This is a genomic window from Gordonia sp. CNJ-863 (assembly GCF_001942325.1).
GTDB lineage: Bacteria > Actinomycetota > Actinomycetes > Mycobacteriales > Mycobacteriaceae > Gordonia > Gordonia alkanivorans.
Window position 1 is genome coordinate 171,780 of the sequence record NZ_MKKG01000033.1, and the last position, 56,769, is coordinate 228,548.

Below are 56,769 nucleotides of genomic sequence, written 5' to 3' on the forward strand. Positions count from 1 at the left end.
AAGGCACCGGCCGCTGCCGACCCAGTCACCTGACTCAACTTACTGTGGGGTAGGTTACTCGCCCATGAAGCTGAAGTCGGGAATGAGCGTGGGGTGGCGCCGCAGGTCACGCCTGCGAAAGACCACGATTGCGGGTGCGGTGGCAGCTGCTTGTGCGGCTGCCGTGATGAGTCCGGCGCCGGACGCGACTGCGGCCGATTTCTACACACCGCCGGCATCCTTCGCCACCGAGCCCGGCTCGGTGATCCGGAGTCAGCAGATCCCGCTGCTCCTGCAGATCCCGGGTGCTCCCGGACAGTGGCCGGGTACGGCCCGCAAGGTCATGTACACCTCGACCTACCAGGACGGAAAGCCCGCGGCGGTCACCGGCACCGTCGTCGAGCCGACCGCGCCGTGGGCCGGGAAGGGTCCGCGCCCGACCGTCGTCGTCGGCCCGGGCACCATCGGTCAGGGTGACCAGTGCGCGGCGTCGAAGCTGATGAGCCTGCCGATGTCGATCGACATCACCAAGCCCAGCATCGGCGTCAACTACACCGCGCCGGAGATGTTCTACATGCTGCTCAACGGTGTTCGGGTGTTCGTCACCGACTACATCGGCATGGGCACCCCGGGAATCCACACCTACGTCAACCGCTGGGAGACCGGCCACGCCATGCTCGACGGCGCCCGGGCGGCGTTGCGCGCGTCGGGAGCCCCGGCCGACGCGCCGGTGGGATTCGCCGGCTACTCGCAGGGCGGTGGCGCGGCCGCTTCGGCGGCCGAACTCGCCGCGACCTACGCACCGGAACTGAACGTCCGTGCCAGTTACGCCGGTGCGCCGCCAGCCGACCTGGCGAAGGTCATCCCGGCCATCGACGGGAGCACCATTGCCGGGGCCATCGGCTTCGCCATCAACGGCCTCACCCAGCGGTACCCGCTGGTCGCCGACGTCGTGCAGCGGGAGACCAACTCCTCCGGAAAGGCTGCGCTGAAGCACATCTCGACCAGCTGCATCGGCGACATCATCCCCGCCTTCGGTTTCCAGCAGACGAAGAACTGGACCCGCACCGGCGAGACGCTCTCCTCGGTGATCGCACGGTCGCCGGTGGTGCAGAAGGTCGTCGGCGAACAGCGCATCGGTCGGCTGAAGCCGAACGCTCCCGTCTTCCTCGAAGGTGGCCTCCACGACGACGTGATCCCGTATGGCCAGGTTGCGCAGCTCGCCGCGGACTGGCGGGCCCAGGGCGCCGACGTCCGGTTCGTCACGAACCCGACGCCGCCGATCCTGACCAAGTCGATCGTCAACCACGTGGTCCCGATGCTCGGCACCTTCCTGCCCGGCATGGAGTTCGTCCTCGGCGAGTTCCGGAAGTAGTCGAAGCGCAGAACCACTCGACGCGGATCCACTCGACGCAGGACCACCCGAACCGCAGACAGGGTCCGCCGGCATCGCTCCGGCGGGCCCTGTTCGTACCGGTGGCCCGGATGGCAGGATCGAAGGATGACCGATCCGCACGGGCCGGGGGACCCCCACGATCGGGACCCCGAACGCATCCCGACTCAGGCCGAACTCGACGCCGAAGATCTCGCCGAGTTGGAACGATCGTCGCGCGACCGCGACCAGGCGGCGCTCTACCCGCCGCGGCCGGCCGACCCGGGCAGCCCGCCCGCGGCCCTGGCACTCCACGCCCGCGTCGTCTGGTGGGGTGCGGCGGTCATCGGACTGGTCCTGGCGGTATACGGCTTCTTCAACTTGAGCACCATCACCGACGACCTGCGGCAGCGCCTCCTCGAGGGGGTCGTGACCGACCCGGCCAACTCCGCACCGGAGGACCAGGTCGAGACGCTCGCCGGATTCTTCCCGCCGTTCATGCTGGTCATGATCGTTGTGGTGCTGGTGATCGAGTACCTACTCCTCGTGGCCGCGGTGACCCACCACAGCCGCCACTGCCGCAACTTCTTCCTCGCTGCCGTGGTGGTCCACCTCCTCTGCATCCCGGTGGGCGTCGACCTCCTCTTCCGCTATCCCGACATCTCGTCGACGATGGTCGTCATCAGCTGGGTGCAGTTCGTACTGCTGGTGATCGCCGCCCTGCTCACCGCGCGCCGGTCGGTCAACATCTGGCTGCCGGAGTCGACCCGGATGAAGCCGACCCGCATGCTGCGCGGTCGCTGACAGGAGTGTCGTATCGCTGCCGACACTCCACGGCCGGTTTGTAACGCCCGCCACCAGGCGGTTTGGTCGGAATGAATACGGGTACAGGCCGGTTGGAAAGAACGTTGGTTCTACGCAGCTGAACATCCACCCACCTGAACCCAGGAGGATCTCCGATGGCAATCGAACCCGTGTACACCATTTCGTCCAAGGCATCCGGCGGAGGACGCGACGGTGAGGTGGTCTCGGCCTCGGGCCAGATCGACCTCGACCTCCAACCGCCGAAGGAGATGGGTGGCAGCGGCGACGGTTCCAACCCGGAGGAGCTCTTCTCGGCCGGCTACGCGGCGTGCTTCCTCGGAGCACTCCGAGCGACGTCTAAGGCGGCAGGAAGCCCGGTGCCCGACGACTCCACCGTCAACGTGACTGTCGGCATCGGCAAAGACCCCGCCGACGGTGGCTTCGGACTGACCGTGGCGATCGATGTCTCGATCCCCGGCGTCGACGAGGCGAAGGCACAGGAGCTGGCGAACAAGGCGCATGAGTTCTGCCCGTACTCCAAGGCCACCCGCGGCAACATCGAGCAGAAGGTCACCGTCACCGTCTGACGCGTCGCCCGCCACCAGAACCAGTCGTTTCTTCCATCCGACGGGGCGTAGAACTCAGTCCGACACAGCCCTGCGGTAGCACCCCAGATATGACAAGAAAGGACGCTCTTGATCATGACCACCCCCATCACCAGCACCCTCACCGACGAGCAGCAGTCCGTGGCCGGTAAGGCCCTGCAGGACACCCTGGTCGACCTCATCGACCTCACCCTGATCGCCAAGCAGGCCCACTGGAACGTCGTCGGCAAGCAGTTCCGGTCGGTGCATCTCGACCTCGACGAACTCGTCACCGTGGCCCGTGAGTTCACCGACGCCGCCGCCGAGCGCGCGACCGCCATCGGCGTCAGTCCGGACGGCCGTGCCGAGACCGTGGCCAAGACCGCCAACACCAAGGGCTTCGGCGAAGGCTGGACCAAGGACACCGAGGTCGTCGACGCCGTCGTGGCGAACCTGAAGGCGGTCATCGCCGGTCTCCGCGAGCGCATCGAGGTGACCGAGGAAGCCGACCCGGTGACGCAGGATCTGCTCATCTCGTTCGCGTCGAAACTCGAACAGCTGCACTGGATGTGGCAGGCGCAGTCCGCCTGACCAACCGGATGAGCCCTCAATCGGGGCCTCTCACAGCAACGGACCCCGCCACCGGCGGGGTCCATTGTATTCGACTGTCTCGGTGGCTCTTCGACGAAGGCGTCAGTCGCCCGCCGGCTCGCCGGTCTTCTTGTCGGCCACCTCGGCAGCGGGCGTGGACACGCCCGCGTCGTCGTCGGCGTAGGAATCGCGGAAGGAGACACGCGGGGTCGACGCCGAGTGGTACAGCGCGATGCCGGTGAAGACGAGTGCGGCCAGGATGAAGATCGCCGAGGCCGCGATCGTGACGATGTGGACCACGGTGGCGTACACGCCGTCCAGCGGCCCGACCGCGACTGCTCCCGCGGCGGCGAGGACTGCACCCAGCAGGGCCCAGGCCGCCGAGCGAATCCACGGCGCCACCACCGATGCGTAGAAGAGACGCTGATAGATGGTGAGCGAGAACTCGTCCACCGCTGCCAGTCGGACCTCGTCATCGCCTGCGAGCTCGCGCAGCTCGCGCGCCAGTGCTGTTTGTCGTTGCAGGGTTGTGGACTCCCGTTCGCGGTAGCGCACGAATGCAGCCGCACCGAACGCCGACGCGAGAAGACCCAACCCGACCATCACACCCCAATAGTCCACGGCACACACGCTACAACGCGGTCCGACACCGCTCGTGAACCAGGTCACATGCCCGCCGGTCGGTGCCGGTCACGACGGTGTGGGCCGAGGACGGGTGCTTGCCGGAGGTCGTAGGGACGTGCTGCCGCTGATACGTTGGGCGACCGTCTGCGCCAACGCTGGTCGAGACCCATCCGACCCCTGGTCGAGCGGAGCCGAGGACGGGAGGAATGCACTGGTGACGATTCGGATGATCGGGGCGTCGATCGTCTGCGTGATGGTTGGGCTCTTCATCAGCGCATCGGCGGGGCAGGCCGAAACCGACCGGGTCCTGGCGTTCGCCGACCCACGGCCGGGTGCCGCCGTTCTGACCGGCGCGGAACCGGATTCGGTCCTCGTCAGCCGCGAGTTCTACTCCCGATCCGACGAGGCGATCCTCCTCGGGCCGGGTGCCCTCGACGATCCCGAAACCCGGCAGCGCGTCGCAACGGCCGCCGGTGAAAAGCACGTCCCGGTGCTCACCGTGCGCCCGGAGACCGCGCACAGCGTCGATGAGGAGTTGCGGCGGCTCGGTGTCCAGCGGGCGGTCCGCGTCGGCGAGATCGACGGGCTCGACAACCGCAGGTCCATCGACCTCGAGGACCTGCGCGGCAACCTGCGCCCGAGCGCGGACGAGCCGATCGTGATGGTCGCCCGCGGTATCCCGATGGACGCGATGCTGACCGCCCGTTCTGCGGGGCGCGTCGTCGAGGTGCCCGTCCCCGACCCCAGGGCAGGTGCCGACGCCGTCGCTGCGGTGAGCGGCGCGTCGTCGGCGACCCCGATCCGCGCGGTCGGTCCCGGCTTCGGCGACGACGAGACGTTCGCGGCCCGTGTCGATCAGGCGCGTCGGACGCCGGAGCTCCCCGGCGGTGGGCAGATCGTGTTCCCGGGCCGTCGAATGGTCGCGCTGTACGGTTCGCCCGATGCGCCGGCGTTGGGTCCGCTCGGCCGGCAGGGCATCGAGGCGTCGATCGACCGCGTCCGGCGACTGGCCGCCGACTATCAGCAGGTCAGCGCCGAACCGGTGGTCCCGGCGTTCGAGATCATCGCGACCGTCGCGTCGTCGGAGCCGGGCGAGGGGTCCCGGTATACGAACATGATCGACCCGGAAGTGCTGCGGCCCTGGGTCGAGGCCGCCGGCCGCGCCGGGGTCTATGTGACCCTCGACCTCCAGCCCGGACGCATGGACTTCCTGGCGCAAGCCCAGCGGTATGCGGACCTCCTGGCGCTGCCGCACGTCGGGTTGGCGCTCGACCCGGAGTGGCGTCTCAAGCCGGATCAGGTGCACCTCACGCAGATCGGGTCCGTCGAGGCCGACGAGGTCAACCGCACGTCGGATTGGCTCGCGGGGCTGGTACGCGATCGGGGACTGCCGCAGAAGCTGTTCGTGCTCCACCAGTTCGACGCCGGCATGCTCGCCCAGCGGAAGAACATCGTCACCGATCGACCCGAACTGCAGGTGGTCCTGCACGCCGACGGGCACGGGACGCCGCCGGTGAAGATGGAGACCTGGCGCAGATTGCTACACGATCTCCCCGCGGGAGTGTGGATGGGCTGGAAGAATTTCTACACGGAGGACAAGCCGACGTTCTCGCCGGCGACGACCATGGCGGTCGCGCCGACACCCTGGTTCGTCTCGTACCAGTAGCGCCGGGAGGCCCACCTCCGGGCTCCGACCGGTGCCCGGGACACGCTCCACAGGGAGGAGCCCCGGTGACCACCACCCCCGCCGACCTGGCCGCCTGTCCGACGCGCGGCGAACGTGCCGACCCGCTGACGATCCTCGCCGCACAGGCGCGCAACCGCGTGCCCGAACTCATCCCCGTCCGGCACGCGCGGATGGCGGCGACACCGTTCACCTTCTATCGCGGCGCCGCCGCGGTCATGGCCGACGACCTGTCCCGGACCCCCGACACCGGCATCATCACCCAGCTGTGCGGGGATGCCCACCTCAGCAACCTCGGCCTGTTCTTCAGTCCGGAGCGTCGAATGGTGTTCGACCTCAACGACTTCGACGAGACCCACATCGGTCCCTTCGAATGGGACGTGAAACGACTGGCCGCGAGTTTCGCGATCGCGGGACGTGACAACGGGTTCGACGACACGACCAACCGCAAGATCGCCAAGACGGTGGCGAAGGCGTACCGCCGGACCATCAGACGGAGCGTCTCGATGACGACCCTCGAGTGCTGGTACGCCGGAATCGATGTCGAGTCCATGTTCGCGGATCTGGGCGATCGCCTGGACACCTCGATGACCGAGCGGACGCAGAAGGCATTACGCAAGGCCCGGCACCGCAACAGCGCGCAGGCCCTGGCCAAACTCTGCGAGATCGACCCGGATGGCAACGCGCACATCCGCAGTGAACCGCCCTTGTTGGTCCCCCTGACGGAACGCTTCACCGACGAGGACGCCGCCGTGGTCGAGGAACGGGTCCGTGAGCGCGTCGACAGTTACCGGGCGACACTGCCGTTGCATGTGCAGACCCTGCTTGCCCAGTTCTCGCTCGTCGACATTGCGTTCAAGGTCGTCGGTGTGGGCAGTGTCGGAACCCGCGCGTGGATCGTGCTGATGATGGGCAGAAATTTGGAGGACCCGCTCTTCCTGCAGGTCAAGGAGGCACAGCGGTCGGTCCTTGCCGATCATGTGCCGTCATCGGGTTTCGACAACCAGGGACAGCGCGTCGTCGAGGGCCAGCGGCTCCTGCAGGCAGCCAGCGATCTCTTCCTCGGCTGGTCGACGGGACTCGACGAGAACGGCGATCGCCGTGACTTCTACGTGCGCCAGCTCCGCGACGGCAAGGGGTCGGTCGTCGTCGAAGCGCTCGGACCCGATGCGATGAAACTCTATGCGCGCCTGTGCGGGATGGCACTCGGTCAGGCGCACGCCCGCACGTCGACGCGGTTCGACATCGCGCGGTATCTGTCCGAGACAGCGGGTTTCGCCGACGCGATGGCGGAGTTCTCGATCTCCTACGCTGATCTCAACGACGCCGACCACGTCCAGATGACGGCGGCGATCAACCGTGGCGAGCTGAGTGTGCACGACCTCGCCGCGGAGGGAAAGAGCTGACGCGTGCCCGGCTGTGGTACACAGACCGCAGGGCGAACCGACAGTGAGAGCCGACAGGGAGACGTGTGCATGGACGACGCGACATTGCGGGATCGGGTGCGGGAGTTGATGGCTCGCGCGAAGTCGGATCTGGCGGAGATGGTGCGGTTCCGGTCGGTCCACGACCCGCAGCAGTTCCCGCCGGAGGAATGCGACGGGATGGTCGACTGGCTGCTGACGGCCTTCCGTGAGCTGGGCGTCGACGATGTCGCCGCGCATGTGACCAGTGATGGTTCCAAGGCGGTCACCGGACAGATCCCGGGCCCCGAAGGCGCGCCGACGGTCCTGCTGTACTTCCACCACGACGTGCAACCTCCGCTGGGTGACGACGAATGGGATTCCCCGGTTTGGGAGCTGACCGAGCGCGACGGTCGCTGGTTCGGACGCGGAGCCGCCGACTGCAAGGGCAACATCGCCGTACACCTCACCGCGTTGCGTGCGCTCGCCGGCGACCTCGGCGTCACCGTGAAGATCATCGGCGAGGGGTCCGAGGAACAGGGGACCGGCGGACTCGAGCACTTCGCGGTCGAGAACCCCGACCTGTTGCGCGCCGACGCCATCCTGATCGCCGACTCCGGCAACTTCGCCGTCGGCAGACCGAGCCTCACCACGACGCTGCGCGGCATCGCCAACATCGACGTGTCGGTCGAAACCCTGGAATCGGCAATGCATTCCGGGATGTTCGGCGGAGCCGCACCCGATGCGCTCGCCGCCCTCATCTCGATGCTCGCCACCCTGCGCGACGAGCACGGCAACACCACGATCACCGGCCTCGAAGCCGACGCCGAGTGGCCCGGCGTGTCCTATCCACCCGAGCAGTTCCGTTCGGATGCAACGGTTCTCGACGGCGTCGAACTCGTGGGGTCCGGGTCGGTGTCGGACATGGTGTGGGCGCGGCCGGCGGCGACGGTGCTCGGTATCGACTGCCCACCGGTGGTCGGGTCCTCCGCGGCCGTCCAGCCGCGGGCACGGGCGCGCATCAACCTCCGCGTGCCCCCGGGAATGGACCCGACCTACGCCCAGGACGCGCTCATCGAACACCTCAAGGCGGTCACCCCGTGGAATGCGCGGGTGTCCTTCGAACGCGAGGCGGTGGGTTCGCCGTTCGTCGGCTCGACCTCCGGCCCGGCCTACGAGGCGCTCACCGACGCGCTGGCGACCGCCTACGGCAGCGAGGTGCTGATCCAGGGGCAGGGCGGGTCGATCCCCCTGTGCAACGTCCTGCAGAGCACCTTCCCGGACGCCGAGATCATGCTGTTCGGCGTCGAGGAGCCGCAGTGCCTCATCCACGCGCCGAACGAGAGCGTCGACCCGACCGAGATCGAGCGGATCGCGCTCGCCGAGGCTCTCTTCCTGCGTGATTACGCGACGCGCACGGCGCAGGCGCAGAAGTCGGACGCCACTACCGGCGAGGTCTAGCGGGGGTCGGGTGCGTCGGCGAACCGTCGGACGAGGAGGTCCTTCAGCTCGGGCCGGCTCGCCGCGACGAGGATGAACGAGGCCTCACGGAACAGGCGCTCCGCGTCGTTGCTGCGGCGCAGTGCCTCGCCGCCGCGCGCCGCGACCAGGGCGGCGACCGCGTCCAGGGCGAGTCGGGCGGCGTCGGCGCGGGCCGCCAGCAACGCCGCGGCGTCGTTCATCGCCGAGTCGAGGGTCACCCGTGCCTCGTCAGCGCGCTCGCGGAGTCGTCGTGCGGCCGGCGCCTGTCCCGCGACGTCGAGGAGTGCCGTGCAGCGTCGGACGAGTCCGAACGGCAGCGTGCCGTTGAGGCGTACGCCGACGTTCTGATTGGCGAAGAACTCGTCGAGCGTGACCCGGCTGACTACCCGGGCGTCGGGAACCGCGAGGCCGCCGACCTGCAGTGACACAGTCGCCGTCGCCGCCGCGGCCGTCAGCTCGACCGGGGATGCCCGGACGTCGGTCGAAAGGTCTGCGGTGGGCAGGATCGCGGCGATGACGTCGTCGGTCGCCGTGTCGCGGGCGGAGATCTGCAGGAGGTCGACGACACCCCAGCCGCTGACGAACGGGGCATGCCCGCTGAAGATCCAGCCGTCGTCGGTGCGGGTGGCGGTCATCCGGGGCGGAGTCGGCACGACGCCGGCGTAGGCGACCCCCGCCCGCAGTCGGCCGGAGACGGTCGGCTCGAGCAGTTCGTCACGTAGCGACGGGTTCGCGGTTCGCGACAGCGAGATGACGACACCGTGGTGCTGGAGCCAGGTGAACGCGGTTGACAGGCAACCGCTGACCAGTACCTCCAGGATCTCCGTGACCTCACCGAACTCGAGCCCGGGTCCGCCGGCCTCGACCGGGGCGGCGATTCCGTAGAGGCCGGCGTCGGCGAGCGCCCGCCAATGGGATGGGGGTACGACGCCGGTCCGGTCGACCTCGGCGGCGGCCGGGAACAGGACGTCGTCGGCGACGCGAAGCGCCGCTGCTCGCAGGGTGCTCCGGCGCATAACCGGGTCCTGGTTGCTCACGGCGTCCACATTACGTCGCAGGAGAAGTGGACGTCTGACCCACTCCCTGAGCGAAGTGGATAGGGAAAGTCCGCGTCCCGCAGCACAATCCCGTGACAAGGACCTGTCGATTTGGGACCAAAGGCCCAAGACCGGGGATCGGCCCGTCGGTAACCTCTGATGTGGGTTGGAGGAGACTTTCGTGAAAGGAATCAGGTGGGCCCAGGTCCCAATGGTGGTGACGGGCAAGTGATGGACATTGCGCCGGAACGTGTTTCGCCTAGCGAGCAGGTTTCTCGTGTCGGAGTGTCTGACTTGCGTACCAGTGAGCGGTATCTACGCGCCGCAGTCACCGACCTCATCGAGCGTAATTTCCGCGACCCCGATTTCAGTGTCGAGGTGGTCGCACGGCACCTTCACGTGAGTCGACGGCACCTCTACCGGGTCCTCGCCGGCAGCCCGACGTCGCTGGCCGAGATGATCGCCGACCGTCGTCTGGAGTGGGCGCGTCGCCTGCTGACGGGTCCGGGGAACCTGAAACTCGAAGCGGTGGCGCATGCTTCGGGCTTCGCCTCGACGGCGACGATGCGCAACCGCTTCCGCGCCAAGTTCGGTCTCACGCCCGACGAATTCCGGCGCACCGCACTGGCAGCCGACGCAGAAGCCAGTTAATTGATTTCGGCGCAAGCACTTTGGTGCTTGCGCCGAAATTGCGTAGCGGCATTCGGGGCCCATCGTGAGTCAATGCATCCCGGCTACCTGGTGCCGGAATTGTCGGGATTGGGCACGGTGACGTCTCTCGCGTGATACGACTACATCGCACGTCCGTCATGGAACGGGCCGATGGAAGGCGTACAGCGTGAAGAGCTTCCGATGTCGGCCGCCGGGACGGACGCGCGGCCGTGCACCGCTCGTCTCCATCGTCACGTGTGGCCTGGTCCTGTCCGGGTGCTCCTTCGATGGCTCGGCAACGGAATCGAATCCCGAACTCAAACAGGTCGATGTCGCAGCGATGAGCGCAACCCTCGACGACACGATCGAGGAACTCCTGGTACCCGGTGCCCTCGCGCTGATCCAGACCCCGGCAGGCACCTACACCGTCTCGGCCGGCACCACGACAATGGGCGATGACATCGCGCCCGCGGCCGCCGACCAGTTCCGGATCGGATCGGTCACCAAGACGATGACCGTCGCCGCAGTTCTACAGCTGATCCAGGAAGAGAAGATCGGCGTCAACGACCCGATCGACAAATCCGTCCTCGGCGTTCCCGAGGGTTCCGAGATCACCATCGCGCAGTTGATGAGCATGCGCAGTGGATTGCACAACTACCTCGACACAGACGGATTCCGTGCTGCCTTCGGATCGGATCCGACGAAGGTGTGGGCCCCGTCCGAGCTCCTGGCCCTCGGCTTTTCCCAGCCCTCGGGCTTCGCGCCGGGCACGCAGTTCGACTACTCCAACACCAACACCGTCCTGCTGGGCCTGGTCGTGGAGAAGGCGGAGGACAAGTCCCTCGCGCAGGTGTTCGCCGACCGGTTCTTCGGGCCTCTCGGCCTGACCCGTACCTCGCTTCCCGCCGCGACCGACACGACCCTCTCGGCGCCGTTCTCGCACGGATATCAGTATGGCCCGCTGCAGGTCTCGGACAAGCCGATGACGCCCGAGGAGACCGCGGCGGCGAGAGCCGGGTCCCTGCTACCCAACGATGTGACGGTGATGAGCCCCTCGTGGGCCTGGGCGGCCGGTGGCGTCGTCTCGACCGCCGACGACCTGATGACCTGGATCAAGGCGTTCGTCGGCGGAGATCTTCTCGACGACGCCAACCAGCAGCTGTGGTGGGACAGCATTCGGATCCAGCACGACGAGGATCCCCGGGTGTTCTACGGCTACGGGATCACCGAGGTCCGGTTCGGGGAGAACCGCCTCACCTATCACGAGGGCCAGCTCCCCGGTTTCAACACGATGGCGGTCCATGACGAGGCGAACGACGTCAGCATGGTCGTCTGGACCAATCTCTCAGTCACACAGGACGTCGACAATGCGTTCACCGTGATGGCGAGACTGCTACAGCACATCTACAACACCCCGGCGGACACACCACCAGCACGGTGAGGGGCCCGCCGACGGCCTATGGGACAGATCCTCAGATCGTGCAGAGCGGGGAGTAGTCGCTGCGGCCGCCGGTGGTCGGTGAGACGAGGAACGTGCACGGGTTGAATCCGACCTTCTCGATCTCCTTCGTCAGGCGACGCAGTTCGGCGTCGGTGACGACCTTGTCGCGGGAGAGCAGGAATCCCGAGGCGCGACTGGGATCGCCGACGATCGAGTACTTGTAGGGGCCGTTCGGGTTCTCGCCGTCCTCGATGTGGGCGATGATGTAGTTCGGCGCCCCGTTGGGGTTGATGCTCGCCGGCGTCTGCGGGAACCGAACACTCAGCTGGGCGTTCGACTTCGTGTCGACGACGGTGGCGCGGCCGAGCACTCCGCCCTTCATGCCCGTCGGTCCGGTGCACTGGTTGTCGACGCCGATGGTCTTCTCGTCGATCCGGGTGTAGAAGGCGTTGGTGTCCTTGGCGCAGGTGACTCCCCAGAACGAGGGAACTGTGGCGAGCTGCCACCACTTGCCGAGGTAGCGGTCGATGTCGACCTTCTCCACCGGGGCGAGGGGTGCGGCCTGTGCCGAACCGGTTCCGATGACGAACCCGAGACCGACGACGATGCCGGCCACGAGGGCTGCGAGGGTGCGTGTGACGCGCATGCTGTTTCCTTTCGTGGCCCGATCATCTCCGTCGAGCCCCAACGGGCTGTTGACCAGGGGTTCGGACCACAGCGGGTCACGGATGGGTCGTGGGCATCCTGCAGGCCTCGTCGGCCGGCGTCGTCGCTGGTTGAGCGGGAGATTACAGGTTGTAGGCGTTGTTCGGGTTCCAGGTGGAGACCGCCCAGATGACGATGAGGTCGAGGACGATGATCAGGATCGCCCACGCCGGGTAGTAGGGCAGCCACAGGAACTGGGCGATGATCGACAGCGAGGCGATCACGATGGCCGCGATGCGCGCCCAGTCAGCGCCGACCGCGAGACCACCGGCGATGAGGATGCCGATTATGCCGAGGATCAGGTGGATCCAGCCCCACGCGGTGAGGTCGAACTCGAAGACGTAGTTGCGGCCGACGACGAAGAGCTCGTCGTTGGCGATCGCCGAGATGCCCTGGAAGACCGAGACCAGGCCGGCGACGAACAGCAGGGCCGCGGCGACGATCGAGATCCCGAGGGCGAAGCCCTGCTTGGCGGACGAGTTCGCCTGCTGATCGGGGGAGGCGCTCATGATGGCGTCCTTTCGTGTGGGGTGAACGCCGGCGCCCAGTGATCCTGAGCGACGGCGCGGGGGGTTGTTGCGGGTGGACCTTAACCAAGAATGGGACGTCCGACCCGGATACCACAGCGTTTTGCTCACTTCGGGCACATCTTTGACCAGGCGATTTAGTACTCGGCGGGGGGCCGGTATAAGCTATCGCAGGCTACACACGGGGTGTGGCGCAGCTTGGTAGCGCGCTTCGTTCGGGACGAAGAGGTCGTGGGTTCGAATCCCGCCACCCCGACAGAGATCGACCACGGTCGGTCACCAAGATGTGTTGGTTGAGACACAAGCAGTGAGACCCCGGTCCGCAGAGATGCGGCCGGGGTTTCCTCGTTTTCCGGGTCCTCAGGCGTCCTGCTCGGAGGAGGTGCGACCGCCGACGTGCGCGACGATCGTCGGGTCGTCGCTGACGAACCGGTCGACCTCTTCACCGCCGTCGCAGCGCAGCAGACTCACCGTGATGCCCTCCGGGCCGCGGTGGACGACCCGCCAGCCGGCCCCGGAGTCCTCCCAGCGCCGCAGATCGTCGAGGGTCATGTCGGTGCCGCTCAGCAACCCAGCTGTCGGGCGAGGTCCAGCAGATCCGACGCGTGGAAATCGTTGTCGGGTGACCCGGAATCGTCCTTGGGTTCGCCGCCCCACTCGTCCGGACGCTCGATGAACGCGGTGCGCAGGCCGAAGGATCGTGCGGCGTCGAGGTCGGCTTGGTGCGTCGCGACCATCATCACCTCGTTCGGTTCGACCTCGAGGAGTTCGGCCAGGCCGCAGTAGGTCTCGCGCGCGGGTTTGTAATGCCGCCAGAGGTCGGAACCGCCGATGACGTCCCACGCGAAGTCGTCGTGCCGGGCCATGTCGGTCAGCAACGCCACGGTGCCGTTGCTCAGCGCGCACACGATGAAGTCCCGCTTGAGTCGACGAATCCCCTCGGCGGCGTCGGGCCAACCCGGGATGACCCGCCACGCACGTACGAGCGCGCGGCTCTGATCGGCGTCCAGCGTCACGTCGAAGGCCGCCGCGACCTCGTGGAGGGTGTCGGTCTGTAGATCGTCCAGACGGCGCCAGGGGAGCTCTCCGGCCTCGACGCGCGCGAGGATAGGTGAGTAGCGACGACGCCACTCGCGGGCGAAGTCGGCGGCGGCGACGTCAGGCACGGTGTGTGCGACGGCACCGGAGATCCCGGTGAACCAGTCGGTGACCGTCCCGAAGGTGTCGAACGCAAGGACCTTCACCCCGAGGGAGTTCACGAGTCGGCGCGCTCCCGGCGTGTTCGCTTGCCCGTCACAGGGTTTCGCGGGCCAGCTGCGGCAGCGACTGGTCGGCGTCGTAGTCGGCGTCGCCGTGCGAGACCGGGGTGAGGGTCAGCAGGCTGGCCTCCGGACGGCAGCAGAAACGTGCGGGCGCATACGGGGAGGTACCCAGACCGGCACTGACGTGCAGCTTCATCGACGACCCCCAGTTCGACGGCCCCTTCACCCGGGAACGGTCGATGTGGCAATTCGTGACGAGCGCGCCGAAGAACGGTAGGCACAGCTGCCCGCCGTGGGTGTGGCCGGCCATCACGAGGTCGTAGCCGTCGGCGGCGAAGCGGTCGAGAACCCGGGGCTCGGGTGAATGCGTGAGGCCCAGGCGCAGGTGTGCGAGCGGGTTGGGGCGTCCGGCGACGGTCTCGTAGCGATCCCGTTCGATGTGCGGATCGTCGACACCGGCCGCGACCACGCGCACGCCGCTGACCTCGAGCTCCCGCACGGTGTGCGTGGCATCGAGCCAGCCGCGCTCGGTGAACGCCGCCCGCAGGTCCTGCCAGGGGAGGGGTTCGCCGTGCGTGCGCTGGTGGTCTTTCCGGAAGTACTTGAACGGGTTCTTCGGCTTGGGGCCGAAGTAGTCGTTGGAGCCGAAGACGAACAGACCCGGCCGTGACAGGAGACCGCCGAGCGACTGGATCACCGCGGGCACCGCCTGCGGGTGCGCGAGGTTGTCCCCGGTGTTGACCACCAGGTCGGGTTCCAGCGCCTCGAGCTCGGAGATCCACGCCTGCTTGAGTCTCTGGCCCGGCATCATGTGCAGGTCGCTGATGTGCAGGACCCGCAGGGGAGAGGCGCCGGGCTCGAGGACCGACAGCGTCGTGTGCCGCAGGGCGAAGGCGTTGCGCTCGATGACGGTCGAGTAGACGAGGCCGGCGGCGGCCAGCCCCGCGGCGCCGACGAGTGCGCGCGAACCGACCCCGGAACCGGCCGAACCGAGGCGTGAGCGGAAGTCGAGTTCGGAGTGCTGCATCTGTTCAGAATACGCACCTCCGAGCGCATGCCCACCCCCTTCGGTGGGCCGCACGGGCGACCCACCTCAGAGATGGAGGCGCTCAGCCGGGCAGCTGGATGACGACAGGCCCGACGCCCGGAACCACCACGGTGGTCTCGGTGGGACCGTTGCCGCTGTCGCCGCCTGCCCGTCGACCGTTGCTCACGTAGATCGTCACGGTGCTGCCGGGCATCGCGGAATCCGACGGCGCGGTGAAGACGACCGTGCCCTTCGGGCGGCCGCTGTCGACCTCGAGCTCGTTGACCTTGAAACCGTCTCGCTGGAGCCGCGAGGTGGCCTCACTGGCGGTCAGGCCGCTGACCTGCGGAATTCGGCCGCGATCGCTGCCGCGCCAGTATTCGCGGTCGACCGGGGGCAGCCGGACCGGACCGAACTTCGTGGCCACCGGCTTGACCGCCTGGAACCACGTGCGTGCGGGTTCCATACCGCCGAACACGTTGCCGTCGTAACAGGACCGCAGCGGGCTGGTGCACACACCCTGCGGGTTGGGGCCGTCGCTGTAGACGTAGGCGGCACCCGCGATCTGGTTGGTGAACCCGACGAACGCCGACGACCGGTAGGCCTCGGTGGTGCCGGTCTTGCCCGACATCGGCAGCGTCCAGCCGGCCGAACCCGCAGCACCCGCAGCGGTACCCGCGCCCACGTCGTCCTTGCTCATGGTGATTGCGAGGGTGTCGGCGAGTCCCTTGTCGACGACCTGTTCACAGCCCGGCGAGTTGAAGGGGACCGAGGTGAGGGCACGCCGCCCGTCGGGTCCGATCACCGGGTTGCCGTACTGATCGCGCTTCACCCGGCTGATCGACTTGATCGGGTTGGGCGGGCACCAGACACCGCCGGAGGCGATCGTCGCGGCCACGTTGGCGAGCTCGAGCGCGTTGATGGGCAGCGGCCCCAGGGTGAACGAGCCGAAGTTCCCGTCCTTGACGTACTGGGCCATGCTCTTGTCGCCGTAACCCGACGAGCCGGGCACGGTGTAGGAACGCAGGCCGAGGCGGACGGCCATGTCGACGGCCGGCTTCACGCCTACCTGCTGCAGCAGCTTGACGAAGGCGGTGTTCGGCGACTGCGCGAGCGCATCGGTCACCGACATCGCCGCCGGGTAGCGCCCGGCGTTCTTGACGCAGTAGGAGTTCTCCGGACACCCGTTGGCGCCCGCGCTGTTTCCCATGCCCTCCACTGCGACGAACCCGGGCACCGGGATCGTCGACCCGGCGCCGAGGCCCTTCTCCAGCGCTGCGGCCACGGTGAAGATCTTGAACACCGAGCCCGCGCCGTCGCCGACCATGGAGAACGGCTGCGGCTGCATCGTCTCGCCGGCGGCGAGGTTCAGACCGTAGCGGCGGCTCGACGCCATCGACAGCACGTCATGGGACTTGTCCCCGGGCCGGATCGTGCTCATCACGTCGGCGACGCCGTCGGCGGTGGGGCTGGCCTGGGCCTTGGCCGCGCGATCCGTCGAGCGTTGTACCTCGGGATCGAGGGTGGTCTGGATGACGTAGCCGCCCCGCAGCACGGAGTTGCGCGACATCCCGTTCTCGGCGAGGAACTGCAACGCGTAGTCGCAGAAGAAGCCTTCGCTGTCGGCGGCGATGCAGCCCTGCGTCGGCGTTCGCGGACGCGGCAGCACGCCCAGCGGCTTCTCCTTGGCCGCGACCAGCTCGGCGCGTCGTTCCGGGAAGTTGTCGATCATCGTGTCCAGCACGAGGTTCCGGCGGGTCAGCGTGCCCTCGGCGTTGCTGTAGGGGTTGAGCGCCGAACTGGACTGGACCATGCCCGCCAGCATGGCGGCCTGCTCGACCTGGAGATCCTTTGCCGGGATGCCGAAGTAGGTCTGCGCGGCGGCTTCGATGCCGTAGGCGTTGTTGCCGAAGGGGACGACGTTCAGGTAGCGGGTGACGATCTGCTTCTTCGCCTCCTGCTTGGCGGCGGCGTCGTCGAGGCCCTTGTCGCGCTTGGCCTGGTCGATGAGGGTCTGCTCGAGCGTGAGCGCCATGCGCACCTCGCGCAGCTTGCGTGCGGGGGTCGTCTCGACCGCGGCCTGGCGATCGGCCTCGGTGCGGGCCAGGACGAGCAGTTGATAGTTCTTGATGTACTGCTGGTCGAGCGTCGACGCGCCCTGCTGGACCTCGCCCGACGACGAGTTCTTCAGCGCGGCGCGGATCGTGCCCTTCCAGTCGACGCCGTCGTGCTCAAGGAAGCGCCGGTCCTCGACGGAGATGATCGCGCGGATCATGTCGGGCGAGATGTCGTTGTATCCGACCTGGTAGCGGTACTGGTCGAACAGCACCGCGATCGGCTTCCCGTTGACGTCGGTCATGGTGGTGACCTCCGGCAACGTGCCGTTCAGGAGTTCGGAGGAGACGTTCTCGACTGCCGCTGCCGCCCGGTTGGAGACGACGCCGACCCCACTGGCCACCGGGTAGAGAAGGCCCGCGACGAGAATGCCGGCCAGCAGGCTCGCCCAGGCCAGTGACCACAGCTTCTTCGACATCACCCCGACAGGATACGTGCGATCGGCCGGAACATCGCCCAGCCTCGCCCTCGGGATCCGTGGGGGACCGTTGTGCCTGGACACGATCCGACACCGGGTCGGCGCGACCCCGACCGCGCGTCGGCGCTACCCCGACCGCGCGTCAGCGCAACCCTCCGATCGGATGAGTTTGCACGGTGGTCCCACTTTGTTGCGCTCCAGGGGTTGCGCACACAAGCACAGATCCCTAGATTGAGTGCAGAATGTGACTCACTTAACAGTGAGTTGTAAATGTGGTCTGAGCAGCGAGTTGAGTCCCGAGCTCGGGGCTATGCGGAACACGACAAGTAGGGGTGGCGGATGGCGACAGCGGCAGTTTCTACCGGAGAAGATCGCTTGGCCTGGGTGGCCAAGGCACGATGCCGAGGCGGAGACCCGGACGATCTGTTCGTGAGAGGAGCAGCTCAGCGCAAGGCCGCGACCATCTGTCGGCACTGCCCGGTACAGCTCGAATGCGGTGCAGACGCCCTCGACAACCGCGTCGAATTCGGTGTGTGGGGTGGCCTGACCGAGCGTCAGCGTCGCGCTCTCCTGCGCCAGCACCCCGAGGTGACCTCGTGGTCGGCGTTCTTCGAAGCCCAGCGACGTCGCCAGCGCGCCGACGCGGTCTGATCACCGAGACCTCTTCAGCCAAGGCAATTCGGCTCGACCGGCAGATGCCGGCCGAGCCGAATTGTCGTTGGTCGATGATGAGGGAATTCAGCCCCGTCCGGTGATCTGCTCCGCCACGGCGCGGAGGGCGGTCACATCCGCGACCTCGAACGGCAGTGCCGGGACCCCGACGATCGGCACCCGCGGATGCGCAGCCGTGAACCGCTGCAGCAGATGGAGTTCGCGCTTTCCGGTGGCGGCGCGATCGGCGTGGATCTGCAACACCCCGCGAGTCAGGTCGTCGGTGACCGACTCGAGCGCCACCAGTGCGGCCTCCTCGTGGATAGAGGTGAGATTCGGGTGGGTCCGGTTGAGGATCAGACCCGCGAGCGGCATCGTCTCCTCCGACAGCCGGTCGACGAAGAACGCGGCCTCACGCAGGGCGTCGGCCTCGGCCGCCGCCACCACAGCGAACTGGGTGCCCGGCTGCTTCAGCAGTTCGTAGGTCTTCAGCGCCCGATCCTGGAAGCCGCCGAACATCGAGTCGAGGGACTGCACGAACATCGCGACGTCGCGCAGCATGTCGCCGCCGATGATGGTGGAGACGCCGCGCATCGCCAGGCTCATCGCGCCGGTGACCATGCGGCCCACGCCGCGTCCGCCGCCGACCAGCACCTTCATCAGACGGCCCGACAGGAACGAGCCGAGGCGCTGCGGGGCGTCGAGGAAGTCCAGTGCGTTCCGGGACGGCGGGGTGTCGACGACGATGAGGTCCCAGTGGTCCCGCTCGAGCAACTTGCCGAGTTTCTCCATCGCCATGTACTCCTGCGTGCCGGAGAACGACGACGCGACCGTCTGATAGAAGGCGTTCTCCATGATCGCCTCGGCGCGTTCCGGAGTGGAGTACTCGAGCACCATCTCGTCGAAGGTGCGGCGCATGTCCAGCATCATCGCGTCGAGCGTGCCCTTGCCCTCGATCGGCACGGGCTGCGGCTCGTTGGTGAGCTCGGACATCCCGAGCGACTGGGCGAGCCGCTTGGCCGGGTCGATGGTGAGGACCGCGACCGTGCGCCCCTGCTCGGCCGCGTACATCGCCATGGCGGCCGCGGTCGTGGTCTTGCCGACGCCGCCGGCGCCACAGCAGATGACGACGCGGGTCGCGGGGTCGGTCAGCACCGCCCCCATCTTTAGATCGAGTGGCATCACGCACCCGCTTTCTGGAGAAGGTTGGCCAGCTCGTAGATGGAACCGAGATCGACGCCGTCGCCGAGGGACGGCATTTCGAGCGTCGGCAGTTCAACCTCGTCGAGCTGCGCCTTCGCGATCTGCTGCGCCTGCAGGCGGGTCGCGTGTTCGATCGTCTCGGTGAGCAGGCCGGACAGATCGCCGTCGGCGAGCTTCACACCGGCGGCCTTCAGGTTCTCCTCGATGCGCCCGGCATCGATCTGGCCCTCGGCGATCTCGTCGATCGCGTCGGCGGGCAGGTGCGGGGCACTGACCCGGTTGATGATGAGGCTGCCGAGGTTGAGGTTCTTGCCGCGCAGCTCGTCGATCGCCTCGATGGTCTCCTGGATCGGCATCGCCTCGAGCAGCGTCACCAGATGGACGACGGTCTCCTCCGAATGCAGCAGGCGGACGACGCCCTCGCTCTGATTGCGGATCGGACCGGTCTTGGCGAGGTCGGCCATCGCCTGGGTGACGTCGAGGAAGTTGCCGATCCGGCCGGTCGGCGGTGCGTCGACGACCACCGCGTCGTACACGCGGTCACCCTGCTTGTCGGTGTGGATGATGCGCTCTTTGATCTTGCCGGTGAGCAGCACATCGCGCAGACCCGGTGCCACCGTGGTCACGAAGTCGATGGCGCCGATGCGCTTCATCGCCCGGCCCGCGAAGCCGAGGTTGTAGAACATGTCGAGGTATTCGAGCAGTGCATGTTCGATGTCGATGGCGAGCGCCGACACCTCGCCGCCGCCCTCGGCGGTCGCGATCTTGGTGTCGGTCGGCGGCAGCGGCGGGATGTCGAAGAGCTGCGCGATGCCCTGCCGACCCTCGGTCTCCACGAGGAGGACCTTTTTGCCGTCGGCGGCCAGCGCGAGTGCCAGCGCCGCCGCGATCGTCGTCTTACCTGTTCCGCCCTTGCCCGACACGAAGTGCAACCGGGCGCGCGATGCCGCGTCCGGCCACTCGTTGTCGACAGTGACTGAAGACTTGTCTGTCACGCCGGAATCGAGACCTTCCCCCGCCCCGGAACGTGCGCCCTGTTCATTGGCCACCGCAACACCTTATCCATTGATCGTCGGCAGTTAGGGTGAGTCCATGAGTGAAGTGACTGCGTGGGAATACGTGACGGTGCCGCTGCTGACGCACGCAACCAAACAGATCCTCGATCAGTGGGGTGCCGACGGCTGGGAACTGGTGTCGGTGCTGCCCGGCCCGACCGGGGAGCAGCACGTCGCCTACCTGAAGCGACCGAAGGGCTGAGCATGGCTGCGACCTGGACAGATCGACTCGCCGAACTCGGCATCGCGCTGCCCGACGTGGTGCCGCCGGTGGCCAGCTACACGCCGGCCGTGCGGACCGGAAACCTCGTCTACACGTCGGGCCAGCTCCCGATCGTCGACGGCGAACTCTCGGTACACGGCAAGGTGCACGAAGGTGCCGAGGGCGTCGTCCGGCCGGATGAGGCCACCGACGCGGCACGGGTCTGCGCACTGAACGCGCTCGCCGCGGTGCACGCGCTGGTCGGCATCGACTCGGTCGTGCGCATCGTCAAGGTGGTCGGCTTCGTGGCGTCCGCCCCGGGCTTCACCGGGCAGCCGAAGGTCATCAACGGTGCGTCGGACGTGCTGGGCGAGATCTTCGGGGACGCGGGCGTGCACGCCCGTTCGGCCGTCGGGGTCGCCGAGTTGCCGCTGGGTGCACCCGTCGAGGTGGAACTGATCGTCGAAGTGGCCTGACGTCTCCTTGGACGTCGCGCTACTGATCGTCGCGGCCGCCGCTGCCGGCTGGGTCGACGCCGTGGTCGGCGGCGGGGGACTTGTGTTGATCCCCGCGATGCTGATCGCGCAACCCGGCCTGCCGACGGCGACGGCTCTCGGCACCAACAAACTCGCCGCCGTCTTCGGTACCGCGTCGGCCGCGTGGCGCTACGTGCGGCATGTACGCATCGACCTGCACAGGCTCGTGCCGGTGTTCGTCGCCGCGCTCGTGTTCTCGGCTCTCGGCGCGCTGGTGGCGATCTCGCTGCCGACGGAGATCTTCACGCCGATCGTGCTGGTGATGCTCGTCGCGTCGGGTTGTTCGTCGCGCTGAACCCCGGTTTCGGGGGTGACGCGTCTGCGGGACCGCGTTCGCGGCTGTCCACGCTCGCCGGTCTGGTGCTCGCCGGTGTCGTCATCGCGTTCTACGACGGGGTCATGGGGCCCGGTACCGGGACCTTCCTCATCATCAGCCTCACCGCGCTGGTCGGGACGTCGTTCCTGGAGAGTTCGGCCATGGCCAAGGTGATCAACACCGGCACCAACCTCGGCGCGCTGACGGTGTTCGGACTCCAGGGGAATGTGCTGTGGCTCTTGGGCCTCGGGCTCGCGGCGGCCAACATCGTCGGCGCCCAGATCGGCTCGCACATGGCCATCGGACGCGGCAGTTCCTTCGTCCGGTGGGTCCTGCTCGCCGTCGTCGTGGTGATGGTCGGGAAGCTCGGGTACGACCTGATCACGGACTGATCCGCCGACCGGACGACCGAACGCCGACCCGGGGGCCGCCCGCGGACCTATCCTCGGTATCGGGTCGGTCGCATGCGTCACCCGATGCTTCGCCGGCCGGCCGGCGAGGCGGTGCGGAATGACCGATGCCACGGTTCCCGGTACCGCCGCGCCGCTGTCGGGAAAGCAACGGGTCCTCGCGCTCCTGCTCGCGATGGCGATGTTCGTGCTGGTCGTCGACACGTCGGTCATGAACGTCTCGATCTCGGCCGTCGTCCGAGACCTGGGGACGACCGTCAGCGGGGTGCAGTCGGCGATCGCGCTCGAAGCCCTGGTGTCAGCGGCGTTCATCCTGATCGGCGGCAAGATCGGCGATCTCATCGGCCGGCGCCGCGCGTACGTCCTCGGTCTGCTCGGCTACGCCGTCGGCGCGATGGCGATGGTGTTCGCCCAGGGACTGACGACCGTCATCGTCTTCTGGGCCATCATCGGCGGAATCGGGGCGTCTCTCCTGTTGCCCGCGATGCAGTCCCTTGTTCACGGGAACTTTGCCGGGGACGACCAGAAGCGGGTCTACGCCCTCGTCGGCGCGGCTGCGGCGATCGCGGCGGCGGTCGGCCCGCTGCTCGGCGGATTCGTCACGACCTACCTCTCCTGGCGACTCGCGTTCCTGAGCGAGGTCGTCATCATCGCGATCGTGTTGTGCGGCATCGGACTCGTCCGCGATGTCGAGTTCACCGGACCGCGCGGCGTCGACCTCGTCGGCGCCCTGCTCTCGGTGATCGGCATGGGTGGCATCGTTCTCGGAATCCTGGTGTGGCAGGAGGGAGGGGAATCCGTAGGTGCACTGCTGGTGGTCGGGGCCGCCGCGCTCGCGGGTCTGACCTGGTGGCTGATCCGGCGGCGGCGAGCCGGTCGGCCCACCCTGCTCGACCCGGAACTGTTCCGCTCCAAGCCGTTCCGGATCGGGGTGAGTCAACAACTGCTCCAGCAGATCGCCCTGGGCGGCATCATGATCGCGCTGCCGATCTATCTGCAGATGGTCCTCGAATACGACGCGATGCAGGCCGGCCTGTCATTGGCGCCCTTGTCGCTCAGCATGTTCGCGGTGGCGCTGCTCGCCGGCCGGAAGGCGGGCGAGCGGCCCGCGTCGACCATCGTCCTCCTCGGCTTCGCGCTTCTCACCGCGGGTATCGCCGTGCTGATCCCGATCGTGCCCCGCGCCGAATTCGGTTGGGGACTGATCATCCCGCTCCTGGTGGCCGGATCCGGGCTGGGACTGCTCGTCTCCCAACTCAACGACTACACGCTGGGGCCGATGAGCGAAGAACGGGTGAGCGAGGCGGCCGGGACGAACTCCGCCGCCGGCTCGTTCGGACTCTCCTTCGGCCTGGCCTGTGCGGGTGCGGTCCTGCTGGCGTCTCTCGCGTTCGGGTTCACCGCCGAGTCGGAATCGAGCACCGTTCTGGAACCTGCTGAGCAGCAACGTGTCGCGCAGGTGCTCGACGACGACGCGCAGGTCATGAGCAACTCCCGACTGTCAGAGCTGCTCGCCGGACAACCACCGGAAGTCCGCGCCGAGATCATCCGGATCAACACCGACGTCCGTCCGGTGGCGTTGCAGGTGGCACTGGTGATCCCGCTGGCCGCGGGTGCACTCGGGACCCTGAACGCGTTGCGCATGCGGCGCACGGGTTGAGATGACGTGGCGGTGTCGCGCCGGAACGTCGATGCTGTGGGGGTGAACGCCCCGAGTGAATCCGTCGCCGAACCGATGCACGCCGCGATCCAGCGGCGTACCGTCGTCCTGCTGTGCCTGGTCCAGGTCCTGGGTGGCGTGTCCATGGGCGGGGCACTGGCACTCGGCGCGATCCTCGGTGAGGAACTGTCCGGGACCGAGTCGCTGGCCGGATTGCCGGCCACGGTGCTGACTCTCGGTGCCGCGGCGGCCGGTCTGCCGCTCGCCGCGCTGGCATCGGCGCGGGGGCGGCGACCTGCGCTCACCACCGGTCTGCTCGTGGCCGCCACGGGTGCCCTGATCGTGGCCTTCGGCGTGGATCAGGGCCGGTTCCTGCTGATGCTCGCCGGAATGATCGCACTTGGTTCGGGCACCGCGGTCAGCCTCCAGGCGCGTTTCGCGGCAACGGATCTGGCCGCACCGGAGACCCGCGGACGAGACCTGTCGCTGGTGGTGTGGATGACGATGGTCGGCGCCGTCGTCGGCCCCGCGTTGGTGCCGCTGGGGGCGACGGTCGCGGGATGGGTCGGGATGGCCGACATGGCAGGTCCGTTCCTGCTGGGTGCCGTCGGATGCTTGTGTGCCGCAGCAGTACTCCTCGTCGGGCTGCGGCCCGACCCGCTGATCGAGGCCAATCGTGGGACTCCGAAGTCGACGTCGAGACCGTCTCTGGCGGATGGGTTCTCGGCGATCGTGCAATCCCCCTCCGCCCGAGCTGCGTTGGCGGCGGTGGTCTCGGCACACGCGCTGATGGTCGGGGTGATGGCTCTGACGCCCGTCCACACGCACCACGGTGGCGCGTCGGTGACTCTCGTGGGGTTGTCGATCAGCGCTCACATCGCCGGGATGTACGCGCTCTCGCCGGTCATGGGCGTCCTCGCCGACCGTGCGGGACGCGTGCCGGTGATACTCGGTGGCCAGGCGGTGCTCGTGGTCAGTTGTGTCCTCGGGTTCGTCTTCGTCGACTCGCAAGCCGGCCTGGTCGCCGCGCTGGTCGTGCTGGGCATCGGATGGTCGGCGTCCACGGTTGCCGCGTCGACGCTGCTGACCGATGCCGTCGACGTGACGAGACGCGCTGCTGCACAGGGGGTCTCGGACACGTCGATGAGTCTCGCGGGTGCCGGGGCGGGCGCGCTCGCCGGGGTCGTGGTGGGAGCTTTCGGCTACGCGACTCTCGTCCTCGGTGCCGGGACGATCGCTGTCGTCACCGCGGTATACGTCGTCGTCGACGGTGCGCGCGGGCGACGACAGGCGGCGATGGCCTAGAGTTCGAGCGACGGCAGTGCCGAGGGCGTGAACGAGGCGGCCGATGAGTAGTCCGTGAAAGGTACCCCGGTCGTCGGGGGTCGAGGAACAGGAAAAGATGACCTTCTCCGAACAGCCCATCCGTGATCAGGCCGTACCGCCGAGCTGGCACAGCCGGTTCGCCTTCTACGACGCCTACGGACCGCCCGCCGACCCGCCCGCCCGAGAGGCGATGAAGCGGCTGTCATTCGGGCAGCGCGCGCGGCTCGCGTTCAATCCACTGGCGTTCTTCTTCGGACCGATCTACTTCGCCGTGAAGGGTATGTGGCGCAAGGGTCTGATGCTGTTCGCACTGACGCTCGTGTTCAACTTCGTGCTGTTGACCCTGAATGTCCCGAGCAGCTTCGACCTGGCCATCGCGTGTGGTGTCGGTGCGCTGTACGCGACGACCGCGAACTACGCGTGGTACCTGCACGTCCGGAACGACAACCGGTCGTGGAACGTCTTCGAGGGCATGGGGCGCAGTAAGAGCTGACCGCGGATCGACTCACCGTGGTCGGATGCGCGGAGCAGTGTGTCCCGGGTCGCCGGCAATGGATAGGCTCGGAGTCATGAGCGACTCCGACGATGCCGTTCCCCCACACCCCGCCTACGGGGTGCTGCGGGAGGTCACGCCCTTCGCCTCGGTTCTGTTGTGCGACAACTCGGGGATGATGGAACTCGACGGCACCAACACCTACGTGTTGCGGGCGCCGGGCAGTGACGAGTGCGTCGTCGTCGACCCCGGCCCGCCGAAATACAAGCACCACGCACGACGCCTCGCCGAACTGCCCGGGGTCGCACTGACCCTCATCACCCACCGGCATTTCGACCACACCGGTGGGGTCAAGCGTCTCCACCAGCGCACCGGTGCGCCCGTGCGTGCGCGTCTCGACAAGTTCTGCCGGAACGCCGAACCCCTACGCGACCGCGAGGTCATCGAGATCGCGGGGCTGCGGATCACCGTGCTGCACACACCCGGACACACCGGCGACTCGGTGAGCTTCCTCGTCGAGCACGACGACCAGCGCGCGGTGCTGACCGGAGACACCATCCTGGGAAGTGGCACGACCGTACTGGACCCCAGCGACGGTGGGCTGCGCGACTACCTGAACTCCCTCAACCGGCTGATCGTCGAAGGTGACGGTGCGGCACTGCTTCCCGCACACGGCCCCGATCATCCCGATCTCGTGCCGGTCGCCCGGTTCTACAAGGCCCACCGCGAGGAGCGGATCGACCAGATCGTGGCCGCCCTCGACGACATGGGCGTGTCTCCCCACGAGGCGAAGCCGATGAAGGTGGTGCGCCGGGTCTACTCCGACGTCGACAAGAAGCTCTGGCCGGCCGCGCGGATGTCGGTGAAGGCGCAGCTGGAGTATCTGCGGCACGCCTGACCCTATCTAGGCTCGCTCCGCTCGCACCTCAGTAGGCGAGTATGGGTCGAGAAGTGCGAGAGCCGCTCGTCCCTGAGGAACGAGCGGCTCTCGTCGTACTAGCTCCCTGAGGAACGAGCGAAGCGAGTGTCACGAAGGGTCAGCGTGCGCGGCGCGCCAGACGCTCGGAGTCGGCGATCAGGACGCTCTTGCCCTCGAGGCGCAGCCAGCCGCGCTGGGCGAAGTCGGCGAGTGCCTTGTTCACGGTCTCGCGCGAGGCGCCGACCAGCTGGGCGATCTCTTCCTGGGTCAGGTCGTGGGTGACGCGCAGGGCGCCGCCCTCCTGGGTGCCGAAACGCTGCGCGAGCTGCAGGAGCTGCTTCGCGACGCGACCGGGCACGTCGGTGAAGATCAGGTCGGCGAGGTTGTTGTTGGTGCGGCGCAGACGACGCGCGAGCACGCGGAGCAACTGCTCCGCGATCTCGGGACGGTCCTTGATCCACGCGCGCAGGGCGTCACGGTCCATCGACACCGCGCGGACCTCGGTCACCGTCGTCGCCGACGAGGTACGGGGGCCCGGGTCGAAGATGGAGAGCTCGCCGAACATGTCCGACGGTCCCATGATCGTCAGCAGGTTCTCGCGACCGTCCGGGGAGCGACGGCCGACCTTCACCTTGCCGGACATGATGATGTAGAGCCGGTCACCGGGCTCGCCTTCATGGAAGATGACGTGTCCACGAGGGAAGTCAACGGGCTGAAGCTGCTTGGTCAGCGCCGCGACGGCAGAAGGCTCGACACCTTGAAATATGCCTGCCCGCGCCAGTACTTCTTCCACCTAGGGAACCTTTCTCGAAATCTTTGCTACAGCCACGTGTGAGATCGCGCCCTTGGATACGCTACCCCGCGAACCAGCATAGGTGTTGAATGGGTCACTGACGGCGCATTACGGGTGTGTCTGACGGACTAGATGCGGCGATTCGACGATCATCGGCCGCCGATGGGCTGTCGACACCGAGAAAGAGGCGTCGGGAACGGTGTGCGCTTGCTGCTCGCGGATCAGCTGGCCCGCTGCGGCGAGGCGGCGTGCTCGGCGGATGCCGGATCGTGGTCGAAGCGATGGAACCGCAACTCGTGCAGTTCGGCGGGCGCGGAACCGTGCGGCGGCTTGCCGGCGTTCTGGGACCCCGTGCGGTCGATGAATTCGTCGACCTCGTCGTTCGAGACGGACACGCGGTCGACCCGGGCCTGCAACTTGTCCATGCCCATGGCGAAGAGCATGAGTACAGCCGGGAACAGCAGTGCTGCGAGACCATGCATGGGGACAAGTAAACACAATCGACCCCGCAGAATCCTCATCGGACAAGGCGACGTCACTGACTTGTTACCTGACCGTAGGTTGCGTCCCTCATTTCGCCCGATTGAGCCGGGTAGCTCACACCGGAACCGGAGCAACGCCCTTGACCTGCGGTGATGGGCTCGGGCGTGCGGGTCGGGGCGGCCACCGACGGCCGTGGTGAGCGGAGTTCGTGCAGGACATCGCTAACCTGAATCACGTGAGCGCACGTAAGGCTGCGTCCGTGGGTCAGGCCCCGGCCCGCAAGCAGGAGACCCACCTCGGGCTGGTCCGACGCGCGCGCCGGATGAACCGCACCCTCAAGGTCGCGTTCCCGCACGTGTACTGCGAACTCGACTTCACCAACCCGCTCGAGCTGTCGGTCGCCACCATCCTGTCGGCTCAGTGCACCGACGTGCGGGTCAACCAGACCACCCCGGCGCTGTTCGCGAAGTACCGCACCGCCCGCGACTACGCCGAGGCCGACCGCACCGAACTCGAGGAGATGATCCGCTCGACCGGCTTCTACCGGAACAAGGCGAACTCGATCATCGGACTCGGCCAGGCCCTCGTCGAGCGGTACGACGGTGAGGTCCCGAACAAGTTGAAGGACCTGGTGTCACTGCCCGGGTTCGGCCGCAAGACGGCCAATGTCGTTCTCGGAAACGCGTTCGGGGTCCCGGGGATCACCGTCGACACGCACTTCGGTCGCCTGGTCCGACGCTGGCAGTGGACCGAGGAAGAAGACCCGGTGAAGGTCGAGCACGCCGTCGGTGAACTGATCGAACGCAAGGAGTGGACCGACCTGTCCCACCGCGTGATCTTCCACGGTCGGCGTGTGTGCCATGCCCGCAAGCCTGCGTGTGGGGTCTGCATCCTCGCCAAGGACTGCCCGTCGGTGGGCACGGGTCCGATGGACAAGGCCGAGGCGGCCGCACTGGTCAAGGGCCCCGAGACCGAGCACCTGCTCCGACTGGCGGGACTCGCCGCCCCGTGAACGACAACGCCACCGAACCGGCGACCCCGCAACCCGCCGATTCCCCCGAACCCCCCGCGCCGCCGACCTCTCGCTTCCCGGCCGCTGCGCGCTGGACCCTCGTCTTCGTCATCGTGATGATCGCGCTCATCGTCGCGATCTGGCCCCGCGGCGACGCCCCTTCGCCGACCACCGGGTCGCCGCCGTCGGTCAGCGGGCCACGCCCCTTCGACGCGCCGGTCGACGAGGCCCGCGTGGCGCAGGCACGGGCCGACGCAGAGCTCGCCGACTGCCCGGTCACGGGCCTGCCGGAGAACCCGGACTCGGTGCTGGCCGGCATCGTCGAACCGTGTCTGGGGACCGGCGCGCCGTACGACCTCGGCGCTGCCACCGCGGGAAAGCCCCTCGTCGTCAATGTCTGGGCGCAATGGTGCGGCCCCTGCAAGACAGAGTTGCCGTACTTCGAGGAGTTCGCCGCTCGTGCCGGCGACCGCGTCACGGTGCTGGCACTCCATGCCAAGGAAGGCGGGACCAACCCGTTCTTCCCGCTGACACTGCTCACCGAGATCGGAGTTCGCTTGCCGTCCGTGCTCGATCCCGACGGCCGGGTGGCCGCCGCCATCACCGCGCCACGGGTCTTCCCGTCGACCGTCTTCCTGCGTCCCGACGGCACGATCGCCAAGGTGTACCCCGGAGTGTTCGACAGCCCGCAGGAGATCGCCGACGCGGTCGAGGAGTACCTGGGCGTGACCGTATGAGCAACGACTCGCACGTCGGCCCGCTCGTGCATCCCGACGAGATCCCGCCGTGGATGCATGCGATGACCGGCGACGTCGGCGCTGTCTCCGAGAGCGTCAACAATCGGGGCGGGGACCGGACCCGTTGGGCCCAGATGTTCCGGCGCGACCGCCGCGCAGCCGCGGTCCTGGTTCTGTTCTCCGGTTCCTGGGAGGCCGCCGACGATCATCCCGGCGGCGTTCCCGCCGACGCCGAGGTGCTCCTGACCGAACGTGCGTCGACCCTGCGTCAGCACAGCGGACAGGTCGCCTTCCCCGGAGGTGCTGCTGATCCGGGCGACGACTTCCCGGTAGGCACCGCACTGCGCGAGGCGCGTGAGGAGACCGGTCTCGACGCGTCGGGTGTGCACATCGTGGCAAACCTGCCGACCTTCCCGGTTCCGCCGTCGGGCTTCGACGTCGTGCCGGTGATCGGCTACTGGCGCGAGCCGAGCGAGGTCAGGGTCGTCGATCCGGGTGAGACCGCCCGCGTCGACCGCATCAACCTGCGTGAGCTCCTCGCTCCCGAGAACCGCTTCCAGGTGCGTCGTTCGGTGATGGGCGGCCGCCTCTATCAGGGTCCGGCCTTCTTCGTCGACGGTCTGCTGGTCTGGGGCTTCACCGGCGGACTCATCGCGGCCATCAGCGATGCATCCGGCTGGGACCGCCCCTGGGACAAGAACGATGTCCGACCGCTCGACGAGATGATCGAACGTGCGGGCAACCGTCAGGAGTCGGGTTTCAGCGCGGTCCATCCGCGTGGGACCACCGACCCCGACGCCCACGCCGGACCCGGTGCGAACTGATGACCGGGTCCGCGTGGGTCGACGTCATCGTCATCGGCATCGCGCTCCTCGCCGCGATCAGCGGCTACCGGTCCGGTGCGGTCGCCTCGGCGCTCGCGTTCATCGGCGTCGCGCTCGGGGCGGTCGCGGGACTGCTCCTTGCGCCGCATCTGATCGAGCGTTTCGACGACCTGCAGGTCCGGGTGCTCGTCGGGATTGCCGTGCTCGTCGTGCTGGTGGTCATCGGTGAGGTGGCCGGCATGGTGTTGGGCCGGGCCGCGCGAGGCGGCATCCGGTCGCCGGGACTGCGGGCCATCGACAGTGGCGTCGGCTCGATCCTGCAGGTCGTGGCCGTGCTCCTGGCCGCGGGACTGCTGGCGATCCCGTTGCGCGGTTCCGCCGACCCGGCCATCGCCGGGGCGGTACGCGACTCCAAGGTCCTGACCGGCGTCGAGGTGCTGTCGCCGCAGTGGGTCAACGATCTGCCCGGCGATTTCAAGGCGCTCCTCGACAGTTCCGGGCTTCCCAAGTTCCCGTTCGTGAGCACGCCGTCGACCAATGTCGACCCGCCCGACCCGGCGCTGGCCGACCTGCCCGTGGTCCGCCAGGCGCGTCCGAGCGTCGTCAAGATCGAGGGTGTCGCGCCCAGCTGCCGCCAGGCCCTCGAGGGCAGCGGCTTCGTCGTCTCGCCCGAGCGCGTGATGACCAACGCCCACGTGGTGGCCGGCACCGAACGCCTCGAGGTCGAGACCTCCACCGGGGCACGGCTCCCCGCGAAGGTCGTCCTCTTCGACAGCGACACCGACATCGCCGTCCTCGACGTCCCCGGCCTCCGCGCGCCCGCACTGAGATTCGCCTCGCGGCCGGCGTCGACCGGCGACGACGCCATCGCGCTCGGCTTCCCCGAGGCCGGGCCGTTCTACGTCAGCCCGCTACGTGTCCGGTCGACGTTCAACCACACCGGCGACGACATCTACCGGTCCGGTCAGGTCACGCGTGAGGTCTATGCCGTGCGCGGATCGATCCGGCAGGGCAATTCCGGTGGACCGCTGCTCAACTCGGACGGCGAGGTGCTCGGCGTCGTGTTCGGTGCGGCGGAGAACGTGGCCGACGAGACCGGCTTCGTGCTCACCGCCCGTCAGGTGCGCGCCGACTTCGACGAATCCGAGCGACGAAGCGAGCGGGTGAGTACCAAGAGGTGCGTGCTGGCCTGATCCGCCGCGCCTTCTCGGTGGCCACGTCGTTGGTCGCCTCCGGTTCGGTCCGGAGGAACTCGAGGATCGCCTCGGTCACCGCCGCGGGCTGCTCCTGGTGCACGAAGTGCCCGCTGCCCTCGATCTGCCGGTAGGTCTGGTGCGCCGCCCACCGACGGCCGTCGGCGATGGCGTCGCTGAGGATGTACGGGTCGTCGCGGCCGCGCAGGGCGAGGACCGGCAGGTGTAGCCGCTGGTCCATGAGCTCCATGAAACGCAGTCCGTCGGGCCGGAACTGGGAGCGGAACGCCCAGCGTCGGTACTCCAGACTGCAGTGCGCGACGTAGGGGATCAGCATCGCCGACCGGTTCAGTTCGACGGTCTGCGCGTAGTCGGGTCCGGAGCGCCAGGACGACGACGAACGCTGCGCGAAATAGTCTGCGATGAACGCCGCGTCGTCCCGGGTGACCTGTCGTTCGCCGACGCGCGGGATCTGGTTGCGCAGGAAGAGGTTCAGGAACTGTTCCCGCTGAGCCCGGTCACGCAGCGCGCGTCGACGCAGTGCCCGCGGGTGAGGCGACGCGACCACGACGATCCGGTCGACGACGCGGGGATGCAGGGTGGCGGTCGCCCAGCAGACCAGTCCGCCGTCGGAGTGGCCGATGAGTGTGGCGCTGGTGTGCCCGAGGGCGCGGACGAGACCGTTGGTGTCACCGGCCAGGGTCCAGCCGTCGTAGCCGCGAGGCGGTTTGTCGGTGTCGCCGTAACCGCGGAGGTCGACCGCGACGGCCCGGAAACCGGCCTCGGTGAGCGCGGTCAGCTGGTGTCTCCAGCTCCACCAGAACTCGCCGAAGCCGTGGAGCAGCAGTACGAGCGGTCGGTCGCCGGCGGGAACCCCCGCCGGTTCGACCGCGTGGAACCGGACACCGTTGGCGCGGACGTCGAGGTGCTCCCAGTCGCCGGGAAGACGAACGCTCGACGGGTCAGGTGCCTCGCTCAAGACTCACCCCTCGCGGGCGGGAGGGATCCTCGGGTGCGCCGGGGCCTGCGGATGGCCGGGGCCGCGGTGGGGCAGCACCGTCGACAACTCGTTGACCGATTCCATCGTCTTCTTCGGTCCACGGACTTTCTTGAAGAAGATGTAGCCGACGAACGCCGCGATGCAGGTGACCACGACGAGGATCAGGAAGACGATCAGGAACGCCAGCCAGCGCCACACGAACTCGTCGAGCAGTTCGGCCAGGAAGAAAAAGAAGAAGAAGCTGGAGTACAGCGCCATCACGCCGGCGACGATCAGCAGACCCGTACCCGCGCCGGCCTTCTTGGCCTCACCGACGAGCTCGGCCTTGGCGAGGGCGACCTCGGACCGGAACAGGGTCGAGACGCTCGCGGTGGCGTCCTTGACCAGGCTCCCGATGCTCGGCTCGCCGTTGGGACCGGCGTTCGCGTCCGAGAGTGGGATCGACGGGACGGAGTCCCGGCCCGCTTCGGGCAGGCCGTGCTCGTTGGGGCTCACAGAATCCTCCGTTGTTCGGCTGATGGCCATATGTTGCCATGTGTGGGCTCACGAGGTGGCGGCCCACCCGGCGAGATGCCGGTGAAAGTCCGCCGAGAGCCCGATGCGCCGCCGGTGAACTTGTCACCGGCGGCGCATCGACGCAGTCGTTCCTGCTCCCTGAGGAGCGGGCTCGCGAGCGTCAGGACTTCTTCGAGCGGATCGCCTCGAACACCGACGGATCGACGAGCGTCGAGGTGTCGCCGAGCTCGCGACCCTCGGCCACATCCTTGAGCAGGCGGCGCATGATCTTGCCCGAACGCGTCTTGGGCAGCTCCGGCACGACGTTGATCTCGCGCGGCTTGGCGATCGGGGAGATCTCCACCGACACCTGCATGCGGAGCTCGGCGATCAGCTCGTCGCCGGTGTTCTCGACGCCCTCGCGGAGGATGACGAAGGCGACGATGCCCTGGCCGGTGGTCTCGTCGGCGGCGCCGATGACCGCGGCCTCGGCCACACCGGAGTGCCCGACGAGGGCCGACTCGACCTCGGCGGTGGAGATGCGGTGGCCGGACACGTTCATCACGTCGTCGACGCGGCCGAGGACCCAGAGGGCGTGGTCCTCGTCGTAGCGGGCGCCGTCACCGGCGAAGTACCAGCCCTGCTCGGCGAAACGCGACCAATAGGTGTCGCGGAAGCGCTCCTCATCGCCCCAGATCCCGCGCAGCATCGCCGGCCACGGCTGATCGAGGACGAGATAACCCTGCTCGCCGGCGCCGACGGGGTTGCCCTGGTCGTCGACGATGTTCGCGCTGATGCCGGGCAGCGGCTTCATCGCCGAGCCGGGCTTGGTCGCGGTCACGCCGGGAAGCGGCGAGATCATGATCGCGCCGGTCTCGGTCTGCCACCAGGTGTCGACGATCGGTGCCTTGCCACCGCCGATGACCTCGCGGAACCACCTCCACGCCTCGGGGTTGATCGGCTCGCCGACGCTGCCGAGCAGGCGGACCGACGACAGGTCGTGGGCCTCGGGGATCTGCTGGCCCCACTTCATGAACGTGCGGATCAGCGTCGGGGCGATGTAGTAGATCGTGACGCCGTACTTCTCGATGATCTCGAAGTGGCGATGCTCGTTGGGGGAGTTCGGGGTGCCCTCGTAGACCACCTCGGTGGCGCCGTTGGAGAGCGGCCCGTAGACGAGGTACGAGTGGCCGGTCACCCAGCCGATGTCGGCGCCACACCAGAAGACGTCGCGGCCTTCCTTGTGGTCGAAGACGTAGTGGAAGGTGTAGCTGACCTGGGTCAGGTAACCGCCCGAAGAGTGGACGATGCCCTTGGGCTTGCCGGTGGTGCCGGAGGTGTAGAGCAGGAACAGCGGGTGCTCGGAGTCGAAGGCCTCCGGTTCGTGGACGTCGGACTGCTGGTCGACGGTGTCCTCCCACCAGACGTCGCGTCCCTCGACCCAGTTCAGGTCGGGGTCGTGATTGGTGCGACGCACCACGAGGACCTTCTCGACCGACTTCGCGGCGTCGTCGCCGGTGCCCAGCGCCTCGTCGACGTTGGTCTTGAGGGGGGCGGGCTCGCCGCGTCGGTACTGACCGTCGGTGGTGATGACGAGCTTGGCCTCGGCATCGTCGACGCGGGAGCGCAGGGCGCCCGAGGAGAAGCCCGCGAACACGACGGAGTGGGTGAGGCCGAGGCGCGCGCAGGCGAGCATCGAGATCAGGGCCTCGGGGACCATCGGCATGTAGATGGCGACGCGGTCGCCGGCCTGCAGGCCGATGGAGGTGAAGTAGTTGGCCGCCTTGCTGACCTCGGTGAGCAGCTGGCTGTAGGTGAGGTCGCGGGTGTCGCCGGGTTCGCCGACCCAGTGGATGGCGACGCGATCGCCCTTGCCCGCGGCGACGTGCCGGTCCACGCAGTTCACGGAGACGTTGAGCTTGCCTCCGACGAACCACTTCGCGAACGGTGCGTTCGACCAGTCGAGGGTGTCGGTGAAGTCGGTGGCCCAATCGAGTCGACGCGCCTGCTCCGCCCAGAACTCGAGTCGGTCCGCGTCTGCACGGTCGTAGATCTCGGCGTTGGCGTTGGCCTGCGCGGCGAACTCTTCGGATGGCGGGAACGCCTGGACGGTGGTGGAGGACATCAGTGAAATGAGCCTTTCGCTTCTCGACGGCGGATCAACCCAGAGTAAAGGTGACACGACGGGATGACGGATCGCTGGTGTGAGCGTAGTCACGCCACGTTGCAACGGGGTACCGGTGCTCCGATGAGCGTGGTCGATTCGCGACGAGCGGTGGCTCTTTCGCGACGAGCGGTCGTCACCCATTGTTCACGCATGACCGCGGCCTTGTTCAGGCGCCCGCAAGAATGGGCGGAGGGCGAATATTCGAAACCATCACTAACAATAAGTGTCGTCATGGTTCGTTCGTGAGGCCTTTCGATCATCGACCGGTTGGACTACATCGATGTCCGGGTTGGAGCGAGGCGCCGTGGGTATGGTCCGACCGGGGTCGGGGGAGCACGCGACGAGTTCGCGCAACTATCGTCAGGGCGTGACCAACGATCCTTTGGCTCCTCTGCTGGACCTCCCCGGCGTGGCCGACGCTGCCGATCGAGCGCGTGACGCGCTGTCCGCGGTGCATCGGCACCCCGCCAACCTGCGCGGATGGGACAAAACGGCCACCGAGGCGTCGTGGCGGGCGGGCCGGTCGTCGGCTGCGATCGACGGCGGAAGCGTGGAACTACGCCGCGACGGGGACTTCGACGATCCGATTCTCGCGGGGGCGATGCGCGTGTCGCAGGCCCTCGACGGTGAATCGCTCGAGACCCTCACCGGCGTGATCCGACGCGCCCCTGCTCAGGCACTCGCTCGTTTGCACACGCTCGCCGCCGCCGACCTCGTCGCGAATCCCGACGAGCTGGGCCGCCCGCGACCCGAGACGGATGTGGCGAATCGTCTCGATCTGTTGGGGCAGTTGATAACCGGTGCCACGTCGGTGCCGGCGCCGGTGCTCGCCGCGGTGGTGCACGGCGAGCTTCTCGGGCTCCAGCCCTTCCCGACTGCGAACGGAGTGGTCGCGCGTGCCGTGTCCAGGCTCGTGGGCGCCGCGACGGGACTCGACCCGCATTGTCTGGGGGTCCCGGAGGTCACCTGGTTCAAGCGCGCGGGTGAGTATCGGTCGCTGGCGGCGGCCTTCGCCTCGGGTGGTCCGGACGGGTTGCGGGACTGGCTCGTGTTCTGTTGCGAGGCGCTCGAAGCCGGTGCGGCGGAGGCGAAGTCGATTGCCGATGCGGCGCGGGCGGGTAGTTCGAACCGACCCCGGACAACACTGCGGGCGGCCTCCCTGTCGTTACCGACGAGGTTGCCGCCCGCGTAGCACGGACTCAAGTTACCAAGCGTGCTTGGTGGGTTGTGGTCACCGCCTCGGCGATTGAACACGGGTCAGGTCGCCCGTACCGTCCACGTGCGGCCATCTTCAAGGCCATTCTCCCCGGGCTCCTCGCCGGCGGGGGGAAGGCAGTGGCGCAACTAATGTGGCGGTCGTTTCTCCTGCCGCGATTTCGCAGGCGCACAACGCTTTTGCCTTTATGCGGCGTGCTCCGCGTGGGTGCTTGCCGCCCGTGCTGGGAAGTGCTCGGAGCGGGGACTCGGTCCTTCTCTTCCGGATCGGGCTTGGCCCTCCGAACTTCCGTACCACTGTTGTACACCGTGATCGCGGTCACATCAAGTGATCGGTGTCCAAATGTTGAACGACTTCCCGGAATCGACGGGAAGTACTGCGGGGCAGGGTATTCGCGATCCGAGACGGTGCTGTCCGGCGCGCGGCGTGCGGTGGCCGGCGTGTCGCGACGCGGGTCTCGGGGTCCCGATGGGTTCCGGGTTCGTCATGACGATCCGACCTTCGGGGTCGTCCGCAACCCCGGCGGACGGCCCGGATGTCCGAGATTCACCAACTGCAAGTTTCCTTGAGAAAATGTGTTAGCTGGAGCGCTGTGTATAAGCCTCGTCGGTCTCCCGAGGATCAGAACGGACATTTGCGAAGAACGATTGTTGTACTTGCAAAGAATCAGAAGCCGTGTGTATAGTCGTCGGTACCCGGTTCTGATACCGGCGCCTTTCAGCCCGACCCCCCGGGGCTGAAACGCGACAACCCCGGCCTCCTCCCCCCTGGCCGGGGTTGTCTTCTATCTAGGGGCAGCCTCCGCCTTTGCGGACATTCGTTCACTGCCAGTTGTAGTCTGCTCGGCCATTGTCCTGTGGATTCTTTCCACAGCCCGCCGACGATGTCCACAGAGGCCGCGAGCGGGCTCCTGAGGGACCTTCTCCGCCTCATCATCGACGCCATGCCCGATGATCTGCTCGTTCTCGTCGACCCGGATCTGTATGACGACGTCGCGCGCTGCGCGGCGGCCGCCGGATATCGCACCGTCGCCGCCCGGCCCGACGACTGTCGCCGTGAATGGCTCACCAGCCGCGCCGTGGTGGCCGATCCGGCGGCGATCGCCGTCCTCACTCTGATACATCCACCGCGTCGCGACGGTCTGATCCTCGTCAGTGCGGAGGAACCGCGAGCCGACACCTGGCGGATGGCGATGGACCTCGGGGCCACCGACGCGGCCGCGCTGCCGTCTGACGAGAATCGCCTGGTCAGATCGTTGACCGACGTCCGCGTACCTCGCCGCCGGCCCGCGGGTGTCCTCGCGGTGATCGGCGCACATGGTGGAGCCGGCGCATCGACGCTGGCCGCGGCGGTGGCTCTCACCAGCGTCGGGAACGGATCGTCCACCCTGCTCCTCGATCTCGACGACGTCGCGCCCGGTGCCGACCTGCTGCTCGGGATCGAGCAGCGCCCGGGCTTGCGCTGGCAGGACCTGTCGCTGGACGGAGGCGTCGTCGGTGGCACGGCGTTGCACCACGCCCTGCCACGTGCCGGGAGTGGTCTCGCGGTGTTGACCTCGGAACGTCTCCCCACGCGGGCGCCGGGCTCTGACGCGGTGGCCGCGGTCATCGACGCAGGTCAGGCCCACGGAGATCTTGTGGTGGTCGACCTTCCGCGCGCCGACACCCCGGTCGTCCGTACAGCGATCGCTTCGGCGGATCTCGTCGTGCTGGTCTCCGCCCCGTCGGTCGGTGGCTGCGCCGCGGCACGTCGGGTGGTCGGCCGGCTCATCGGTGACGAGGTCTCCGTCGAACTCGTGGTCCGGGGTCCGTCACCGGGTGGTCTGCGGCCCGCGCAGGTCGCCGACGCGATCGGGGTCCCCTTGATCGCCGCGTATCGGCCTGACCCGCGTCTTCCGGTCCGGCTGGAGGGTGGACCGCTCCGCGTCCGACCCCGCAGTCCGCTCGGACGTGCGGCCCAAGCCGTCCACTCGAGGGTGGCAGGACAGGGGAGAGCGGCGTGACAGTCGATCGAACTGACGACGAGCTGCTCGAACGCGTCCGGTCTCGGCTGGCCTCAGATGCCGCGGAACCGAGCCCGGCGGTGATCGCCGAGGCGATCCGTGCCGAGGCCGGCGGTGTCCTGGGCGACACCGACCTCCTCGCGGCACTCCGTTTCCTTCAAACGGAGCTCACCGGCGCCGGAAAGCTGGAGGCACTGCTCGCCGAACCAGACATCGCCGACATCCTCGTAGCCGGTCCCGACGACGTATGGGTGGACCGCGGACGCGGACTCGAGCCGGCGACGATCCGCTTTCCCGACGAGGCATCGGTCCGGCGCCTGGCGGGACGTCTCGCGCTGAGCGCCGGACGTCGCCTCGACGACGCGCAACCGTGGGTCGACGGCCAGCTGTCCGACGTCGGCCGGCGCGGATACACGGTGCGACTACACGCGATCATTCCGCCGCTCGCCGCCGACGGCACCTGTATATCGTTGCGGGTGCTGCGTGCAGCGTCGAAGGACCTGCCGAGTCTGATCGCCGGCGGCGCCATCCCGGCAGAGGTGGTCGGGATCATCGGTGACATCCTCCGACACCGCTTCTCCTTCCTGGTCATCGGCGGCACGGGCTCCGGAAAAACGACGCTGCTGAACGCGCTGATCGGCGAGATGAACACTCGTGAGCGGCTCGTGTGTGTCGAGGACGCCCTCGAGCTCGCGCCCCGCCATCCCCAAGTGGTTCGACTCGTGGCACGCGCGGCGAATGTCGAAGGCGTGGGCGAGGTTCCGGTGCGTGCGCTGGTGCGGCAGGCGCTGCGCATGCGGCCCGACCGGATCGTCGTCGGGGAGGTGCGAGGCGCCGAGGTGATCGACCTGCTCACCGCACTCAACACCGGACACGACGGCAGCGCCGGGACCGTGCACGCCAACTCGACCTCCGAGGTGCCGGCGCGGATGGAAGCCCTTGCCGCGCTGGGCGGGATGGGTCGCGATGCGTTGCACAGCCAGTTGGGCGCGGCCCTGCAGATGGTGCTCGGTGTCGCGCGCCGAGCGGACGGTTCACGTGGGCTCGTCGAGATCGGCGTCGTACGGCGTGCTCCTGACGGGCGAGTCGACATCGTGCCGATCTGGTTGCGAGACAGTGGTTTCACCGACCATCGACCGTTCTTCGACACGATGCTCGCCAGACATCGACCGCCCGGCGGTCGGTCCGCTGACGACCCCGGGACCTCCGCTGGTCCGCGCCGGCTGTCGGCATGATGTCCGGGATTCCGCCGATGGCCCCGGTCCTGGTGGCCCCGGTCCTGGTGGCCCTCGGGTTCGGTGTCCTGTTGTGGTCGCCGCCGCGGGCCTGGCAGCGCCTGCAGATCGTCGTGGGGAGGCCGCGCGTCACCCGATCGTCGAATCGGATGGCGTTTCTCGCCGCGGGTGCACCGGTGGCGGCCTTGGTGCTCGGTGGGCTCTCGGCCGCGGTTGCGGCGGGCATCGTCGTGGCGCTCGTGATGTGGATTCGACGACGTCGACAGGCGGAGAAGAGGTTCGATCGTCGGTTGGACGACCTGCTGCTGGCGCTGTCCCTGATGATCTCGGAACTTTCGGTCGGCGCGCCCCCGGTGCACGCCTGCGAGGTTGCGGTCGCCGAGCTCCGGCGGCGCACGGCCGACGGTGGTCGTGGCTGTTCGGAGATCGCCGATGGGCTCGAGGCGATGGCGTCGCGAGCGTCGCTCGGTGGGTCGGCGATCGCAGATCCGGAGCCGACACCGGGTTCGGAGGACGCGTCGGGGGCGGCGTCGTGGCATCGGATCGGAGTGGCCTGGCAGACCGCCGAACAGTACGGCCTGCCGATGGTGGACACGCTGGCGGCGTTGCGGTCCGATCTGCGGTCGCGCCGCGGATTCGCCGACCGCACACGTGCCGGCCTGTCGGGGCCGCGTGCGACGGCGATGGTGCTGGCCGGTCTGCCCCTGCTCGGTATTGCACTGGGCCAGGCGACCGGCGCCGGGCCGATCCAGGTACTCCTCGGCGGTGGTCTCGGCGGCGTCCTGCTGATGGTCGGAACCGTCTTGGCCGCCGCCGGAGTCGCGTGGTCGGAACGCATCACCGGGAAAGTGCTGGCCCGTTGACCGGGGTGGCGATCGCGATGGCGTCCTTGGCCGCGGGGTTGCTGGTCTGGCCCGCGCCGCGCTGGCGGCTGTACCGGGTCGTCGACCCTCCGCCGGGCCCCGACCGCTCGCCGAGATGGCTGGGTGCGGGTCCACCGCGGGAGGATCCGTTCGCCGTGGCATCCGCCTTCGATCTGTTCGCCGTGTGCCTCCGGGCCGGGTTGCCGGTGGGTGTCGCCGCGGCGGTCGTTGCCGGCCGTGCCCCGCCGTCGCTCGCCCGGCCGCTCGCGCGTGTCGCTGACCTGCTGCAACTCGGTGCCGACCCGGACACCGCATGGGCGGCGCTGCTCGAGGATTCATCGGAGGCGAAGAGGTCGGCCGACGACCATCTCGAAGCCCTCGCGGCGCTGGCCAGACGCTCGGCCCGAGCCGGTTCGTCACTGGCGGGCGGACTCGCGGAACTGGCGGACGATGTTCGACGCCGCGCTCATGACGATGCGCTGGCCGCGGCCGAGCGCGCCGGAGTGGCGATCAGTGGTCCGCTCGGGCTGTGCTTCCTGCCTGCGTTCATCTGTCTCGGGATCGTCCCGGTAGTGGTCGGTCTGGCGTCGACGGTGCTCGGCGCGTTTTGACTGCGAGCGCGGAAGTGCTCACGAACTGTCGGTGCCCACCAGCACACTGGAGACATGGCTGACACCGGACACCGACACCATGCGATCGACTACGTCGAGCTCACCGTCACGGACATGGCTGCGGCGCGGACCTTCTATTCGGGCGCGTTCGGCTGGGAGTTCAACGACTACGGACCCGGTTACTCGGGAATCGTCGGGCCGGGAGGAGCAGGGTCGCCCGAGGCGGGCGGCCTCGCGCTCGGCGACTCGGCGCCCACCCGGGGCGGTCCGCTGGTCCTGCTGTACTCCGATGACCTCGACGCAACGGTCGAGAAGGTGCGTGCGGCGGGAGGTCAGATCGTCGACGGTCCCTACGACTTTCCGGGCGGCCGACGGTTTCACTTCACCGACCCGAGCGGTAACGAGCTCGGCGTCTGGTCGTCCGCCTGAGGTGTCCGCTCGCAAACCCACCCCTCGAGGGGTGCGGAGTCGAAAACTCGATGGATCCCAGCGGGGCTTTGATGCGTCCAAGTAGTGCAGAACTCGAAGGTCGCTCGTCCCGACAGGAGAACCCATGACCCACAACCTTTCTCGTCTCATCGATCGTGCAGGTGCGCACGCCACGCGGCTGATCACCGACGAGGACGGCATGTCCACGGCGGAATACGCGATCGGCACAATTGCGGCCGCGGCGTTCGGGGCGATCCTCTACACGGTGATCACCGGGGACAACATCGTGAGTGCGCTGACCGGCATCATCGGGAAGGCTCTCAGCACCTCGGTGGGCTGATGTGCTTGCGTGCGCTGAGGATTCGGATTGCGGAGATCGGTCGGGATGAGGCGGGGATGGTGACGGTCGAGGCGGCATACGCGGTCGCTGCGATCGTGGTCGCGGTGCTGCTCGCCGTCGGAGCGATCGGTGGCGTGACGGCCCAGATCCGTTGTACCGAGCTGCGCGGGAGGCGGCACGGCTGACGGCAGCGGGTGACGATTCGGCGCGCGAGGTCGCGAAGCGGATGGCGGGGGATCGGGCCGTGGTGTTGGTGTCGGTCCAGGGGAAACGTGTCGTCGCGCAGGTGCGCACCTCGGTGGCGTTGTTGCCGGGCCTCACGATGTCGGCACAGGCCGTGGCCGCCAAGGAACCGCGAGGCGAGGATCAGGTGGTCTTCGCGCCCGGCGTCGAACCGTGAGGGCCGTCCGCGGTCTCGTCGCAGATGACCATGGCAATGCGACGGTGCTGGGCGCGTTCGCGATCGCCGCTCTCGCGGCAGTTCTCGTCATGGTCATCTACGTCGGCGCGGCCGTGCTCGCCCGTCACCGCGCTCAGTCGGCAGCTGACCTGTCCGCGCTGGCCGCAGCCGCAGATCACGTGGCGGGGGAGTCCGAACCCTGCACCGCTGCGCGTGCAGTGGCGACGGCACAACGGCCTTCGGTCGAGGTGGTCGCGTGCCGAACGGACGGTGAGGACGTGCTCGTGTCGGTGCGGGTCCCGGTCGACCTGGGCACCTTCGGCGTCCGGGCGGCCACGGCGTCCGCGCGGGCCGGTCCGGTCGAGTAGCGGTGTCGAGCTACCCGCGACTGTCCTCGTCGACGACGATCCGTTTCGGATACACCCGTACCGATTGCATAGGGGCGAACCACAATTGGTGAAAGTGAACGTCCGTGTCGCCGCGGTAGGCGAGTTCGAAGGCTTCGGTCCCGGTGTTCAGCGGGATCCACGGTCGAACCGCCCGCACGAACGACGACCAGTGGATCAGTTCGCCCTCGGTCAGGAACCCGCCTGCAGCAGCCCAGGTTTCGCCGGACTGCGCGTCGGACGACGCCAGGTACACCTCGCCGAGCGACGGCGTGATCCTCGGGCCGATCATCGCGGTTTGCAGGTACCACTGGGCGGTGGTCACCACCGGGGTGAAGCCGCCCGACCGGGCCGCGCACCACCCGTAGTGCAGGTCGAGGGCATCGAGTGCCGCCTCCTCGGAGAAGAACACGTCGCGTTCGCCGATGGAGGCCGGCAGGTTGTCGGTGTCCTGGGTGGGCCGGGCAAGCAGGAAGAAGGCGCGCGAGGGCCGGGACACCAGCCGCTTCGTTCCGATCCCCCGATCGGATGCCTCGTCATGCATGAGCCAAGTATTGCCGAGACAACAGTTCGAGGACGGTCACTGCGCCATCTTTGTCCAACGGATCATTGCCGTTGCCACACTTGGGGCTCTGTACACACGACGGGCAGCCGCTCTCGCATCCGCAGCTCGCGACGGCGTCCCGGGTGGCGTTGATCCAGGTGAGGAAGGCAGAGTGCCCGCGCTCGGCGAAACCCGCCCCGCCCATGTACCCGTCGTAGACGAAAACGGTCGGCAATCCGGTGTCGGGATGGAGGTCGGTGGAGACGCCGCCGATGTCCCATCGGTCGCACGTCGCGACGAGGGGGAGGAGTCCGATCGCCGCATGCTCGGCCGCGTGCAGGGAACCGGGCAGCCTCGTGTCGTCGATTCCGGCCTCGGCCAGCACCTCCGGTGTGAGCGTGTACATGACCGCCCGGGTATGCAGGGTCTGCTCGGGCATGTCGAGTTCGACGGCGTCGAGCACCTCACCGGTCCGCAGTGTCCGCAGGTAACCGACTACCTGATGCGTCACGTCGACCTCGACGAAGGCCACGGTCAGCGGACCGAACTCACGGCTCTCGATGACGGAGGTGATCGAGATGTCGGTGGTCTCGCGTGCCGACGTGGTCCAGTCGGGGTCCTCGGGATGTGCGAGCGCCAGGCCGTCGTCGAGGTCTAGTTCATCGACGAGGTACGTCTCGCCCTGGTGGATGTGCACCGCGCCGGGGTGCACCGTCGACATCGCGCGCCCGGTGTCGACGGTGCCCAGGACCTGCGAGGTCGTGGTGTCGACGATCAACACCTGCCCGCCGATCCCGCCCCGAATGTCGATCTCGGCGTGCGGTTCGACGCCGGCGGCGACGTACCAACCCGACTTCCGTCTGCGCAGCAGGCCTTCCGTGGCCAGGTCCTCGGCCACCGGCCGCGCATCCCAGGCGTCTATCTCGGTGTCCGAGAGCGGCTTCTCTGCGGCGGCGCACAACAGATGCGGCCCGAGGATGTACGGGTTGGCCGGGTCGGTGACGGTGGCCTCGACCGGCTTGCCGAGGAGCGAGTCGGGATGGTGCACCAGGAATGTGTCGAGTGGGTCGTCGCGGGCGACCAGGACCACCAGCGAGTCCCCGGACTCCCGTTGGCGTCCGGCCCGACCCGCCTGCTGCCAGAACGACGCGACCGTCCCGGGGTAGCCGCTGACGATGACAGCGTCCAATCCGCTGATGTCGACGCCCAATTCGAGTGCGTTGGTGGTCGCGACACCGAGCAGCTCGCCGTCGGAGATCGCCTTCTCGAGCTTGCGCCGGTCATCGGCGAGATAGCCCGCACGGTAGGCCCCGATCCTCGACTCGAGTTCGGGCGCACTCTGCGACAACAGGTTCCGCGCCGACAGTGCCGTCAGTTCGACGCCCCGCCGACTGCGCGCGAAACACAGTGTCCGCGCACCCTCGACCACGAAATCCGCGAGTAACCGTGCAGATTCGGCGCCGGCGGAGCGTCGGACCGGCGCGCCGTTCTCCCCGGTCACCGCCGGCAGGAAGTCCGGCTCCCACAATGCGACGGTGCGCTCACCGCGCGGCGAGCTGTCCTCGGTCACCGCGACCGCGGGCTCACCGATCAAGCGGCCCAATGCCTCCGCGGGTTGCGCGACCGTCGCGCTGGCACCGATCACCGTCGGATTCGCGCCGGCCGCACGGGCGATCCGGAGGAGCCTGCGCATGACGAGTGCGGTGTGGGAGCCGAAGACGCCACGGTAGTGGTGGCATTCGTCGACGACGATGAAGCGAAGATGCCGGAAGAACTGACGCCACCGGGCGTGATGCGAGAGGATGCCGATGTGCAGCATGTCGGGGTTGGTGAATATCCACCGTGAGTGCACGCGCGCCCACTGCCGGATCTCGGGGTCGGTGTCGCCGTCGTAGGCGCAGGGCTGCAGGTGCCCGAACTCCGGCCGCCCGGCGATGATCGAGGAGACCGCCCGGATCTGGTCCGCGCCCAACGCTTTCGTCGGCGCGAGATATAACGCTGTCGAATTCTTTTCATTCAGCAGAGTCGAAAGAATTGGCATCTGGTAAGACAGTGATTTACCCGATGCGGTTCCGGTGCAGATGGCGACATGATTACCGCGGAATGCTTCGTCGGCGGCCCGGGCCTGGTGTGTCCAGACGCGTTCTATTCCGTTGTCCGCGTACGCGTCGAGGAGTGCTGTGGGCACCCATTCCGGCCACTCGGCGAAAGATGCAGGGCGCGACGGGATTACCGACAGGTGCGTGAGTGGGGACTCGTCGGGGTCGGTGCCTGCGAGGGACCTTGCGAGGAGATCTGTCCCGAATGTGGAGTACTGCATTTTATGGTGGAAACTCTTCAAAGTGGTGTCGGCGCGGGAGGTCTGGGAAGGTCGGGATGTTACCGATGGATGTCGTGCTGCTGAAGTTTGGCGAGGTTTTTGCTCATCTTGGTTGATGTGACTATCGCAAGTGGGCCGGACATGATTGACTGGGTGAGGCCGCAGCTTTCGCAACCCGTCGAGGCGGGCGACAAGCGTGTTGCAGCCGTGGTACTGAGGTTAGTTTGGCGGATCGAAGCAGATCTTCGCGGGGCTCTTTGAAGTATGGCGGTCAACCGGCCACGACGCGATGACCCATCGTGTCGCGACAGTTGATATGTAAAGGATTGCAAGACATGGCACAGGGGACTGTGAAGTGGTTCAACGCGGAAAAGGGCTTCGGCTTCATCGCGCCTGACGAGGGCTCCGACGACGTGTTCGTCCACTACTCCGAAATCCAGGGAGCCGGTTTCCGCACCCTCGAGGAGAACCAGCGGGTGGAGTTCGAGGTCGGCCAGGGCACCAAGGGCCCGCAGGCCACCGGCGTTCGCGCGGTCTGAGACCACCTGCGCAACTGCATACGCAGCTTGCCGACAACCGCTCCCGTCTCGTTCAGTCGAGACGGGAGCGGTTTGTTTTCCGGGGGCCGCTGAAGCGGCGGCGCGAACCGCCGCGGGAAAGACCGGTTTCGGGGACCCGGACCACCTAATCTCGGCTTGTGGGCCAGTTGTCGTTCTTCTCCGCGGAGACAGAGGAGCCCGCGTACTCCGATCTCGCGGGCCTGCTCGCGGCGCACGGTCAGGCCGTCCGTTCGGACTCCGGTACGCGGGTCTCGATCGTCGTCCGCGATCGCTGGCGCGCGGAGCAGATCGTCGAGGAGATGCGGGCCTCCGGTCTCGACGCCGAGGTCACCACCTCCGATGAGGGCACCCCGTTGGCCCGCACCGCGGCGTGTCATGAACTCGACGCGCTTCACCTGGCATGGTCGGCAGGCGCGGTCAAGGCGATGCCCACCGGCTGGATTCCGTCATACCGTGCGCTGCGGCTCTGGGTGATCGCCTCCGGCCACTCCGACGAAGGCCGCTACCAACTCGGTCTCGACCCGCACGCCCGCGACACCCACGCGGCACTCGCCACCGCACTGATGAGGGTCGGGATCGCACCCACCCTGGTCGGCACGCGGGGTCATTCACCTGCACTTCGCATCGCCGGCCACCGTCGTCTCGTTCGTCTGCACGAATACGTCGGTCCGCCGCCGAATGCAGCGGCGGTGCCGGATTGGCCACCTGCGGACATACATTAGCGATCTCTTCTAGATCGTTCTGACCTGGGAAAACGCTGACTGAAAGCGCGGTATGGGTCACATCTGACAGCGTCACAAGGAATTCGGATGTGCAAACGGCGCTATACATAAGGTACAAACCCATCGAACACACCTGTTCAGACATGCAGGTGGTTCTCCACCCAGTCAACCGAAGGACGCCCCGGTGGCCGAGACCAGCACCGCATCCCGCTCTAGTGGGGGAATCCGACGACTCGTGATCGTCGAGTCCCCTACAAAGGCGCGCAAGATCGCCGGTTACCTCGGCTCCAACTACGTGGTGGAGTCGTCCCGCGGCCACATTCGCGACCTGCCGCGCGGCGCCGCCGACGTCCCCGCCAAGTACAAGGGCCAGCCCTGGGCGCGCCTCGGGGTGAACGTCGACGACAACTTTGAGCCGCTCTACGTCGTCTCGCCGGACAAGAAGACCACCGTCAGTGAGCTGAAGTCGCTGATGAAGGACGTCGACGAGCTCTACCTCGCCACGGACGGTGACCGCGAGGGGGAGGCCATCGCCTGGCACCTCCTCGAGACGCTCAAACCGAAGATCCCGGTCAAGCGGATGGTGTTCCACGAGATCACCGAACCCGCGATCCGCGCGGCCGCCGAGAACCCGCGTGATCTCGACATCGACCTCGTCGACGCCCAGGAGACCCGACGCATCCTCGACCGCCTCTACGGCTACGAGGTGTCTCCGGTGCTGTGGAAGAAGGTCATGCCGAAGCTGTCGGCGGGCCGCGTGCAGTCCGTCGCGACGCGCATCATCGTCGAGCGTGAACGTGAGCGCATGGCGTTCGTGTCCGCCGAGTACTGGGACATCGCCGCGACCATGGACGCCGGCGCCGAGGCCAGCCCCTCGACGTTCAAGGCCCGCCTGGTCAACGTCGACGACGCCCGTGTCGCCACCGGTCGCGACTTCGAGGCGACCGGTGAACTGAAGAAGCCCGACGGGGTCGTCGTGCTCGACGCCGACCGCGCGGAGAGCCTGGCCGCAGGTCTGCGCGGCGCCGCCATGACGGTGACCTCGGTGGAGGAGAAGCCCTACACCCGTCGCCCGTATGCGCCGTTCATGACGTCGACGCTGCAGCAGGAGGCCGGCCGTAAGCTTCGCTTCACCTCCGACCGCACCATGCGCATCGCGCAGCGGCTGTATGAGAACGGCTTCATCACCTACATGCGTACCGACTCGACGAGCCTGAGCGAGTCGGCGATCAACGCCGCCCGCGCCCAGGCACGCGAGCTGTACGGCGACAACTTCGTCCACCCGACGCCGCGTCAGTACACCCGCAAGGTCAAGAACGCCCAGGAGGCCCACGAGGCGATCCGTCCCGCGGGCGAGACCTTCCGGACTCCCGGCCAGGTCGCCGGCCAGCTCGAGGCCGACGAGTTCCGCCTGTACGAGCTCATCTGGCAGCGCACCGTCGCCTCGCAGATGGCCGACGCCAAGGGCACCACGCTGAGCCTGCGGATCGCGGGCACCGCGTCGTCCGGGGAGCGCGCGACGTTCGCCTCGTCGGGCCGCACCATCACGTTCCCCGGCTTCCTGTCGGCCTACGTGGAAACCGTCGACGAGCAGACCGGTGGCCAGGCCGACGACGCCGAGAACCGCCTGCCACAGCTGACCGAGGGACAGTCGCTCACCGCGACCGAGCTCACCGCCGACGGTCACTCGACCAACCCGCCGGCCCGCTTCACCGAGGCGTCGCTGGTCAAGGTGCTCGAAGAGCTGGGCATCGGCCGTCCGTCGACCTACGCCTCGATCATCGGCACCATCCAGGATCGCGGTTACGTCGTGAAGAAGGGCAACGCCCTCGTCCCGTCGTGGATCGCCTTCGCGGTGGTGGGACTTCTCGAGGCGTACTTCGAGAGTCTCGTCGACTACGACTTCACCGCGACCCTGGAAGACGATCTCGACCAGATCGCCACCGGCAACGAGAACCGGACGAAGTGGCTGTCGGAGTTCTACTTCGGCGACGAGCGGTCCGGCGACGCCGAGGCACGCTCGGCGCACTCGGCGATCGCCCAGTACGGCGGACTCAAGAAGCTCGTCGGCGTCAACCTCGAGGAGATCGACGCCCGCCAGGTCAACTCGATCCGCTTGTTCGACGACGAAGAGGGCCGGCCGATCTATGTGCGCGTCGGCCGCTTCGGTCCGTACCTCGAGCGTGACCTCAACGCGAACAAGAAGACCGACGCCGATGCCGAACCCGATCTGCAGCGCGCCAACCTGCCCGCCGACATCACGCCGGACGAGCTGACGCTGGAGATCGCGGAGAAGCTGTTCTCGACGCCGCAGGAGGGTCGCTCGCTGGGCGTCGACCCGCTGACCGGCCACGAGATCGTCGCCAAGGAAGGGCGTTTCGGTCCGTACGTGACCGAGATCCTGCCCGCCGACGACGATGACGACGACGGCGAAGCCCCGATCACCATCCCCGCGGGTCCGACGCCGCGCGACGGCGGATCTCCCGGCACCGGCGGCAGCGACGCCGGCGACGCCGATGTGGTCCCGCTCGATTCCCCGGGCGGCGGCACCACCACCAAGACCAAGCCGGCGGCGAAGAAGGTCGCCAAGAAGGCGGCGAAGAAGGCCGGCCCCAAGCCTCGCACCGGTTCGCTGTTCAAGTCGATGGACATCTCGACGGTCACCCTCGACGAGGCTCTGAAGCTGCTGTCGCTGCCGCGCGTCGTCGGCGTCGACCCGGAGTCCGGCGACGAGATCACCGCGCAGAACGGGCGCTACGGTCCTTACCTGAAGAAGGGCTCGGATTCGCGGTCCCTCGGTAGTGAGGAACAGCTCTTCGAGATCACCCTCGACGAGGCCCTGAAGATCTACTCCGAGCCCAAGCGTCGTGGACGGCAGGCGGCTGCGCCGCCGCTGCGTGAACTGGGCAAGGACGACGAGGTCAGCGGCAGGCCGATGGTCATCAAGGATGGCCGCTTCGGTCCGTACGTGACCGACGGCGAAACCAACGCGAGCCTGCGCAAGGGCGACGAGGTCGACTCGATCACGCCGGAGCGCGCGATGGAACTCCTCGCCGATCGTCGCGCTCGCGGCCCGGCCAAGAAGGCGGCGAAGAAGGCCGCCAAGAAGGCCCCGGCAAAGAAGGCTGCGAAGAAGACGGCCGCCAAGAAGACCGCGAAGAAGGCTGCCGCCAAGAAGACGACCGCCAAAAAGACCGCGGCCAAGAAGACGGCCGCGAAGAAGACGACGGAGTCGTCGGAGGATTAGCGGGCCCCAGCCGCTGCTTGAGGTGCGAGGAGCGCGAGCGACGAGTCTTGAAGGGCCCTGGTGAGTCGACACCTCGGGGGCCGCTCAGTCCCTGCGGTAGGGCTCCATGTGCGGGCGGGCGAGGAGGGTCTCGATCCCGCGGCCGCGGAGTTCGACGCCTTCACCGATCTCCCAGTGCTCGGCCTCTTCGTGCGAGGCCAGGAACACGGCACGGGCCGAACCGAGCACGCGGGTGGGCTCGTCCTTCGCGAGTTCGGTGAGGCGCGCGGCCTCGTTCACCGGGTCGCCGATGACGGTGTACTCGAGGCGCTGCTCGGCGCCGATGTGCCCGGCGATCGCCTTGCCGGCGGAGACACCGATGCCGATGTCGGTGTCACCGAGGGTCTGGTACAGCTCGGCCCGTAGCTCACGCGCGGAGGCCAGCGCGCGGCCGGCGAAGTCGTCGAGGTCGAGGGGGGCGCCGAAGATCGCGAGCGCCGCATCACCCTGGAACTTGTTGACGAAGCCGCCGTGGCGTCCGACGACGGCCACGACCACCCGGAAGAACTCGTTGAGCAGCTCGACGATCTCGCGCGGCGGGCGGTTCACGGCCAGGCGCGTCGAACCGACGATGTCGACGAAGAGCACACCGACGTAGCGTTCCTCGCCGCCCAGCTCGGTGCCGGTCTCGATGGCGCGTCGGGCGACGTCCTCGCCGACGTAGCGGCCGAACAGGTTGCGTAGTTCCTGTCGTTCCCGCAGGTCGGCGACCATGTCGTTGAAGCCGGCCTGAAGCAGGCCGAGGTCGCTGCCGTCGTAGATCTTCACCGCGACGTTGAGGTCGCCGTCACTGACCTTCGACTGGGCGCGACGCAGCTGTTTGATCGGGTCGTTGATCGCGGCCACCACACGGACGATCGCGATGACGCTGAACGCGAGAGCCGACACCGCCATCCACAGGATCGGACGTTCCAGCCCGGTGGAGTCGCCTTCGAAGATGCCCAGCCGGTGCAGCACGATGAGACCGATGATCACGACCATCGGTGCGACGACGCTGATCACCCAGAACGCGGTGATGCGGGTGGTGACGCTGGGGGCGATCGCGTGGTTGGGGTTGTTGGCCATCGCGGCGACGGTGATCGGCCGCATGACCTTCTCGGCCTGCATGTAGCTCAGCGCGCAGGTGACCATCGCACCGATGGCGCTCGCGATGGCGACGATGAAGGCGTTCTTGGATGACACGGTCAGGTTGACGAGGGTGAAGAGGGTGCCGCCCACCACCCACAGTGCGGCGTTGACGACGGTCAGCAGCGTCGGCAGGGCGAGGGCGCGGCGTCGGGCGGCCTCGTTGTCGAGCCGGGTGCGTCGGCGATGCCACACGAGGACGGGTAGCGACAGCTGGATGCTGGCGTAGCCGCCGATGACCATCGCGATCAACAGGTAGCCCGCGAAGATCGCCTGGTTCAGGGCGGTGATCTCGTCGAGGCTGATCGAGTCCTGGAGCGGCATCCCGAAGCGGAGGAAGGCGAAGGTGAACAGCGCGCCGACGAGGTTCGCGCGGAGCATGTCGAGCGCGAGGATCGGCCACGGCGTATGAATCAGCCATCGGCCAAGGTGCAGGACCTTGGACCATCGCGACCGCTGTTCAACCACGGAGACTACGGTAGCTGTCTGCTTGCAATCGTTAAACACGGTTCCGCCCCGTTGGCGTGTCCGAACTGCGGTTTAGGGTGTCGTTGTGACCAATGTCTTTGATCGGCTGACCGGCCAAGAGGCGATCGCGGACGATCTGCGTGCCGCCGCGCGTGCTGCGCGGGTCCTCGCGCAGCAGCTCGACGCCGGCAGCAGCGAAGGCCTGTTCGTGCCCGACGACGAGATCCCGGGCGTCGACGCGGGGTGGTCACGCGCATCGATGACGCATTCCTGGCTCTTCACCGGGCCGCCCGGAAGCGGTCGCTCGGTGGCCGCGACGTGTTTCGCCGCCGCCCTGCAGTGTCAGTCGCCCGAGTCGGCGAACGTCGGATGCGGCGAGTGCCGTGCCTGTGTGACGGTGATGGCCAAGACCCACGCCGACGTCCGGCACGTCGTGCCCGAGGGTCTGAGTCTGGCGGTCGGTGCGATGCGCGACATCGTGCAGGCCGCCGCCCGACGCCCCGGAACCGGCCGCTGGCAGATCGTCATCGTCGAGGACGCCGACCGCCTCACCGAACAGGCCGCGAACGCGCTGCTGAAGGTCGTGGAGGAACCGCCACCCCGCACCGTGTTCCTGCTGTGCGCGCCGTCGGTGGACCCGGAGGACATCTCGGTGACCCTCCGATCGCGATGCCGGCACGTCGCGCTGGTGTCGCCGACACCCGCGGCCATCGAACGCGTCCTGATCGAACGCGACGGCCTCGACCCCGAGCAGGCACGCTGGGCGGCGTCGGTGTGCGGCGGCCACATCGGCCGCGCCCGCCGCCTCGCCACCGACCCCGACGCCCGTTCCCAGCGCGAGAAGGCGCTCTCGCTGGCTCGGGCCGCTTCCCGGGATTCGACGGCGTACGCCGCGGCCGAGGAGCTGGTGCGGTCGGCGGAGGCCGCGGCCAAGGCGATCAGTGCCGAACTCGACGAAGCCGAGACCGAGGAGATGAGGACCGCGCTCGGTGCGGGCGGCACCGGCAAGGGCACCGCCCGGATGCCCCGCGGGAGTGCGGGCGCGCTGAAGGAGCTCGAGAAGCGTCAGAAGTCGCGCGCCACGCGCGTCGGACGCGATGTCCTCGACCGCGCCCTCGTCGACCTCGCCGCACTCTTCCGCGACGCGCTCGTCGTCGGGGTCGGGGCCGAGGTGACCGCGATGCATCCCGACAAGTCCGACGACATCTCGATACCCCTGGCCGGCTACGCCCGCCCCGAGCAGCTGCTGTCGTGCGTCGAGGCCGTCCTCGACTGCCGCGAGGCGCTGGACATGAACGTCAAACCCAAGTTCGCGGTCGACGACATGGTCGCGCGGATCGGGTTGGCGCTCAAGCGCAGGGTCGACGCCTAGCAATCGCGGGGCCTCCCCAGTCTCGCAAAGCACCCACTATTGGTAACTGATGTGTTACCAATAGTGGGTGGATGCATTCGAGGCGATCGCCGACCCGACTCGTCGGGCGCTCGTCGAACGTCTCGCGCAGCGTCCCGCACGCGTCGTCGATCTCGCGGCCGAACATCCGGTCAGCCGCCCGGCGATCTCGCGCCACCTCCGGGTCCTCGGCGAGGCCGGCGTCGTCGCGGCCGTCGACCATGGCCGTGAACGGCACTACGAACTCGTGTCCGGGGGACTGGCGCCGGTACGCGACTGGCTGGACGGACTGGCGTCGGGAGCAACGCAGCCGTTCGGCGAGCATCATCTCGACGCCCTCGACCTCGAGGTTCGACGCACCGTGCGGGAGTTCGCCGACCCGAGCATCCAGACCGGCGAACAGAAGGAGACAGGATGAAAGCCGAAGTGACGGCCACCGGGCGCCAGGAGATCCGCGACGGGGTTGCCTATGTGGTCCTCGAGCGCACCTTCGGACGCGCCGGTCGCCGCGGTGTGGGCAGCCATCACCGAACCGGCCCGGCTTGAACGGTGGGTGGGGACCTGGGATGGGGATCCGACACACGGTTACGTCGACTTCCGGATGACCGCCGAGGGCGAGGACGCGGAGGCGGAGCGAATGGCCATTCTGGAATGCGAGCCGCCGAACCGGCTCGTCGTCGAATCGAAGAGCCCGGACCCCGACGGCGGGGCCGACGACGTGTGGCGACTGGAGTTGGATCTCACCGAGGCCGACGGGACGACCACACTCACGTTCGCGCAGGGGCTCTCACGCCCCGAGATGGCCGAGAACGTCGGTCCCGGGTGGGAGTACTACCTCGACCGGCTCGTCGCGGCCGAGTCCGGCAGCGGCGTCGACGCGGTGGACTGGGATGCCTACTATCCGGCGCTGTCGGCTCCTTACGCGCAGATGTTCGCCGGCTGAGCACGTCGCGACTCTTACGCGACGGTAATCGGGCGGCAACACGGCCTCTTTAATGTCTCCGGTCATGACACGACCCCTGGGTACGGGGATCAACATCTCTGGACTGACCAAGACGTTCACCTCTCGTTCGTTGCGCGGGAGTTCGACGGTGGCCGCGTTGTCCGACGTCTCGTTGAGCACGTCGGAGGGTTCCTTCCTGTCGTTGCTCGGCCCGTCGGGCTGCGGCAAGTCGACGGTGCTGCGTATCCTCGCCGGCCTCGAGGACGCCACCTCGGGGACCGCGCTGATGAACGGGCAATCGCCCCAGGACCTCCAGCGAAATCATGAGCTGGGCATCGCCTTCCAGGATTCCGCGTTGCTGCCGTGGCGCTCGGTCGAATCCAACATCAAGCTGCCGCTGCAGGTCGGGGGAATGCCGGCCGACGACGACCTCGTCGCCGACCTGATCGAACTGGTCGGGCTCAAGGGCTTCGAGAAGTCCAAGCCCGCGATGCTCTCCGGCGGTATGCGCCAACGTGTTTCGATCGCCCGTGCTCTGGTGGTTAAACCGACCGCATTGCTGCTCGACGAACCGTTCGGCGCGCTCGACGACATGACCCGGCAGCGGCTCAACGTCGAACTGCTGCGCATCTGGACCGAGAAGCCGGCGACCACGCTGATGGTCACGCACGGTATCGCCGAGGCGGTCTTCTTGTCCGACGTGGTCGCGGTCATGGGTCCGCGGCCGGGCACGGTGGCGGAGGTGGTCCCCGTCGATCTGCCGCGGCCCCGCATCCCGGAGATGATGCGCACGCCCGAGTTCCACGCGATACACGACCACCTCTCCGGCCTCCTGTTCGGTAAGCGGGCGACCGCGCAACCGGCCGAAGTCGTAGCGCCCGAACCTGTTTCGGAGGGCGTGAGTGGCTAGATTCGGATCGGTCCGATGGGTGGCCGGTCTCGGGGGGATCGTCGGACTCATCGTGGTGTGGTGGATCGCCGGTGCGTTGGACCTGTTCGGCGGAACGATCCCGACGCCGTGGTCGGTGCTCGCCGAGATCGGCGAGACCGGGTCCACCTATTACGTCGACAACTTCTCGCTGACAGTCGAACTCGCATTCCGCGGATTCCTCTGGGGCAACGGGCTTGCGATCGCCCTGGCCGTCACCGTGATCCTGTTTCCGCCGGTGGAAGGACTGGCCACCCAGCTCGCGATCCTGTCGTACTGCACGCCGATCATCGCTGTCGCGCCGATCATCCAGGTGGCCTTCGCCGAGGTGACGACGATGATCGTCTTCCTCGCCGCCATCTCGGTGTTCTTCACGACGATGATCGGGACGTTGTCGGGTCTGCGCGCACCGCACTCGGGAAGTCTCGACCTCATCAAGGTCTACGGCGGCGGCCGCTTCGCGCAACTGTGGCGGGTGAGATCCGTCGCCGCACTGCCGAACACCCTGGCCGCCATCAAGATCGCCGCTCCGGCCGCAGTTCTGGGTGCCGTGCTCGGCGAGTTCCTCGCGATGCCCGAAACCGGTGCCGGACCGGCGATGATCATCGCCCAGCAGAGCGGCGACATCCCGCAGGTGTGGGCCATCGCCCTGATCAGCGGGGCGATTGCCGGCCTCGGCTACGCCGTGGTCGCGGTGATCGCCAAGTATGCGACGGCCTGGTCGAACGGAACGGCGGCGGGACGATGAGCACTGAGGTGAGAACTCTCAGGGCGGGGGGCTTCGGAACCGGTGGTCTGTGGGCGGCAGGACGTTTCCTCGGATCCCTGCTGCTGTCGTTCGCGCTGATCCTGGTGATCTGGTGGTTGTTCCTCCTGGCCTTCCCCGACATCGGGCCGATCATCGGGCGCACGCCTGTCGACGTGTTCGATTACCTGTTCGTCGACGCCGACGCGCCGGCGGCCCGCGCCGAGATCTTCGGCAACCTCTGGATCACCCTGCAGGACGCGGCAATCGGGTTCGTCGCCGGTATGCTCGCGGCGATCGCCACGGCGGCGATCTTTGTCGTGTCCCGTTCCGCGGCACAGACGTTCATGCCGATCGCGATGCTCCTCCGGTCGGTGCCGCTGGTCGCGATGACACCGCTGATCACCGTCATCGTCGGTCGGGGAGTCGCGGTGGTCGCGGTGATGGGCGGGATCGTCGTGTTCTTCCCCGCGCTCGTGATGATCATGACCGGGCTGTCGAATGCGCCGCGTCAGATCACCGATGTGATCAGTGTGTACGGCGGCGGGCGCTGGACGGCATTGCGCCGCTCTGCGATTCCGTCGGCGGTGCCGTCGCTGTTCGGCGCGGCCAAGGTTTCGGTGCCGGGCGCGCTCATCGGCGCAACCGTCGCCGAGTGGTTGGGGACCAACAAAGGCCTCGGTGCGTCACTCCAGCGGGCCCTGCCCGCGGCGGCCTACGACGAGCTGTGGGCCTCGGTCCTCGTCATCACCGTGGCTTCGATCGTCATCTACGCCGTGGTGGGTGTCATCGAGACTGTCGTCCTGTCACAGATGGGAATGCAGCACAACTGAGGTCGGGCGCACGCTCGACCGCATCTGCTTCTGGCGAAAGGTAATTCTCACATGGCCAACTCCTTCGACCGTCGGTCGTTTCTCCGCTATTCGATGATGGGCGGCGCAGCCGCCGGTGCCCTCGGTCTGACTGGCGCGTTGTCGGCGTGCAGTTCCGGCGGTACCGCGAGCGGGGGCACGAGCTCGACCAACCCGAAGGTGCAGCTGTCGTGGCAGAAGAACATCGAGTTCGCGGGTGAGTA

At 67.8% G+C, this 56,769-nt stretch carries 55 protein-coding genes, 1 tRNA gene and 3 pseudogenes (1 of these 59 cut by a window edge); 41 read left to right on the forward strand and 18 right to left on the reverse strand.

Annotated features, from left to right (window positions below):
- Window positions 1–64 precede the first annotated feature (64 nt).
- From BJF87_RS16605 to BJF87_RS16620, 4 genes are all read left to right on the forward strand, one after another.
- On the forward strand, window positions 65–1,354 hold the full coding sequence (locus BJF87_RS16605; protein ID WP_075863587.1) for a lipase family protein: 1,290 nt from the start codon (window positions 65–67) through the stop codon (window positions 1,352–1,354).
- A 126-nt stretch (window positions 1,355–1,480) separates the two neighbouring features.
- Window positions 1,481–2,155 (forward strand): hypothetical protein, encoded by a 675-nt coding sequence (locus BJF87_RS16610; protein WP_006359002.1) that lies wholly within the window; start codon window positions 1,481–1,483, stop codon window positions 2,153–2,155.
- A 155-nt stretch (window positions 2,156–2,310) separates the two neighbouring features.
- The gene (locus tag BJF87_RS16615) at window positions 2,311–2,742 is read left to right on the forward strand and encodes an organic hydroperoxide resistance protein (RefSeq protein ID WP_035754701.1); all 432 of its coding nucleotides are present in this window, start codon (window positions 2,311–2,313) and stop codon (window positions 2,740–2,742) included.
- 114 nt (window positions 2,743–2,856) lie between these two features.
- Window positions 2,857–3,330 carry a Dps family protein gene (locus tag BJF87_RS16620; protein WP_006359004.1) on the forward strand — a complete coding sequence of 158 codons (474 nt, stop codon included), beginning with the start codon at window positions 2,857–2,859 and terminating at the stop codon, window positions 3,328–3,330.
- 102 nt (window positions 3,331–3,432) lie between these two features.
- On the opposite strand, the gene BJF87_RS16625 is transcribed toward BJF87_RS16620, so the two are convergent.
- Window positions 3,433–3,960: a hypothetical protein gene (locus BJF87_RS16625; protein ID WP_035754768.1), complete on the reverse strand. Its 528-nt coding sequence runs from the start codon at window positions 3,958–3,960 to the stop codon at window positions 3,433–3,435.
- A gap of 208 nt (window positions 3,961–4,168) precedes the next feature.
- On the opposite strand from BJF87_RS16625, the gene BJF87_RS16630 reads away from it, so the two are divergent.
- The 3 genes from BJF87_RS16630 to BJF87_RS16640 all read left to right on the forward strand — a co-directional run bounded on the left by BJF87_RS16630 (window position 4,169) and on the right by BJF87_RS16640 (window position 8,502).
- Complete coding sequence (locus BJF87_RS16630) at window positions 4,169–5,620, forward strand: hypothetical protein (protein ID WP_035754703.1); 1,452 nt, start codon at window positions 4,169–4,171, stop codon at window positions 5,618–5,620.
- A 65-nt stretch (window positions 5,621–5,685) separates the two neighbouring features.
- Window positions 5,686–7,044 carry a DUF2252 domain-containing protein gene (locus BJF87_RS16635; RefSeq protein ID WP_006359007.1) on the forward strand — a complete coding sequence of 453 codons (1,359 nt, stop codon included), beginning with the start codon at window positions 5,686–5,688 and terminating at the stop codon, window positions 7,042–7,044.
- 69 nt (window positions 7,045–7,113) lie between these two features.
- Window positions 7,114–8,502 carry a dipeptidase gene (locus BJF87_RS16640; RefSeq protein WP_035754705.1) on the forward strand — a complete coding sequence of 463 codons (1,389 nt, stop codon included), beginning with the start codon at window positions 7,114–7,116 and terminating at the stop codon, window positions 8,500–8,502.
- Here the strand turns inward: BJF87_RS16640 and BJF87_RS16645 are convergent.
- Window positions 8,499–9,560, reverse strand: coding sequence for an acyl-CoA dehydrogenase family protein (locus tag BJF87_RS16645; RefSeq protein ID WP_372512889.1), 1,062 nt, complete (start codon window positions 9,558–9,560; stop codon window positions 8,499–8,501). The two genes, BJF87_RS16640 and BJF87_RS16645, sit on opposite strands and share 4 nt — an antisense overlap.
- A gap of 195 nt (window positions 9,561–9,755) precedes the next feature.
- Between BJF87_RS16645 and BJF87_RS16650 the strand changes: the two genes are divergently transcribed.
- A complete protein-coding gene (locus BJF87_RS16650; RefSeq protein ID WP_035754710.1) occupies window positions 9,756–10,211 on the forward strand; it encodes an AraC family transcriptional regulator in 456 nt (151 codons plus the stop codon).
- Between the two features lie 187 nt (window positions 10,212–10,398).
- Window positions 10,399–11,652 carry a serine hydrolase gene (locus tag BJF87_RS16655; RefSeq protein WP_051405984.1) on the forward strand — a complete coding sequence of 418 codons (1,254 nt, stop codon included), beginning with the start codon at window positions 10,399–10,401 and terminating at the stop codon, window positions 11,650–11,652.
- A 31-nt stretch (window positions 11,653–11,683) separates the two neighbouring features.
- Here BJF87_RS16655 and BJF87_RS16660 read toward each other — a convergent pair whose 3' ends face one another.
- The gene (locus tag BJF87_RS16660; RefSeq protein ID WP_035754712.1) at window positions 11,684–12,298 is read right to left on the reverse strand and encodes a lipocalin family protein; all 615 of its coding nucleotides are present in this window, start codon (window positions 12,296–12,298) and stop codon (window positions 11,684–11,686) included.
- A gap of 142 nt (window positions 12,299–12,440) precedes the next feature.
- Window positions 12,441–12,866, reverse strand: a complete 426-nt coding sequence (locus tag BJF87_RS16665; protein ID WP_035754714.1) for a hypothetical protein — start codon at window positions 12,864–12,866, stop codon at window positions 12,441–12,443.
- Window positions 12,867–13,066: 200 nt separating this feature from the next.
- Here BJF87_RS16665 and BJF87_RS16670 point away from each other — a divergent pair.
- Window positions 13,067–13,140, forward strand: a tRNA-Pro gene (locus BJF87_RS16670).
- Between the two features lie 104 nt (window positions 13,141–13,244).
- Here the strand turns inward: BJF87_RS16670 and BJF87_RS16675 are convergent.
- The 4 genes from BJF87_RS16675 to BJF87_RS16690 all read right to left on the reverse strand — a co-directional run bounded on the left by BJF87_RS16675 (window position 13,245) and on the right by BJF87_RS16690 (window position 17,706).
- A complete protein-coding gene (locus tag BJF87_RS16675; RefSeq protein ID WP_035754773.1) occupies window positions 13,245–13,436 on the reverse strand; it encodes a hypothetical protein in 192 nt (63 codons plus the stop codon).
- A gap of 11 nt (window positions 13,437–13,447) precedes the next feature.
- Entirely contained in the window at window positions 13,448–14,143 is a 696-nt protein-coding gene (locus tag BJF87_RS16680) for a haloacid dehalogenase type II (protein WP_035754716.1), read from the reverse strand.
- 34 nt (window positions 14,144–14,177) lie between these two features.
- Window positions 14,178–15,173 carry a metallophosphoesterase gene (locus BJF87_RS16685; protein ID WP_006359016.1) on the reverse strand — a complete coding sequence of 332 codons (996 nt, stop codon included), beginning with the start codon at window positions 15,171–15,173 and terminating at the stop codon, window positions 14,178–14,180.
- 82 nt (window positions 15,174–15,255) lie between these two features.
- The gene (locus BJF87_RS16690; protein ID WP_006359017.1) at window positions 15,256–17,706 is read right to left on the reverse strand and encodes a penicillin-binding protein; all 2,451 of its coding nucleotides are present in this window, start codon (window positions 17,704–17,706) and stop codon (window positions 15,256–15,258) included.
- 339 nt (window positions 17,707–18,045) lie between these two features.
- Between BJF87_RS16690 and BJF87_RS16695 the strand changes: the two genes are divergently transcribed.
- Window positions 18,046–18,357 (forward strand): WhiB family transcriptional regulator, encoded by a 312-nt coding sequence (locus tag BJF87_RS16695; RefSeq protein WP_035754718.1) that lies wholly within the window; start codon window positions 18,046–18,048, stop codon window positions 18,355–18,357.
- Between the two features lie 87 nt (window positions 18,358–18,444).
- On the opposite strand, the gene BJF87_RS16700 is transcribed toward BJF87_RS16695, so the two are convergent.
- Complete coding sequence (locus tag BJF87_RS16700) at window positions 18,445–19,539, reverse strand: ArsA family ATPase (protein WP_006359020.1); 1,095 nt, start codon at window positions 19,537–19,539, stop codon at window positions 18,445–18,447.
- Window positions 19,539–20,609, reverse strand: a complete 1,071-nt coding sequence (locus BJF87_RS16705) for an ArsA-related P-loop ATPase (RefSeq protein WP_006359021.1) — start codon at window positions 20,607–20,609, stop codon at window positions 19,539–19,541. Before BJF87_RS16705 ends, BJF87_RS16700 begins: the two co-directional genes overlap by 1 nt.
- 43 nt (window positions 20,610–20,652) lie before the next feature.
- Between BJF87_RS16705 and BJF87_RS25885 the strand changes: the two genes are divergently transcribed.
- From BJF87_RS25885 to BJF87_RS16740, 7 genes and pseudogenes are all read left to right on the forward strand, one after another.
- Entirely contained in the window at window positions 20,653–20,817 is a 165-nt protein-coding gene (locus BJF87_RS25885) for a DUF4177 domain-containing protein (RefSeq protein ID WP_004022081.1), read from the forward strand.
- Window positions 20,818–20,819: 2 nt separating this feature from the next.
- Window positions 20,820–21,293, forward strand: a complete 474-nt coding sequence (locus tag BJF87_RS16715; protein WP_006359022.1) for a RidA family protein — start codon at window positions 20,820–20,822, stop codon at window positions 21,291–21,293.
- A 7-nt stretch (window positions 21,294–21,300) separates the two neighbouring features.
- A pseudogene (locus BJF87_RS16720) lies at window positions 21,301–22,061 on the forward strand (TSUP family transporter).
- Between the two features lie 118 nt (window positions 22,062–22,179).
- On the forward strand, window positions 22,180–23,739 hold the full coding sequence (locus BJF87_RS16725; RefSeq protein WP_006359024.1) for an MFS transporter: 1,560 nt from the start codon (window positions 22,180–22,182) through the stop codon (window positions 23,737–23,739).
- 75 nt (window positions 23,740–23,814) lie between these two features.
- On the forward strand, window positions 23,815–25,044 hold the full coding sequence (locus tag BJF87_RS16730; RefSeq protein ID WP_230461942.1) for an MFS transporter: 1,230 nt from the start codon (window positions 23,815–23,817) through the stop codon (window positions 25,042–25,044).
- A gap of 97 nt (window positions 25,045–25,141) precedes the next feature.
- The gene (locus tag BJF87_RS16735) at window positions 25,142–25,558 is read left to right on the forward strand and encodes a DUF2628 domain-containing protein (protein WP_006359026.1); all 417 of its coding nucleotides are present in this window, start codon (window positions 25,142–25,144) and stop codon (window positions 25,556–25,558) included.
- 76 nt (window positions 25,559–25,634) lie between these two features.
- Window positions 25,635–26,456 (forward strand): MBL fold metallo-hydrolase, encoded by an 822-nt coding sequence (locus BJF87_RS16740; protein WP_035754723.1) that lies wholly within the window; start codon window positions 25,635–25,637, stop codon window positions 26,454–26,456.
- A 139-nt stretch (window positions 26,457–26,595) separates the two neighbouring features.
- Here the strand turns inward: BJF87_RS16740 and BJF87_RS16745 are convergent, their stop codons facing one another.
- Window positions 26,596–27,270, reverse strand: a complete 675-nt coding sequence (locus tag BJF87_RS16745; protein ID WP_005194565.1) for a Crp/Fnr family transcriptional regulator — start codon at window positions 27,268–27,270, stop codon at window positions 26,596–26,598.
- A 221-nt stretch (window positions 27,271–27,491) separates the two neighbouring features.
- Window positions 27,492–27,752: a hypothetical protein gene (locus BJF87_RS16750; RefSeq protein ID WP_006359028.1), complete on the reverse strand. Its 261-nt coding sequence runs from the start codon at window positions 27,750–27,752 to the stop codon at window positions 27,492–27,494.
- A gap of 209 nt (window positions 27,753–27,961) precedes the next feature.
- Here BJF87_RS16750 and nth point away from each other — a divergent pair, with 209 nt between their 5' ends.
- The 4 genes from nth to BJF87_RS16770 are packed head-to-tail and all read left to right on the forward strand — an operon-like array spanning window position 27,962 to window position 31,519.
- A complete protein-coding gene (gene nth / locus BJF87_RS16755; RefSeq protein ID WP_006359029.1) occupies window positions 27,962–28,765 on the forward strand; it encodes an endonuclease III in 804 nt (267 codons plus the stop codon).
- Complete coding sequence (locus BJF87_RS16760; protein WP_006359030.1) at window positions 28,762–29,502, forward strand: TlpA disulfide reductase family protein; 741 nt, start codon at window positions 28,762–28,764, stop codon at window positions 29,500–29,502. Before nth ends, BJF87_RS16760 begins: the two co-directional genes overlap by 4 nt.
- Window positions 29,499–30,326: a CoA pyrophosphatase gene (locus BJF87_RS16765; RefSeq protein WP_035754726.1), complete on the forward strand. Its 828-nt coding sequence runs from the start codon at window positions 29,499–29,501 to the stop codon at window positions 30,324–30,326. Before BJF87_RS16760 ends, BJF87_RS16765 begins: the two co-directional genes overlap by 4 nt.
- Complete coding sequence (locus BJF87_RS16770; protein ID WP_035754728.1) at window positions 30,326–31,519, forward strand: MarP family serine protease; 1,194 nt, start codon at window positions 30,326–30,328, stop codon at window positions 31,517–31,519. The genes BJF87_RS16765 and BJF87_RS16770 overlap by 1 nt, the downstream gene beginning before the upstream one ends.
- On the opposite strand, the gene BJF87_RS16775 is transcribed toward BJF87_RS16770, so the two are convergent.
- The 3 genes from BJF87_RS16775 to acs form a co-directional block, all read right to left on the reverse strand.
- Complete coding sequence (locus BJF87_RS16775; RefSeq protein ID WP_006359033.1) at window positions 31,434–32,498, reverse strand: alpha/beta fold hydrolase; 1,065 nt, start codon at window positions 32,496–32,498, stop codon at window positions 31,434–31,436. The genes BJF87_RS16770 and BJF87_RS16775 overlap by 86 nt on opposite strands.
- 3 nt (window positions 32,499–32,501) lie before the next feature.
- The gene (locus BJF87_RS16780; RefSeq protein ID WP_006359034.1) at window positions 32,502–33,014 is read right to left on the reverse strand and encodes a phage holin family protein; all 513 of its coding nucleotides are present in this window, start codon (window positions 33,012–33,014) and stop codon (window positions 32,502–32,504) included.
- A 181-nt stretch (window positions 33,015–33,195) separates the two neighbouring features.
- The gene (gene acs / locus BJF87_RS16785; RefSeq protein WP_035754730.1) at window positions 33,196–35,139 is read right to left on the reverse strand and encodes an acetate--CoA ligase; all 1,944 of its coding nucleotides are present in this window, start codon (window positions 35,137–35,139) and stop codon (window positions 33,196–33,198) included.
- Between the two features lie 409 nt (window positions 35,140–35,548).
- On the opposite strand from acs, the gene BJF87_RS16790 reads away from it, so the two are divergent.
- The 9 genes and pseudogenes from BJF87_RS16790 (at window position 35,549) to BJF87_RS16830 (ending at window position 42,645) form a co-directional block, all read left to right on the forward strand.
- A complete protein-coding gene (locus BJF87_RS16790) occupies window positions 35,549–36,373 on the forward strand; it encodes an oxidoreductase (protein ID WP_262339040.1) in 825 nt (274 codons plus the stop codon).
- A gap of 967 nt (window positions 36,374–37,340) precedes the next feature.
- Window positions 37,341–38,399 (forward strand): septum site-determining protein Ssd, encoded by a 1,059-nt coding sequence (gene ssd, locus BJF87_RS16795; RefSeq protein WP_035754779.1) that lies wholly within the window; start codon window positions 37,341–37,343, stop codon window positions 38,397–38,399.
- Window positions 38,396–39,634 carry a TadA family conjugal transfer-associated ATPase gene (locus BJF87_RS16800; protein WP_006359038.1) on the forward strand — a complete coding sequence of 413 codons (1,239 nt, stop codon included), beginning with the start codon at window positions 38,396–38,398 and terminating at the stop codon, window positions 39,632–39,634. Before ssd ends, BJF87_RS16800 begins: the two co-directional genes overlap by 4 nt.
- Window positions 39,631–40,497, forward strand: a complete 867-nt coding sequence (locus BJF87_RS16805) for a type II secretion system F family protein (protein ID WP_035754733.1) — start codon at window positions 39,631–39,633, stop codon at window positions 40,495–40,497. Before BJF87_RS16800 ends, BJF87_RS16805 begins: the two co-directional genes overlap by 4 nt.
- Window positions 40,494–41,108, forward strand: coding sequence for a type II secretion system F family protein (locus BJF87_RS16810; protein WP_006359040.1), 615 nt, complete (start codon window positions 40,494–40,496; stop codon window positions 41,106–41,108). The genes BJF87_RS16805 and BJF87_RS16810 overlap by 4 nt, the downstream gene beginning before the upstream one ends.
- A 54-nt stretch (window positions 41,109–41,162) precedes the next feature.
- On the forward strand, window positions 41,163–41,537 hold the full coding sequence (locus BJF87_RS16815; protein ID WP_075863588.1) for a VOC family protein: 375 nt from the start codon (window positions 41,163–41,165) through the stop codon (window positions 41,535–41,537).
- A 124-nt stretch (window positions 41,538–41,661) separates the two neighbouring features.
- Window positions 41,662–41,877 (forward strand): DUF4244 domain-containing protein, encoded by a 216-nt coding sequence (locus BJF87_RS16820; RefSeq protein WP_075863589.1) that lies wholly within the window; start codon window positions 41,662–41,664, stop codon window positions 41,875–41,877.
- Window positions 41,877–42,277: pseudogene (locus BJF87_RS16825) on the forward strand (TadE family type IV pilus minor pilin). The gene BJF87_RS16820 and the pseudogene BJF87_RS16825 overlap by 1 nt, the downstream one beginning before the upstream one ends.
- Window positions 42,274–42,645, forward strand: coding sequence for an Rv3654c family TadE-like protein (locus tag BJF87_RS16830; RefSeq protein ID WP_035754737.1), 372 nt, complete (start codon window positions 42,274–42,276; stop codon window positions 42,643–42,645). Before BJF87_RS16825 ends, BJF87_RS16830 begins: the two are co-directional and overlap by 4 nt.
- 10 nt (window positions 42,646–42,655) lie before the next feature.
- Here the strand turns inward: BJF87_RS16830 and BJF87_RS16835 are convergent, their stop codons facing one another.
- Window positions 42,656–43,207 (reverse strand): hypothetical protein, encoded by a 552-nt coding sequence (locus tag BJF87_RS16835; protein WP_075863590.1) that lies wholly within the window; start codon window positions 43,205–43,207, stop codon window positions 42,656–42,658.
- Window positions 43,200–45,527 carry a DEAD/DEAH box helicase gene (locus tag BJF87_RS16840; protein WP_035754739.1) on the reverse strand — a complete coding sequence of 776 codons (2,328 nt, stop codon included), beginning with the start codon at window positions 45,525–45,527 and terminating at the stop codon, window positions 43,200–43,202. Before BJF87_RS16840 ends, BJF87_RS16835 begins: the two co-directional genes overlap by 8 nt.
- Window positions 45,528–45,862: 335 nt before the next feature.
- On the opposite strand from BJF87_RS16840, the gene BJF87_RS16845 reads away from it, so the two are divergent.
- The 3 genes from BJF87_RS16845 (at window position 45,863) to topA (ending at window position 50,056) form a co-directional block, all read left to right on the forward strand.
- On the forward strand, window positions 45,863–46,066 hold the full coding sequence (locus BJF87_RS16845) for a cold-shock protein (protein ID WP_006359048.1): 204 nt from the start codon (window positions 45,863–45,865) through the stop codon (window positions 46,064–46,066).
- A gap of 158 nt (window positions 46,067–46,224) precedes the next feature.
- Window positions 46,225–46,809 carry a hypothetical protein gene (locus tag BJF87_RS16850; RefSeq protein ID WP_075863591.1) on the forward strand — a complete coding sequence of 195 codons (585 nt, stop codon included), beginning with the start codon at window positions 46,225–46,227 and terminating at the stop codon, window positions 46,807–46,809.
- A 184-nt stretch (window positions 46,810–46,993) separates the two neighbouring features.
- Window positions 46,994–50,056: a type I DNA topoisomerase gene (topA, locus tag BJF87_RS16855; protein ID WP_075863592.1), complete on the forward strand. Its 3,063-nt coding sequence runs from the start codon at window positions 46,994–46,996 to the stop codon at window positions 50,054–50,056.
- A gap of 84 nt (window positions 50,057–50,140) precedes the next feature.
- On the opposite strand, the gene BJF87_RS16860 is transcribed toward topA, so the two are convergent.
- Entirely contained in the window at window positions 50,141–51,601 is a 1,461-nt protein-coding gene (locus BJF87_RS16860; protein ID WP_075863648.1) for an adenylate/guanylate cyclase domain-containing protein, read from the reverse strand.
- A gap of 172 nt (window positions 51,602–51,773) precedes the next feature.
- Here BJF87_RS16860 and BJF87_RS16865 point away from each other — a divergent pair, with 172 nt between their 5' ends.
- From BJF87_RS16865 to BJF87_RS16895, 7 genes and pseudogenes are all read left to right on the forward strand, one after another.
- A complete protein-coding gene (locus BJF87_RS16865) occupies window positions 51,774–53,060 on the forward strand; it encodes a DNA polymerase III subunit delta' (protein ID WP_075863593.1) in 1,287 nt (428 codons plus the stop codon).
- Window positions 53,061–53,127: 67 nt separating this feature from the next.
- Window positions 53,128–53,496, forward strand: a complete 369-nt coding sequence (locus BJF87_RS16870; protein WP_035754744.1) for a helix-turn-helix transcriptional regulator — start codon at window positions 53,128–53,130, stop codon at window positions 53,494–53,496.
- A pseudogene (locus tag BJF87_RS16875) lies at window positions 53,493–54,021 on the forward strand (SRPBCC family protein). The gene BJF87_RS16870 and the pseudogene BJF87_RS16875 overlap by 4 nt, the downstream one beginning before the upstream one ends.
- Before the next feature lie 64 nt (window positions 54,022–54,085).
- Window positions 54,086–54,931 carry an ABC transporter ATP-binding protein gene (locus BJF87_RS16880; protein WP_075863594.1) on the forward strand — a complete coding sequence of 282 codons (846 nt, stop codon included), beginning with the start codon at window positions 54,086–54,088 and terminating at the stop codon, window positions 54,929–54,931.
- A complete protein-coding gene (locus BJF87_RS16885; RefSeq protein WP_035754748.1) occupies window positions 54,924–55,697 on the forward strand; it encodes an ABC transporter permease in 774 nt (257 codons plus the stop codon). The genes BJF87_RS16880 and BJF87_RS16885 overlap by 8 nt, the downstream gene beginning before the upstream one ends.
- Complete coding sequence (locus BJF87_RS16890; RefSeq protein ID WP_006359055.1) at window positions 55,694–56,527, forward strand: ABC transporter permease; 834 nt, start codon at window positions 55,694–55,696, stop codon at window positions 56,525–56,527. The genes BJF87_RS16885 and BJF87_RS16890 overlap by 4 nt, the downstream gene beginning before the upstream one ends.
- 51 nt (window positions 56,528–56,578) lie before the next feature.
- Window positions 56,579–56,769, forward strand: partial view of an ABC transporter substrate-binding protein gene (locus BJF87_RS16895; RefSeq protein WP_075863595.1) — the 5' end (the start) only. Its footprint extends 871 nt past the window's final position; only the first 191 of its 1,062 coding nucleotides appear in the window; it begins with the start codon at window positions 56,579–56,581; its stop codon lies off the right edge, out of view.

Bases quoted from the DNA above. Each gene is read 5' to 3' on its own strand.
- BJF87_RS16735 (WP_006359026.1), top strand. From the start codon at position 25,142: ATGACCTTCTCCGAACAGCCCATCCGTGATCAGGCCGTACCGCCGAGC.
- BJF87_RS16860 (WP_075863648.1), bottom strand. From the start codon at position 51,601: ATGCTCCGCGCGAACCTCGTCGGCGCGCTGTTCACCTTCGCCTTCCTC.
- BJF87_RS16770 (WP_035754728.1), top strand. From the start codon at position 30,326: ATGACCGGGTCCGCGTGGGTCGACGTCATCGTCATCGGCATCGCGCTC.
- BJF87_RS16890 (WP_006359055.1), top strand. From the start codon at position 55,694: ATGAGCACTGAGGTGAGAACTCTCAGGGCGGGGGGCTTCGGAACCGGT.
- BJF87_RS16610 (WP_006359002.1), top strand. From the start codon at position 1,481: ATGACCGATCCGCACGGGCCGGGGGACCCCCACGATCGGGACCCCGAA.
- BJF87_RS16695 (WP_035754718.1), top strand. From the start codon at position 18,046: ATGGCGACAGCGGCAGTTTCTACCGGAGAAGATCGCTTGGCCTGGGTG.
- BJF87_RS16840 (WP_035754739.1), bottom strand. From the start codon at position 45,527: ATGCAGTACTCCACATTCGGGACAGATCTCCTCGCAAGGTCCCTCGCA.
- BJF87_RS16805 (WP_035754733.1), top strand. From the start codon at position 39,631: ATGATGTCCGGGATTCCGCCGATGGCCCCGGTCCTGGTGGCCCCGGTC.
- BJF87_RS16750 (WP_006359028.1), bottom strand. From the start codon at position 27,752: ATGCATGGTCTCGCAGCACTGCTGTTCCCGGCTGTACTCATGCTCTTC.
- BJF87_RS16725 (WP_006359024.1), top strand. From the start codon at position 22,180: ATGACCGATGCCACGGTTCCCGGTACCGCCGCGCCGCTGTCGGGAAAG.
- BJF87_RS16715 (WP_006359022.1), top strand. From the start codon at position 20,820: ATGGCTGCGACCTGGACAGATCGACTCGCCGAACTCGGCATCGCGCTG.
- BJF87_RS16730 (WP_230461942.1), top strand. From the start codon at position 23,815: ATGCACGCCGCGATCCAGCGGCGTACCGTCGTCCTGCTGTGCCTGGTC.
- BJF87_RS16880 (WP_075863594.1), top strand. From the start codon at position 54,086: ATGACACGACCCCTGGGTACGGGGATCAACATCTCTGGACTGACCAAG.
- BJF87_RS16820 (WP_075863589.1), top strand. From the start codon at position 41,662: ATGACCCACAACCTTTCTCGTCTCATCGATCGTGCAGGTGCGCACGCC.
- BJF87_RS16765 (WP_035754726.1), top strand. From the start codon at position 29,499: ATGAGCAACGACTCGCACGTCGGCCCGCTCGTGCATCCCGACGAGATC.
- BJF87_RS25885 (WP_004022081.1), top strand. From the start codon at position 20,653: ATGAGTGAAGTGACTGCGTGGGAATACGTGACGGTGCCGCTGCTGACG.
- BJF87_RS16685 (WP_006359016.1), bottom strand. From the start codon at position 15,173: ATGCAGCACTCCGAACTCGACTTCCGCTCACGCCTCGGTTCGGCCGGT.
- BJF87_RS16690 (WP_006359017.1), bottom strand. From the start codon at position 17,706: ATGTCGAAGAAGCTGTGGTCACTGGCCTGGGCGAGCCTGCTGGCCGGC.
- BJF87_RS16640 (WP_035754705.1), top strand. From the start codon at position 7,114: ATGGACGACGCGACATTGCGGGATCGGGTGCGGGAGTTGATGGCTCGC.
- BJF87_RS16605 (WP_075863587.1), top strand. From the start codon at position 65: ATGAAGCTGAAGTCGGGAATGAGCGTGGGGTGGCGCCGCAGGTCACGC.
- BJF87_RS16740 (WP_035754723.1), top strand. From the start codon at position 25,635: ATGAGCGACTCCGACGATGCCGTTCCCCCACACCCCGCCTACGGGGTG.
- acs (WP_035754730.1), bottom strand. From the start codon at position 35,139: ATGTCCTCCACCACCGTCCAGGCGTTCCCGCCATCCGAAGAGTTCGCC.
- BJF87_RS16615 (WP_035754701.1), top strand. From the start codon at position 2,311: ATGGCAATCGAACCCGTGTACACCATTTCGTCCAAGGCATCCGGCGGA.
- BJF87_RS16675 (WP_035754773.1), bottom strand. From the start codon at position 13,436: ATGACCCTCGACGATCTGCGGCGCTGGGAGGACTCCGGGGCCGGCTGG.
- BJF87_RS16620 (WP_006359004.1), top strand. From the start codon at position 2,857: ATGACCACCCCCATCACCAGCACCCTCACCGACGAGCAGCAGTCCGTG.
- BJF87_RS16835 (WP_075863590.1), bottom strand. From the start codon at position 43,207: ATGCATGACGAGGCATCCGATCGGGGGATCGGAACGAAGCGGCTGGTG.
- ssd (WP_035754779.1), top strand. From the start codon at position 37,341: ATGCCCGATGATCTGCTCGTTCTCGTCGACCCGGATCTGTATGACGAC.
- BJF87_RS16845 (WP_006359048.1), top strand. From the start codon at position 45,863: ATGGCACAGGGGACTGTGAAGTGGTTCAACGCGGAAAAGGGCTTCGGC.
- BJF87_RS16660 (WP_035754712.1), bottom strand. From the start codon at position 12,298: ATGCGCGTCACACGCACCCTCGCAGCCCTCGTGGCCGGCATCGTCGTC.
- BJF87_RS16700 (WP_006359020.1), bottom strand. From the start codon at position 19,539: ATGCCACTCGATCTAAAGATGGGGGCGGTGCTGACCGACCCCGCGACC.
- BJF87_RS16665 (WP_035754714.1), bottom strand. From the start codon at position 12,866: ATGAGCGCCTCCCCCGATCAGCAGGCGAACTCGTCCGCCAAGCAGGGC.
- BJF87_RS16815 (WP_075863588.1), top strand. From the start codon at position 41,163: ATGGCTGACACCGGACACCGACACCATGCGATCGACTACGTCGAGCTC.